The sequence below is a fragment of the Cupriavidus necator genome, assembly GCF_040578825.1.
Classification (GTDB): domain Bacteria; phylum Pseudomonadota; class Gammaproteobacteria; order Burkholderiales; family Burkholderiaceae; genus Cupriavidus; species Cupriavidus necator_E.
This window is the reverse complement of the sequence record NZ_JBEFLI010000064.1, coordinates 1-42,997: the sequence shown is the minus strand read 5'-3', so window position 1 is coordinate 42,997 and position 42,997 is coordinate 1. Positions and strand designations below refer to the sequence as shown.

The window sequence follows — 42,997 nt, the reverse complement described above, 5'->3', positions numbered from 1 at the left end:
GTATTCCCTTGTTGGCGGTAGCCGGGAAGGGAATTGCGCGGGCATGAAAAAAGGGACGGCGAAGCCGTCCCTTGGTATTTGCTGGCAGAGTACGCCCGCCGCTGGTTTGCTCCCCTCTCCCGCTCGCGGGAGAGGGGCGGGGGTGAGGGCAGGAGGGTCAATGTGGGTTAAAACAGTTGGCCCTGCTTGATGTGGCTCCTTGCTAACCCACCCCTCATCCCGGTCCCTCTCCCCTGAGGGGAGAGGGAGAACACCTTGCTTAGGCTAGTTCGGGCGGCTTGGGTGCACCCAACACCGCGCTCCCCTTTCAGGGTCCGGGGCGTTGCGCTTACTTTTGCGACATCTCCACTTCACGCCCACCCGTCTCGACCAGAATCATCGGGCCTTGCGGCAGCGGCGGCAGCGGCTTGCGCTCGCGCGGCACACGAGGCGCCGGCGCGATGCGGGCGGCGGCTTCCTGGGCTGAGCGCAGCTTGTCGCTGTCGGTGTGGACCCATTGCAGGCCGGCGGTAGCCAGCATCGGCTCGAGGTTTTCCAGCGCCACCGGGGCGGCGGCCGGTGCAACCGGGGCCGCCACCACGGCCGGAGCCGGGGCATAGGCCTGGACCGGCTCGGCGGCAGGTGCCGGGGCTGCCACCGGCTCTGCCACGGCGGCCACGGCCGGTGCGGTTTCGACGGCGGTGCTGAGGGCCGGTTCGACCGCGGCTTCGGCGGCAATGGCTTCCGTGACGGCGGCGGCGGTTGCCGGTGCAGCCTGCTCGGCGACCGGGGCGGCCAGTGGGGCAGGCTCGGCCACCGGCGCCGGGCTCACGCCTTCGGGCACGGCGATGCGGATCGCTTCGACGGGCTCGGCGGCAGCGGCCACGACCGCAACCTGCGGTGCCGGCTCGGCCTGGGGTGCGGCAACTTGCGGTTCGGCCTGCGGTGCAGCCTCGGCGCTCACCGGGGCAAAGCCCTCGTCAGCACCTTCCTGCGCCACTTCGCCCTCACCCTGTGCGCCTTGCGCCGACTCGTCGCGTTCGCGGCGATAGCGGTTGCGGCCACGGCGGTTGCGGCGGCGGCGCTCTTCACCTTCCGCAGCGGTTTCGGCCACGCCTTCAGCGCCTTCCGGCAGCTCGGCCTGTACGGCCTGCGGCTCTTCGGCGAAGGCTTGCGGCAGCACGCCCAGCGCCTGCGCGGCGGCTACGGCTTCCGGCTGCGGCGCTTCGCCGGCTTCGGCTTCGCGCAGATCGCTGCGTTCGCGCTGGCGATCACGCTGGCGTTCACGGCGTTCCTGGCTGCGATCGCGGCGGCCTTCCTGGCGCGCCTCGGCGCGTTCGCCCTGGGCACGCTCGGCCTGCACGGCCTCGGTCTGGCGGGCCACGGCCGGCGTGGCCTGGCCTTCACCTTGCTGGCGCGGCTGGCGGCCCGGGCGTTCGCCACGGCCTTCGCGCTGCTCGCCGCGTTCGCCACCCTGGCGCTCGGCACGTTCGGCGCGCTCGACACGCTCGCCGCGCTCACGCTGGCCGCGGCCCTGGCGCTCGCCACGCTCGGCGCGTTCGGTGCGTTCGGTGCGCTCCCCACGCTCGGCGCGCTCACCGCGCTCGGCACGTTCGCCGCGCTCTGCGCGTTCACCACGCTGGCCACGGCCTTCGCCGCGCTGGCCGCGCTCGCGGCGCCCCTCGGCGCCACGGGCTTCAGCGGCCGCGACTGGCTTGGCCGGCTCCACCACCACCGGCGGGGTCGCCGGGCGGGCGCCAAACAGGCCCTTCAGCCAAGCGATAAAGCCGCCGCTGACCACCGGCTGGGTGGCCGGCACGGGCGGGGCGGCCGGGGTTTCGGGCTTGGGTGCGCGCTCGGGGCGCGGCACCGACACCGGGGCCGGTTGTTCCGGGGTGATGCCCTTGACCGCGGCTTCCTGGCGCGGCTTGGCTTCTTCCTTGCGGCGGCTGCTGTAGCTGGTGTCGGCTTCCAGTTCCTTGGCGGCAGCCTCGGCCATGCGGTAGCTGGCGGTGCTTTCTTCCAGGCGCGGGTCGTCGTGGCGCAGGCGCTCCAGCTTGTAGTGCGGCGTTTCCAGGTGCTTGTTGGGGATCAGCAGCACGTTGACCTTGAAGCGCAGCTCGATCAGGTTGATTTCCTGGCGCTTCTCGTTCAGCAGGAAGGCGGCCACTTCCACCGGCACCTGGCAGTGGATCGCGGCGGTGTTTTCCTTCATCGCCTCTTCCTGGATGATGCGCAGCACCTGCAGGGCGGACGATTCGGTATCGCGGATATGGCCGGTGCCGTTGCAGCGGGGGCAAGTGATGTGCGAGCCCTCCGACAGCGACGGACGCAGGCGCTGGCGCGACAGTTCCATCAGGCCGAAGCGGCTGATCTTGCCCATCTGCACGCGGGCGCGGTCGTGGCGCAGCGCATCCTTCAGGCGCGTTTCCACGTCCTTCTGGGCCTTGCCCGACTCCATGTCGATAAAGTCGATCACGATCAGGCCGCCCAGGTCGCGCAGGCGCAGCTGGCGGGCGATCTCGTCGGCGGCCTCGAGGTTGGTGCGCAGCGCGGTTTCCTCGATGTCGGCGCCCTTGGTGGCGCGGGCCGAGTTCACGTCCACGGAGACCAGCGCCTCGGTGTGGTCGATCACGATGGCGCCGCCCGAGGGCAGCATCACCATGCGCGAGTAGGCCGACTCGATCTGGTGTTCGATCTGGAAGCGCGAGAAGAGCGGCACGTCGTCCCGGTACTTCTTCACGCGGTTCATGTTGTCAGGCATCACCACGCTCATGAAGGCGCGGGCCTGTTCGTAGATCTCGTCGGTGTCGATCAGGATCTCGCCGATATCCGGCTGGAAGTAGTCGCGGATGGCGCGGATGACCAGGCTCGATTCCAGGTAGATCAGCAGCGGGGCCTTGTTGTCGCCGGCGGCGCCGTCGATGGCCTTCCACAGTTGCAGCAGGTAGTTCAGGTCCCACTGCAGTTCCTCGGCCGAGCGGCCGATGCCCGCGGTACGGGCGATGATGCTCATGCCGTCCGGCACGGTCAGCTGCGACATGGTCTCGCGCAGCTCCTGGCGGTCCTCGCCCTCGATGCGGCGCGACACGCCGCCGCCGCGCGGGTTGTTGGGCATCAGCACCAGGTAGCGGCCGGCCAGCGAGATAAAGGTGGTCAGCGCCGCGCCCTTGTTGCCGCGCTCTTCCTTCTCGACCTGGACGATCAGTTCCTGGCCTTCGTGCAGGGCATCCTGGATGCGCGCATTGCGCACGTCGATGCCTTCCTTGAAGAAGGCGCGGGCCACTTCCTTGAACGGCAGGAAGCCGTGGCGCTCTTCGCCGTAGTTGACGAAGCAGGCTTCCAGCGACGGTTCGATGCGGGTGATGACACCCTTGTAGATGTTGCCCTTGCGCTGTTCGCGCCCGGCAGTCTCGATGTCGATATCGATCAGTTTCTGACCGTCGACGATGGCGACGCGCAATTCCTCCTGTTGCGTCGCGTTGAACAGCATGCGTTTCATCGCAATACCTCACTCCAGTGTCGCGGGTGGCACCGTCTGGGCGGTGTCCGCGGCGATCCATGGAGCACGCGAGGGAGCGAGCGAGGCGCGAGAATTGCCGGAAAGCGCCGCTTCGCGGGAAATGCGGGCGGCTGGGCGCGGGTGAAAGAGAGGCGATGACGTCGGGGTAACGTCCGCGGGGCAGGAGAGAACGCCGGCGGCTGCTCTTGCGAGAGACATCCGGCGCGTTCCCGTGCCGGAGGCGATGCGGTACGCCGGCGCAACCGGCGCCGGCGGCATCGCGGCCGGCCGCGGAAGGCCTAGACGCGTCAAAGAGCAAATTTTTCGGACACGGCATTGCCGCCGTTGCTGCCTGACATCTCCTGGCGGGCGCACCTACTACTTCTTGGAGTTCTGCGACCGGGCGCCGGTATTTCCAGTCAGGCGGCAGGCTGGCCTGCCGGCCGGCACCGTTTCCCGGTGCGGGCGGGACTTCTCTCACCGAAGCAGATGCCGGCAGGGGCATCCGCCTTTAAATTCTGTTTTACCTGAACACTCTGTTCCCACGTCACCGCCTGCCGCGCCGAAGCCTCCTATGGGCGGCTTCCTGCGTGCCGGCGGCACCGTGCGTGCTGCTTTTACTGCCATTTGCCTGTCTGGCGCTCGCGGATCACGCGAAAGCGGGATAAAGAAGCGGGAGACGGGCGGGGTTGGCGGCAACCCCAAGTGTAGAATGCGAAAAATCGAACGAAAAAACGCAGATAAATCGCTTACACAGGTCTTGCGCTGCCGGCCCCAGGCCGGAGCAGCGAGGAAATTATATTGAAAATGAATGAGTTACGCCATCAAATTGAAAAGGTTGCCGAGGCCGCACCGGCAAGCCCACAGGTGGCGTATGTCACGATTGACGAAGGCTCCGAAGGCCAGCGTATTGACAACTTCCTGCTGAAGGTCGCCAAGGGCGTACCCAAGAGCCACATCTACCGGGTGCTGCGTTCGGGCGAGGTTCGCGTCAATAAGGGGCGGATCGACGCAACTTATCGGCTGCAGTCGGGTGATGTGGTGCGCATCCCGCCCATGCGGGTGGCGGCGTCGGCACAATCAGACAAGTCCCATGTACCGGCCAGCGAATTTCCGGTGCTGTTCGAGGATGCCCACTTGCTGGTGGTCAACAAGCCTGCCGGCGTGGCAGTGCATGGCGGCTCGGGCGTTGCCTTCGGCGTGATCGAACAGTTGCGCCAGGCGCGGCCGCAGGCGAAGTTCCTGGAACTGGTGCACCGGCTCGACCGCGAAACCTCCGGCATCCTGGTGCTGGCGAAGAAGCGGTCGGCGCTGGTCCACCTGCACGAGCAGATTCGCGGCAATGCGATGGACAAGCGATATTTCGCCTGCGTCGCCGGCGAATTCCCCAACGCGCGCCAGCATGTGAAGCTGCCTCTATATAAATACAGCACGCCGGACGGCGAACGGCGCGTGCGGGTGCAGGCCGACGGGCTTGCCTCGCATACGGTCTTCAACCGGGTGGAGGCGTTTCCGGGGTTCACCTTGCTGGAAGCTGAACTAAAGACCGGCCGCACCCATCAGATCCGGGTTCACCTCGCCCATTCGGGCTTCCCGATCGTCGGCGACGAGAAATATGGCGACTTCTCGCTGAACAAGTCGCTGGCGCGATCCGGGGCCAACCCCGGCATCAAGCGGATGTTCCTGCACGCGCACCGGCTGGTGTTCCTCCATCCGGCAACGGGCGAGCCGGTGGCTGTGGAGGCGCCGCTGCCCGACGAATGCGTCGGATTCCTGCAACAATTGCGTCACCTGCATGCCCCGGAGTAGGGTGTGCTTGAAACAACACAAGGATTACCATGGCCAGGCAACAATTTGACCTGATCGTTTTTGACTGGGACGGGACGCTGATGGATTCGACCCCGACCATCGCCAAGTGCATCCAGCTCGCCAGCCGCGACCTGGGCCTGCCGGTGCCGGATGACAGCGCCGCCAGCCACGTGATCGGCCTGGGCCTGAAGGACGCCCTGTCCTATGCCGTGCCGACGCTCGACCCGGCCGACTACCCGCGCCTGGCCGAGCGTTACCGCTACCACTTCCTGACCCGCGACGCCGACCTGGTGCTGTTCGACGGCGTGCGCGAGATGCTCGAGACCCTGCGTGGCGAGCACTATTTCCTCGGCGTGGCCACCGGCAAGACCCGCGTCGGCCTGCAGCGCGCGCTGGCCACTAGCGGCCTGACCCGCCTGTTCGATGCCACGCGCTGCGCCGACGAGACCTTCTCCAAGCCGCACCCCGCGATGCTGCAGGAACTGACCCGGGAACTGGGCCAGGACATGGACCGCACGGTGATGATCGGCGACACCACCCATGATCTGCAGATGGCGGTCAACGCCGGCGCCGCCGGCATCGGCGTCTGCTACGGCGCACATCCGGGCGATTCGCTGCGCGCGATGGCGCCGGTGCACTGCGCCACCTCGATCGCCGACCTGACCGACTGGCTGCTGGCCCATGCCTGAGGCAGTGGCGCAAGCCGGGACAGCATCGGGCCAGACCCCGGTGCGGCTGTGCGCCGCCGCGGAACTGGAAGAGGGCGGCCTTGGCGTGCGCTTTGCGGTGGCGCTGGATAACCGCGAGATCGGCGCCTTCGTGGTGCGTTTCGACGGCGCCGCGCACGGCTACCTGAACCGGTGCGCCCATGTACCGATGGAGCTGGACTGGCAGGAAGGCCGGTTCTTCGATGCCTCGGGCCTATACTTGATGTGCGCTACGCATGGCGCGGTCTATGCGCCGGACAGCGGCGAGTGCGTCGGCGGCCCCTGCCGCGGCGCGACGCTGGCCAAGCTGCGCATCGAAGAGCGCGACGGCGAGGTCTACTGGGTGCCCGAGGCACCGTACCGGATCGCTGAGCGCACGGGCGGCTAGGCCGCCCCGGCATTTCGAAGCCTTTCACGAGCGATTGCATGACAGAAGAGCAGAAGCCGCCAGTTGGCGACGAGTCAGGTGAACCGGGTCGGCCGGACGACCGCAAGGCGGCAAGGCGGCCTGGCGACGACGCGCAACCGCCGGAATCCGAGCGCCTGGTGACCGCACCGCGCGCCGAATACCCGCTCGAAGACGAGCTGCGCGCCGGCGACGATGCCGCGCGGCGCGAAGCGCGCGAACGCAAGGCGCGCATCGCCGGCGCCGCGACCGGCGCGCCGGTAGGCGGCGGCGCCGGCTGGGAGCGCGATGTGCTGGAAAAAGTGCTGATGGCCACGCTGCGCGAACAGCGCGCGGCGCGGCGCTGGCGCATCTTCTTCCGCTTCGTCGGCCTCGGGCTGCTGGCACTGATCTTTATCGCGCTGTTCGACTTCAAGGGCGATGGCGCCATCAGCACCTCGGGCCGCCATACCGCGATGGTCACGCTCGAAGGCGAGATCGCCGCGGGCACGCCGGCCGGCGCCGAGTCGATCAATGCCTCGCTGCAGGCCGCCTTTGCCGACAGCAATGCAGCCGGGGTGATCCTGAAGATCAACTCGCCGGGCGGCTCGCCGGTGCAGGCCGGCATCATCAACGACGAGATCCGCCGGCTGCGCGCGCTCTATCCGTCCAAGCCGTTCTATGTGGTGGTGGAAGAAATCTGCGCCTCGGGCGGCTATTACGTCGCCGCGGCTGCGGACAAGATCTATGTCGACAAGGCGAGCATCATCGGCTCGATCGGCGTGCTGATGGACGGCTTTGGATTTACCGGGCTGATGGACAAGCTGGGCGTGGAGCGCCGGCTGTACACCTCGGGCGCCAACAAGGGCATGCTCGACCCGTTCTCGCCGCAGGTGCCGAGGCAAAAGGCCTATGCCGAAACCATGCTCAAGGAAATCCACCAGCAGTTCATCGATGTGGTGAAGGAAGGCCGCGGCGACCGGCTCAAGAATGATCCGGACCTGTTCTCGGGCCTGTTCTGGTCGGGCGAGCGCAGCATCGAGCTGGGACTGGCCGATGCGCTGGGCACCGCCGATACCGTCGCGCGCGATGTGCTCAAGGCAGAGGATATCGTCGACTACACGGTCAAGGAGAATATCGCCGAGCGCGTGGCCAAACGCTTCGGCGCGGCCGTGGGCACCGCGGCGATGAAGGCGATGTTGTGGAGTACGCGCATGCAGGGGATGCACTGACGCTGTAACGCCGTTGCGTTCCTACCGCGCAGGACGAAGCCGCCAATCCAGGCGGGCCCTCTCCCGCGCAGCGGGAGAGGGCCCGGGGGTGAGGGCCGGAGCATCAACGAAGTCCAGCCCGTCGGTATGCCCGACCGCTTTCAGGCAGCCAGCATGGAGAAAATCGCCGGCCGCTTGTGCAGGTCGAGCCGATCCACCCGCCACCCCGACAACGGCAACGTAACAATCGTCTCCCCCGGCAACGTCAGATCCACCGCCACCGACAACAGCGTGGTCCCCGCGCAATGCTGGCGCATGGCTTCCAGCAGCGCGGCATTGCGGTACGGCGTTTCAATGAACACCTGAGTCTGGCTGGACTTGCGCGAACGTTGTTCCAGCTCGCGCAGCCGCTGCGCGCGCTCGCCGGCATCCACCGGCAGATAGCCGTTGAAGGCAAAGCTCTGGCCGTTCAGCCCGGAGCCCATCACCGCCAGCAGGATCGAACTGGGCCCGACCAGCGGCCGCACCTTGATGCCGCGCGCATGGGCCAGGCGCACCAGCTCCGCGCCGGGATCGGCCACGGCGGGCACGCCGGCCTCGGACAGCAGGCCGCCGTCGCGCCCGGCCTGGATCGGCGCGAGCAGTTCGGCAAGCGCGTCGGCGCGCGTATTGACATTGAGCTCGCGGATCTCGATCTGCTGGATCGGACGCGCCAGCGGTGCGGTTTCGCCCAGCTTTTTCAGGAAGGCGCGCGCGGTCTTGGCGTTCTCGGCGACCAGGTAATCGAGCCGGGCCGCGATTTGCTGCACGCCGGCGGGGATCACGTCAGCCAGCGGGTCGGCTTCGTCGCGCTTGCCGAGGGTATTGGGAATCAGGTAGAGGATGCCGCTCATGGTTCGCTCCCCGTCTTATACAGAAAGCAAGGGATAGCGGGCCTGGCGCAGCATGCCGGTCAGCGCGATCAGCGGCAGGCCGACCAGCGCGGTGGGGTCGTCCGACTCCACGCGTTCCAGCAGCGTGATGCCCAGTCCCTCGGACTTGGCGCTGCCGGCCACGTCATAGGGCTGTTCGAGCTGCAGATACGCCTCGATCTCGGCGTCGCTCAGGTCGCGCATGGTCACGCGGGTCTGCACGTCGGCAAGCTGCACGGCGCCGGTGCGCGCATCCAGCAGGCACAGCGACGAATGGAAGGTGGCGGTGCGCCCGCGCATGCGGCGTAGCTGCGCCACGGCCTTGTCATGCGTGCCGGGCTTGCCCATCTGCTCGCCGTCCAGCGTCAGCACCTGGTCGGAGCCGATCACCAGCGCGCCCGGGTGGCGCACGGCAATGGCCTCGGCCTTGCGCTGCGACAGCCGCAGCGCGGTCGCCTCCGGGGCTTCGCCAAAGAGCGGGGTTTCGTCGATATCGGGCACGGCTACTTCGAACGGAATGCGCAGCCGCGCCAGCAGCTCGCGCCGGTAAGGCGAGCCGGAGCCGAGGATCAGCTTGGGACGGGAGTCTTGGGACATAAGTGATTGAAGCGGAACAGAAAACGAGGCAGATCGGGATGGCAAGACCTTTGACCTCGGCAAGGTTTACGTCGTATAATCGCGCGTTTTGCCGCATCCGCACCCGGGCGCAGTGCCGCCGAAGTGCGCGGCCCGTAGTCCGACAGGTGTGGGATGTGGCGAACCAGTCATTGCATTGCGACCGGAGCCACGCACATGACCCAGCCGAACCAGCCTGTTGAATTGCGCGCGCTCGACCTCTTCGCGTTCTGCCGGAAGGGCGAAAGCCTGGCCGGCGAATTGGCGGTGCGGGAATTGCCGCGCATCTTAGCCGAGACGGCCGCGCAAGCGCCAGCCTCGGCACCCGATGAGACGTTTGCCTATACGGCCACCGGCTTCGTGCGCGAGGAAGCGGCCGAGCCCGGCGCCCCGGTGGCGCAGCGGCTGTTCCTCGATGTGACCGTGCAGGGCCGCATGTGGCTGGAGTGCCAGCGCTGCCTGGACCCCTATGCCGAGCCGATCGACACGGCCACGCGCTTCGAGGTGGTGGAAAGCGAGGAAGCGGCCGAGGCCGCGCCGATGGACGACGACGAAGTCGACGTGATCGCCGGCTCGAAGCGGTTCTCGCTGCTGGAACTGATTGAAGATGAAGTGCTGCTGGCGCTGCCGGTGGCACCCAAGCATGACGCCTGCCCGACGGTGCACGAAAGCCTCGTGACCGGCACGGACGGCGAGGTTCAGCCAGAGGCTGAACCTGAGGAAGAAAAGCGGCCGTCGCCCTTTGCGGCGCTGGCCGGCCTGAAGACCAGGCACTGATGCCGCTGGCGGCACGGGCAAGGCCTTGCAGGTGAATCTGAAGCATCCGGCCGGGCCCCGGCTACGCCTTGGGCGGGATGCGTGTGTTAATATTGAAAAATTCTCGAAGGAGTCATCATGGCTGTTCAACAGAACAAGAAGTCGCCGTCCAAGCGCGGCATGCACCGTTCGCACGATCACCTGTCGGCCGCGCCGCTGGCAGTTGAGCCGACCACCGGCGAAACCCACCTGCGCCACCACGTGAGCCCGAACGGCTACTACCGTGGCCGCAAGGTCATCAAGACCAAGAACGACTGACAGCTTCGCTCGGCGTGACATTGCGTCTCGCTCGCGCATGCTTGTAGGTCGGACAAGAAACGGTCAGACACAAAAAAGCGGCAAGATCGTTGCCGCTTTTTTGTTGGGCGCTCGGGATTACCGCCGGGCGTGGCGCGCGCCTCTGCGCTATCCGTACCAGGAACAATGACGATCAAAATCGCTATCGACTGCATGGGCGGCGATCACGGCGTGTCCGTGACGGTGCCCGCGGCGATCAGTTTTCTTTCCCGCCATGACGATGCCGAGATGGTGCTGGTCGGTTTGCCAGACGCCATCCGGGCGCAGCTGAAAAAGCTGCACGCGCTGGACCATCCGCGCGTGAGCATCGTCGAAGCCACCGAGGTCATCTCCATGGATGACCCGGTCGAGGTGGCGCTGCGCAAGAAGAAGGACTCTTCGATGCGCGTGGCCGTCACCCAGGTCAAGCAAGGCCTGGCCGGCGCCTGCATCTCCGCCGGCAATACCGGCGCGCTGATGGCGGTGTCGCGCTATGTGCTGAAGACGCTCGAAGGCATCGAGCGGCCGGCCATCGCCACCACCATCCCGAACCAGCAGGGCTGGGGCACCACCGTGCTGGATCTGGGCGCCAACGCCGACTGCGAGCCTGAACACCTGCTGCAGTTCGCGCGCATGGCCGAGGCCATGGTGGCCGTGGTGGACCACAAGGAACACCCGACCGTGGGCCTGCTGAACATCGGCGAGGAAGTCATCAAGGGCAACGAGGTGGTCAAGCGCGCGGGTGAACTGCTGCGCGCCTCGGAGCTGAACTTCTACGGCAACGTGGAAGGCAACGACATCTTCAAGGGCACTACCGATATCGTGGTCTGCGACGGCTTCGTCGGCAATGTGGCGCTCAAGAGCACCGAGGGCCTGGCCAAGATGATCGGCAGCATGATCAAGGAAGAATTCACCCGCTCGTGGTTCACCAAGCTGCTCGCGGCCGTGGCGATGCCGGTGCTGTCGCGGCTGGCCAAGCGGCTCGACCCGGCGCGCTACAACGGCGCGTCGCTGCTGGGGCTGCGCGGGCTGGTGATCAAGAGCCACGGTTCGGCCGATGCCCATTCTTTTGAGTGGGCCATCAAACGCGGGTATGATGCCGCCAAGAATGGCGTGATCCCCCGCATCGCACGGGCCTTCGCCGATAAATCGAGCGCCGCCGGCGCTGCCCAGACCGCCCCGGAGACAGAGGCGCCGAGCGCGCATCCCAGCACCCACGTCGCCTGAGCGCCACGCGCCGGCTGCGAGGGTGCTGCGAGCCATACGATCCGACACTACATGACCAAGTACGCAAAAATCATCGGTACCGGGAGCTACCTGCCTCCGCGGCGCGTGACCAACCATGAGCTGGCGGCGCAGCTTGCCGAGAAGGGCATCGAGACCAGCGACGAGTGGATCGTCTCGCGCAGCGGCATCTCGGCGCGCCACTGGGCCGAGCCCGAAGTGACCAGCAGCGACCTCGCGGTCAAGGCTGCCGAGCAGGCCCTCGAGGCTGCCGGCATCGACCGCCAGAGCATCGACCTGATCATCGTCGCCACGTCGACCCCGGACTTTGTGTTCCCCAGCACGGCCTGCATCGTGCAGGAAAAGCTCGGCATCACCAACAACTGCGCGGCGTTCGACCTGCAGGCGGTGTGCTCGGGCTTCGTCTACGCGCTGGCCACGGCCGACAAGTTCATCCGCAGCGGCTCGCACCGCAACGTGCTGGTGATCGGCACCGAGGTGTTCTCGCGCATCCTGGACTTCAACGACCGCACGACCTGCGTGCTGTTCGGCGACGGCGCCGGCGCGGTGGTGCTGAGCGCGTCCGACGAGCCCGGCATCCTGTCGAGCGCCATGCATTCCGATGGCAGCCATGTCGACATCCTGTGCGTGCCGGGCAATGTCTCGGGCGGCAACATCACCGGCAACGCTTTCCTGCGCATGGATGGCCAGGCCGTGTTCAAGCTTGCCGTCACCGTGCTCGACAAGGTCGCGCGCGAAGCGCTGGAGGCTGCGGCCATGTCGTCGGAACAGGTCGACTGGCTGATCCCGCACCAGGCCAATATCCGCATCATGCAGGGCACCGCGAAGAAGCTGGGTCTGCCGGCCGAGCGCATGGTCGCGACCGTGCACGAGCACGGCAACACCTCGGCCGCGTCGATCCCGCTGGCGCTGGACGTCGCGGTGCGCGATGGCCGCATCCGCCCGGGCCAGACCGTGCTGATGGAAGGCGTCGGCGGCGGCTTCACCTGGGGTGCGGTGCTGCTGCGCATGTAATATGCGGCCGGCGCCAGCGCGTGCGGGCTGAAGCCCGGCATGTGCAACTTCTCGAGGCGCCGGCTACCGTTTCTTATTAGGGTTTCAATCCAATGAAATTCGCTTTCGTATTTCCCGGCCAGGGCTCGCAGTCGGTCGGCATGCTCAATGCCTTTGCGGATAACGCCGTGGTGCGTGCCACCGTGGAAGAAGCCTCGGCCGCGCTCGGCCAGGACCTCGGCCGCCTGATCGCCGAAGGCCCTGCCGAAGAGCTGAACCTCACCACCAACACGCAGCCGGTGATGCTGACCGCCGCCGTGGCGGTCTACCGCGCCTGGCTCGACGCCGGCGGCCCGGCCCCGGCACTGGTTGCCGGCCACAGCCTGGGCGAGTACTCGGCCCTGGTGGCCGCGGGCGTGATCCCGTTCGCCGACGCGGTGCCGCTGGTGCGCTTCCGCGCGCAGGCCATGCAGGAAGCCGTGCCGGTGGGCGAGGGCGGCATGGCCGCGATCCTGGGCCTGTCCGACGACGATGTGCGCGCCGCTTGCGCCGAGGCATCGTCGGCCGGCGTGGTCGAGGCGGTGAACTTCAACGCGCCGTCGCAGGTGGTGATCGCCGGCCACAAGGGCGCGGTCGGGAAGGCCTGCGAAATCGCCAAGGCCAAGGGCGCCAAGCGCGCGCTGCCGCTGCCGGTATCGGCGCCGTTCCACTCCTCGCTGCTCAAGCCCGCCTCGGACCGCCTGCGCGAACGCATGGCGGGCCTGGCATTCTCGGCGCCGTCGATCCCGCTGGTGAACAACGTCGACGTGGCCATCGTCAACGAGACGGATGCGATCAAGGACGCGCTGGTGCGCCAGGCCGCGGCGCCGGTGCGCTGGGTCGAATGCGTGCAGAAGATGGCGGCCGAGGGCGTCACCCACGTGATCGAGTGCGGCCCGGGCAAGGTGCTGGCCGGCATGACCAAGCGCATCGACGGCAACCTGACCGGCGGCGCGATCTTCGATCCGGCCTCGCTGCAGGACACGCTGGCACTGCTGAAGTAAGCGAAAGCACGAAAGGACATTGCGCATGACCAAACTTCTTGAAAACCAGGTTGCGCTGGTGACGGGCGCCTCGCGCGGCATCGGCCGCGCCATCGCGCTGGAACTGGCCCGCCAGGGCGCCACCGTGATCGGCACCGCCACCAGCGAAGCCGGCGCGGCCGGCATCACCGACTATCTCGGCAGCGAAGGCCTGAAGGGCAAGGGCGCCGTGCTGAACGTCAACGACGCGGCCGCCTGCGACGCGCTGATCGACGACATCGTCAAGACGCATGGCGGCATCGGCGTGCTGGTCAACAATGCCGGCATCACGCAGGACCAGCTCGCGATGCGGATGAAGGACGAGGACTGGCTGGCGGTGATCCAGACCAACCTGACCTCGGTGTTCCGCCTGTCGCGCGCGGTGCTGCGCCCGATGATGAAGGCGCGCCAGGGCCGTATCATCAATATCACCTCGGTCGTCGGCTCGGTGGGTAACCCCGGCCAGATGAACTACTCGGCCGCCAAGGCGGGCGTGGCGGGCATGACCCGCTCGCTGGCCGCCGAAATCGGCAGCCGCAACGTGACCGTGAACTGCGTCGCGCCGGGCTTTATCGATACCGACATGACCAAGGCGCTGTCCGAAGAGCAGCATGCTTCGCTCAAGCAGCAGATTCCGCTGGGCCGCCTGGGCCAGCCGGAAGATATCGCCAATGCGGTGGCCTTCCTGGCCGGTCCGCAAGCCGCCTACATCACCGGCACCACGCTGCATGTGAACGGCGGCATGTACATGAATTAATAGGTTTTTGGGTGGTAGATTTCCGAGAAGAAGCCGGAAGAAGCTGCCTGAAGTAGTAGTTTTCCGAACCAAACGGGCGCGATTCTTGCAAAGCTTGGCAGGCGGCATTTCTGTCGTCCCAAACCTGCTAAAATGCGCCCACTTTTTGTCGAACTTCCCTGGAGGGTTACATGGACAATATCGAACAACGCGTCAAGAAAATCGTGGCAGAACAGCTTGGCGTGGCCGAGGCAGACATCAAGAACGAATCCTCGTTCGTGAACGACCTCGGTGCGGACTCGCTGGACACGGTTGAACTCGTGATGGCGTTGGAAGATGAATTCGGCATGGAAATTCCCGATGAGGAAGCCGAGAAGATCACGACCGTGCAACAGGCTATCGACTACGCCACCGCGCACGTCAAGGCCTAAGCCCGTCGTCTCTGAATTCCGAGCCACAGAAGGCAGGTGGGCGGGCCGTCGCGGCCTTGCCTTGCTGTTTTCTGTGGCTTTCGTCTGTTCGAAGAAGCAGAATGGAACGCGCCTTGCCGCCCGGCCAGTTGGCTGTGCCCCAGGCTGATCCACCGTTCCGCTCCCGCTTCATACACCCGTAGGAAAACATAGTGAGCCGTCGTCGCGTCGTCGTCACTGGGCTTGGCCTTGTGTCTCCGGTCGGAAACACGGTTGCCGAAGGCTGGGCCAACCTGGTAGCCGGCAAGTCCGGCATCGCCACCATCACCAAATTCGACCACTCCGCGCTTTCCGTGCACTTCGCCGGTGAAGTGAAGGGTTTCAATGCCGAGGACTACATCCCCGCCAAGGAAGCCCGCAATATGGATACCTTTATCCATTTCGGCATCGCGGCCGGTACGCAGGCCCTGAAGGACAGTGGCCTGGAAGTGACCGAAGCCAACGCCGACCGCATCGGCGTGCTGGTCGGCTCGGGCATCGGCGGCCTGCCGATGATCGAGGATACCCACGCCGTGCTGACCGAACGCGGTCCGCGCCGCATCTCGCCGTTCTTCGTGCCGGGCTCGATCATCAACATGATCGCCGGGCACCTGTCGATCATCCACGGCATCAAGGGCCCGAACCTGGCCGCGGTGACGGCCTGCACCACCGGCCTGCACAGCATCGGCCTGGCCGCGCGCCTGATCCAGGCCGGCGACGCCGACGCGATGCTGGCCGGCGGCGCCGAGTCGACCGTGTCGCCGCTGGGCATCGGCGGCTTCGCCGCGGCCCGCGCGCTGTCGACCCGCAATGACGATCCGGCGGCCGCTTCGCGCCCGTGGGACAAGGACCGGGACGGCTTCGTGCTGGGCGAGGGTGCCGGCGTGATGATGCTGGAAGAGTACGAGTCGGCCAAGGCGCGTGGCGCGCGCATCTACGCTGAGCTGATCGGCTTCGGCATGAGCGGCGATGCGTACCACATGACCGCCCCGAACATGGACGGCCCGCGCCGCTGCATGGTCAATGCGCTGAAGGACGCCGGCATCAACGGCGACCAGGTGCATTACCTGAACGCCCACGGCACCTCGACGCCGCTGGGCGACAAGAACGAGTCCGATGCGATCAAGGCCGCGTTCGGCGACCAGGCCTACAAGATGGTGGTGAACTCGACCAAGTCGATGACCGGCCATCTGCTGGGCGGTGCCGGCGGGCTGGAATCGGTCTTCACCGTGCTGGCGCTGCACCACCAGGTCTCGCCGCCGACCATCAACATCGACAACCAGGATCCCGAGTGCGACCTGGACTACGTCGCCAACACGGCGCGCGAGATGAAGATCGATGTCGCGGTGAAGAACAACTTCGGTTTCGGCGGCACCAACGGCACGCTTGTCTTCCGCCGCGCCTGATCCGTGGTTGAGGCGGGCCCTTCAAGGGCTGCGCCAGGGCAGGGTCCACCCGTTGCGGTGGGCCCTGTTCGTGTTTTGCGCCTGCGAAACGGCCGCACTGGGGCTGCTTGCGCAGGGGCTGGCCGATGCCGTGGCCAGCAGTCCGGTGGGATTTGCCTGGCGCCATGCCACCGCGGCGCTGTTGCTGCTAACAGCCGGTGTCGCCGCGGTGCGCGCCTGGCCACGCTGGTGGGCCGCGCTGCACTGGCGCTGTACGGCCGTGCTGGCCGCGGCCGACGGCAAGGGCCCGCTGCGGGTCCGGCTGGAAGGGCCCGGCGTTGTCCACGATACCGTGGTCAGCGCATGCTGGCAGGCCGGGGGCGCCGCTGCCCTGCGCCTGGTTGCCATGGCGCCCGGGATGCCGGGCGCCATTCTTCTACCCTGGCAGGCAGCCTCGGCCGAGATGGCGCGGCGGTTGCAACGCGCCGCGCGAGTTGCACTGCGGGTGCAACCAGAAACACCGGAAAGGGAACGATTTTGTTAGCTCGCGGTCACAGGAGGCGCGTTGCTTCACCGGGCGGGCTGAGAATCGTAGGTAAAATACAACGTTTGTCGTGACGACCAAACCAAGAGATACACTGCAGGTGAGCCATACGTGAGCGAACGCGAAGCCGATCAGCTCCTAGTTGAACGCGTCCAGCAGGGCGACAAGCGGGCATTTGAACTTCTGGTGGCCAAATACCATCGGAAGATCATTCGCCTGATTTCGCGTCTGGTCAGGGATCCCGCCGAAGTCGAGGATGTGGCGCAGGATGCCTTTATCAAGGCGTATCGTGCCTTGCCCCAGTTCCGCGGGGAGTCGGCCTTCTACACGTGGCTGTACCGGATCGCCGTCAACACGGCCAAGAACTATCTGGCCACCCAGGGTCGCCGCCCGGAAGCGTCCAGCGATATCGATGCAGAAGAGGCTGAAACTTTTGCAGACGGTGAACAACTAAGGGATATCAATACGCCGGAGTCGATGCTCCATACGCGTCAGGTCGCCGAGACGGTGAACCGCGCAATGGAGGCACTGCCCGAGGAATTACGGACCGCCATCACGCTGCGCGAGATCGAGGGCCTCAGCTATGAGGAGATCGCCGAAGCGATGGGATGTCCGATCGGTACCGTACGTTCGCGGATCTTCCGTGCGCGCGAGGCGATTGCCGAAAGATTGCGTCCGCTGCTGGGAACGGCAGAGGGCAAGCGGTGGTAGTAGTTCGGTAGCAAAGAAGAATGTCGTGCGGCCAGCGTTGCAGCCTATTCCTGCATCGATAAGCGACAGATGTAACGGGATTATCGGTGTTCAATGGAATGTCTTGGGGTGGGAAATGGGTCAGGCTCATAAGCAGTCGGTTCATGTAGTGGAAGCAGCGGAGCAGATCTCCGTACTGATGGATGGCGAACTGGCGCCGCACGAAGTCGATGCCGTGCTGGGTCTCGCGAAAGGCGAGGCCGGCATGTCCGACTGGACCGCATACCAGTTGATCGGCGATACGCTGCGTTCGGAAGACCTGACGCACGCGGGCTCCACCGCCGATTTCCTCTCTCGATTCTCCGCGCGCCTGGAAGCCGAGCCGCACGTGCTGGTGCCGGCCGTGGCCCACGCCGGTGCCCGCCACCGCCTGCTGGTCAGGCCGTCGTGGGTGCGCCGCGTGATGCCGGGCACCGCGATCGCGGCCGCCGTGGCGGCGGTGAGCTGGGTGGTCGTGCCGCAGCTGCGCGGCCCTGCCACGCTCGGCACGCCGGATGCCGTGGTCGCGCGCGCTGAACAGACGGCGCCCGCGCAGCAGAACGGTGTCGTCACCGTGGCGGCCGAAAACGCCCAGATGATCCGCGATCCGCGCCTGGACGAATACTTGCGTGCCCATCGCACCTCAGTGGCAACGGATGCTGTCGTGCCGACCATGCGCACGGTTGCCAACGGTGCAAACTTCTCTCAGGAAAATACGCAGGAATAATGCCGGACATGCATAAAGGATGGTCGCCCGCCTGTGCAGCGGGCGCCCAGAAGATCAGGGCCGTGCGCAGGTCCTTTTTTCTGGCCTTGTGTCTGACTGCTGCCGCGGCAACCGCCCAGCCTTCGGACAATACGCTGAACCGACGCGACGCCACCGCCTGGCTCAACAAGATCCATAAAGCCGCGCAGCGCGAGAACTATGTCGGCACGCTGATCTATCAGCGCGGCAGCGTCATGCATGCGTCGCGCATCCAGCATTACAGCGATATCGTCAACAACGAATACGAACGGCTGGAAACGCTCGACGGCAAGCCGCGCGAGGTGCTGCGCCAGAACGACGTGGTGCGCAGCCTGATCCCCGAGGCCAAGCTGGTGGTGGTGGAAAAGCAGGAAGCCAAGGACCGCTTCCCGGCGCTGCTCGCCACCAACAAGAACGATGTGCTGGAACTGTACGAGATGCGCAAGCTGCCCGCCGAGCGGGTCGCCGGCATGGAGTGCGAGGTCTTTGCGCTGGAGCCGCACGATGCCGCGCGCTATGCGGTGCGACTGTGGGCGGAAAAGAATTCCGGCCTGCTGATGCGCGCGCAGACCATTGGTGACGGCGGCAAGGTGCTGGAGCAGGTCGCGTTCTCGCAGGTGCAGATCGGCGTGCCGTCCGAGAAGCAGCGCATTCTCAGCGCGATCAAGAATTCCGCGAGCTGGAACCACTATGAGGTGAATTACCAGCCGACCAATATCGCCGACGAGGGCTGGTCGATCACCGTGCCGCTGAAGGGCTTCCAGAAGATCCGTGAAGTCCGCCGCCCGCTGGGCGAGCTGCGCGCGCCCGCGCAGAACAACGGCCGGGGCCAGGTCTTCGAAGTACTGCAAATCGTCTACAGCGACGGGCTGACCGGCCTGTCGGTCTTTATCGAGCCGGTTTCCGACCAACGCGTGCGCCGCGAAGGCGTGGCCGCGCTCGGCGCGACGCAGGTCGTGGTGCGCCGGATCGCCAATTTCTGGATTACCGTGGTGGGCGAGGTCCCCGCGAGCACGGTCCGGCAGTTTGCGACGGCCGTGGAGTACCGCCCGCCCAAGGCGGTACACTAAGCAAAACACAGGTGCAGCCGGCGCCGCCGGGACTTCCGTCCCTGCGGGTGCCGGCCCCATGAATCCTGTGCAGGGTTACCCGCCAAAGGATCGCATCCAGTCGGTTTTCTCTTCTTTCCCTGAATCCCGGGAGTTGTCGATGACTTTCAGATCTCCAGCCCTGGCGCGGGCCATGGTCATGGCCGCCATACTGGTGCTCGGCCCGACGGTGGCCGAAGTCAGCCATGCCCAGGCTGCCGCTGCCAACTACAACCTGCCCGATTTCACCGACCTGGTGGAGAAGGCCAGCCCGGCCGTGGTCAATATTCGCACCACCGAGCGCGTGCGCCAGCGCGGCGGCGCGCCCGGCGACGATGACGAGATGGCCGAATTCTTCCGGCGCTTCTTCGGCGTACCGATGCCCGGCGCACCGGCGCCCGGCACCCCGCCGCGCCGCGGCCAGCCGCCGCAGCAGGAAGAGCAGAGCCGCGGCGTGGGCTCCGGCTTCATCATCAGCCAGGACGGCTTTGTGATGACCAACGCGCACGTGGTGGCCGATGCCGAAACGATCTACGTGACCCTGCCGGACAAGCGCGAGTTCAAGGCCAAGCTGATCGGCTCGGACAAGCGCACCGACGTGGCGCTGCTGAAGATCGAGGCCAGCGGCCTGCCGCGCCTGCCGCTGGGCGATTCCAACAAGATCCGCGCTGGTGAATGGGTGCTGGCGATCGGCTCGCCGTTCGGGCTGGACAACAGCGTGACCGCCGGCATCGTCTCGGCCAAGGGCCGCGATACCGGCGACTACCTGCCGTTCATCCAGACCGACGTGGCGGTCAACCCCGGCAACTCGGGCGGCCCGCTGATCAACCTGCGCGGCGAAGTGATCGGCATCAACTCGCAGATCTACAGCCGCAGCGGCGGCTACATGGGCATCTCGTTCGCGATCCCGATCGACGAGGCGCTGCGCGTGACCGAGCAGCTCAAGACCAGTGGGCGCGTGACGCGCGGCCGCATTGCCGTGGCGATCGGCGATGTCACCAAGGAAGTGGCCGATTCGCTGGGCCTGGGCCGTGCGCGCGGCGCGCTGGTCGGCAGTGTCGAGCCGGGCGGCCCGGCCGAGAAGGCGGGTATTGAAGCCGGTGACATCATCCTGAAGTTCAACGGCCGCGATATCGAACGCGCTTCTGACCTGCCGCGCATGGTGGGCGATACCAAGCCGGGTACGCGCGTGCCGCTGCAGCTGTGGCGCAAGGGTGCGACCCGCGAGGTCACGATTACCGTCACTGAGCTGGAGCCGGACGGCAAGGCCCGCGCCAGCAGCAGCGCCAAGCCCAAGGACGAGAGCGCCCAGGCGGGCAAGCCCAACGCGCTGGGGCTGGTGGTCAACGACGTGTCCGAGGCACGCCTGAAGGAGCTCAAGCTCAAGTCCGGTGTGGAGGTCGAAGTGGCCGACGGCCCGGCGATGCGTGCCGGCATCCGTCCGGGCGACATCATCCTGCGCCTGGGCGATACCGACGTAACCAATGCGCGCCAGTTCAACGAGCTGGTGCGCAGCCTGGACAAGAGCCGGATTGCCGCGGTGTTCGTGCGGCGCGGCGATGCCACCCAGGTGCTGACGCTGCGTCCGGGCGCCACGTCCGCCCGCTGATCGCATGAATACGGTATGCCCGCGCTGACGCTGTACGGCCGGGCATACTGCCATCTGTGCGAGGACATGAAGGTCGCGCTGGAGTCGCTCCGGCGCGATTTTTCTTTCGTCCTGCATGAAATCGATGTCGATGCCGATCCGGCGCTCCAGGACCGGTTCGGCGAGCTGGTGCCCGTGCTGATGCCGGGCCCGCCGGCCGCCTTGCAAGCCGATGTCACCGAGCTTTGTCACTATTTCCTCGACGAGACGGCGGTCAGGGTGTGGCTTGCCGCACATGACCCTGCCAACCCGAGCCGCTGAGTACCGCGGACGGCCTCGCAGCGAGGCCATTTCCCGACCCGGAACCCGTTGAAAATCCGGTAAAATTGCGGATTGGCGCAAAAATTGCACCTCCAAACCTTGCGGCACGCCCGCGCACGCCTTGCGGCGCGCGGCGCCGGGCCGTTCACAACCGCTTGAAGCTGCCTGGGCCCTCTTGCCGGCGCTCCCCTGAAGACTAGATGGACCATATCCGTAATTTCTCGATCATTGCCCACATCGACCATGGGAAGTCCACCCTGGCCGACCGGATCATTCAGCTTTGTGGAGGGCTGTCGGATCGGGAGATGGAAGCGCAGGTCCTCGATTCGATGGATATCGAAAAGGAGCGCGGCATCACCATCAAGGCGCAGACCGCCGCGCTCAGCTACAAGGCGCGCGACGGGCAGGTCTACAACCTGAACCTGATCGACACGCCGGGACACGTCGACTTCAGCTATGAAGTGAGCCGCTCGCTGTCGGCCTGCGAAGGCGCGCTGCTGGTGGTCGACGCCTCGCAGGGCGTCGAGGCGCAGACCGTGGCCAACTGCTACACCGCGATCGAACTGGGCGTGGAAGTGGTGCCGGTGCTGAACAAGATCGACCTGCCGCAGGCCGATCCGGACAACGCGATCCAGGAAATCGAGGACGTCATCGGCATCGATGCGCAGGACGCGACGCCGTGCTCGGCCAAGACCGGCCAGGGCGTGCAGGACGTGATCGAGGCGCTGATCACCAAGGTGCCGCCGCCCAAGGGCGACGCCGACGCACCGCTGCAGGCGCTGATCATCGATTCGTGGTTCGACAACTACGTCGGTGTGGTGATGCTGGTGCGCGTGGTCAACGGTACGCTGCGCCCGAAGGACAAGGTGCTGCTGATGGCCAACGGCTCGCAGCACCTGGTGGAGCAGGTGGGCGTGTTCACGCCGAAGTCGATCCCGCGCGAAGCGCTGACGGCGGGCGAGGTCGGTTTCATCATCGCCGGCATCAAGGAGCTGAAGGCGGCCAAGGTGGGCGACACCATTACCACCGTGCAACGCAAGGCCGAAGCCCCGCTGCCGGGCTTCAAGGAAGTCAAGCCGCAGGTGTTCGCCGGGCTGTACCCGGTGGAAGCCAACCAGTACGAGGCGCTGCGCGAGTCGCTGGAAAAGCTGCGCCTCAATGACGCCTCGCTGATGTTCGAGCCGGAAGTGTCGCAGGCGCTGGGCTTCGGCTTCCGCTGCGGCTTCCTGGGGCTGCTGCACATGGAAATCGTGCAGGAGCGGCTGGAGCGCGAATTCGACATGGACCTGATCACCACCGCGCCGACGGTGGTCTATCAGGTCGAGATGCGCGACGGCACCATGGTCACGGTGGAAAACCCGGCCAAGATGCCCGATCCCAGCAAGATCGAGGCAATCCTGGAACCGATCGTCACGGTCAACCTGTATATGCCGCAGGAGTATGTCGGCTCGGTGATCACGCTGTGCACGCAGAAGCGCGGCACGCAGATCAACATGAGCTACCACGGCAAGCAGGTGCAGCTGACCTATGAAATCCCGATGGCCGAAATCGTGCTGGATTTCTTCGACCGCCTGAAGTCGGTGTCGCGCGGCTATGCGTCGATGGATTACGAGTTCAAGGAATATCGCCCGTCCGACGTGGTCAAGGTCGATATCCTGATCAACAGCGACAAGGTGGATGCGCTGTCGGTGATCGTGCACCGTTCGAACTCGCAATACCGCGGGCGCGAGGTGGCGGCGAAAATGCGCGAGATCATTCCGCGCCAGATGTACGACGTGGCGATCCAGGCCGCGATCGGCTCGAATATCATTGCCCGCGAAAACGTCAAGGCGCTGCGCAAGAACGTGCTGGCGAAGTGCTACGGCGGCGATATTTCCCGCAAGAAGAAGCTGCTGGAAAAGCAGAAGGCGGGCAAGAAGCGCATGAAGCAGGTGGGTACGGTCGAGATTCCGCAAGAGGCCTTCCTGGCCATCCTGCAGGTGGACGACAAGTAAGTGCGCGTGTCCGCGGTTGTGCCCGGCCGCCAATAACAAAGGCTGTACCAGGATTTCCAAGAACCAGAAGCCGTCATGAATTTTGCACTGATCCTTTTTGTGCTGGTGGTGATTACGGGCGTCGCGTGGGTTGCGGACAAGCTCGTGTTCGAGCGGCAGCGCCGCTCTTCGGCGCGGCTGGCGCTGGCTGAATTCGATTCGCGCCAGGCCAACCTGCAGGGCCGCTTCGGCGCGGCCGACGCCGATGCCACGCGCAAGCGCCTGGCCGAGGAAAAACTGCGCCAGCCCTGGTGGCTGGAGTATTCGGCCAGTTTCTTCCCGGTGATCCTGGCGGTGTTCGTGCTGCGCTCGTTCGTGGTCGAGCCTTTCAAGATCCCGTCCGGCTCGATGATCCCGACGCTGCTGATCGGCGACTTCATCCTGGTCAACAAGTACGAGTACGGCATCCGCCTGCCCGTGGTGAACAAGAAGATCATGGAGATGGGCGAGCCCCAGCGCGGCGACGTGATGGTGTTTCGCTACCCGAAAGACCAGTCGCTGGATTACATCAAGCGCGTAGTCGGCGTGCCGGGCGACGTGGTGCAATATTCCAACAAGCACCTGACCATCAATGGCAAGCCGGCCCAGTACACTTCACTGCCGGACTTCCTGGACGAAGAGCGGCTGGCCTATTCCAAGCATTTCCGCGAGAAGCTGCCGGGCAGCGTCGACCATGGCATCCTGAACGACGCCGACCGGCCCGCCTTTATCGCCGGCGCCGACCCGGATTTTCCGTTCCGGGAAAACTGCACTTACAATCAGCTGGGTGTGACTTGCAAGGTACCTGCGGGTCACTATTTCGTCATGGGCGACAACCGGGACAACAGCCTGGATTCCCGCTACTGGGGCTTCGTGCCGGACGAGAATATCGTCGGCAAGGCGTTCGTGATCTGGATGAACCTGGGCAATTTCGGACGCGTGGGATCGTTCAAATAAGAATCTCCGCGGCGCAAGAACACTCAACACAAACGAGGGCAAGCGCATCATGGTTCGATTTGGGAAGGTGGGGGAAAGGTTTCCGGCACGGCGCCGGGCGGGGATGGGCGGTTTTTTTTCCGTCTGGAACCTGCTGGTGATCGTGGTGTTCGTGATCGGCGTGGCCGTGCCGGCCGTGCGTGCGATCCCGAGCATGGTGGAATATTTTTCGGTCAAGCGCGCGGCCACCTATGCAAAGCAGCGCGCGGTCAACAAGCGCGAAGTGGTCGAATATTTTGATAAACAGGCAATCATCGACCGGATTGCCGCAGTAAAAGGTGAAGACCTGCTGATCCGTGAAGACGAGAACGGCGCTATCCAGTCGGTCGATTTTTCGTACCGGACCGAAGTGCCCGTCTACGGACCCCTGAGTCTTCTGATTACCTATTCGGGAACGCAGCATTGATATGAACCTCGACGCCTTGCAGCAACGACTCGGCTACCGATTCAGCAAGCCCGAATTGCTGCAACAGGCGCTGACGCACCGCAGCCACAGCGCCCAGCACAACGAACGCCTTGAATTCCTGGGCGATTCGGTGCTCAACTGCGCCGTGGCCGACATGCTCTATGGCATGTTCGGCAAGCTCGACGAGGGCGACCTGTCGCGCGTGCGGGCCAACCTGGTCAAGCAGCAGGCCCTGTACGAAATCGCCCAGATGCTGCAGTTGTCGGACACACTGCGCCTGGGCGAGGGCGAGCTGAAAAGCGGCGGTTTCCGCCGTCCGTCGATCCTGGCCGACGCCCTCGAAGCCATCGTTGGCGCGGTGTTCCTCGACGCCGGCTTCGACGCCGCGCGTGCGCTGATCCGCAAGCTCTATATCCCCATCCTGGAGCAAGTCGATCCGCGCACACTGGGCAAGGATGCCAAGACCCTGCTGCAGGAATACCTGCAGGGCCACAAGATTGCCCTGCCGCAATATAACGTAATCGCCACACACGGGGCCGCGCACAGCCAGCAGTTTGAAGTCGAGTGCACGGTGCCTAAACTGGAAGTCCGGGTGTTCGGCACCGGTGCGTCGCGACGCGCCGCCGAACAGGCCGCCGCCAAGCTGGCGCTGGACGAAGTCCAGAAGCTGGTGCCGCAGCTGCTCAAGCGCAGCCGCGCCGAGCGCACCGGCAAGACCCGCAAGCAACCCGTGCCGCAGGACCCACAGCTGTCTCTCAGGTTGAAGGAATGACCGAATCTACCCATCCGCAGCAAGACGCGGCGGATACCCCGGCCGCGGCGTTCCGCTGCGGCACCGTGGCCATCGTCGGCCGCCCCAACGTGGGCAAGTCCACGCTGATGAACGCGCTGGTCGGCCAGAAGATCAGCATCACCTCGCGCAAGGCGCAGACCACGCGGCACCGCATCGTCGGCATCCAGACCACGGATGACGCGCAGTATGTGTTCGTCGATACGCCGGGTTTCCAGACCCGCCACGCCAGCGCGCTGAATCGCTCGCTGAACCGTGCGGTCACGTCGACGCTGTCGTCGGTGGACCTGATCCTGTTCGTGGTCGAGGCCGGCTATTACGGCACCGACGACGAGAAGGTGCTGTCGCTGCTGCCGAAGAACACGCCGGTGCTGCTGATCGCCAACAAGCTCGACCGCGTCACCGGCGACAACCGCTCGGAAGTGATGATGCCCTTCCTGGAAAAGATGGGGCAATTGTTCCCGTTCCGCGAAGTGGTGCCGATGACGGCCAAGACGCGCGACCATATCGCGCGGCTGTTCGACATCATCCGGCCGTACCTGCCGGAAGGCGAGCCGATGTACGACGCCGATGCGATGACCGACCGCAGCGAGCGCTTCCTGGCCTCCGAGATCATCCGCGAGAAGGTGTTCCGCTGGACCGGCGACGAGCTGCCGTACACCAGCACCGTGGTGATCGACAAGTTCGAGACGGAAGGGCGCCTGCGCCGCGTCTTTGCCACCATCCTGGTCGAGCGCGATGCGCACAAGGCCATGATCATCGGCAACAAGGGCAGCAAGCTCAAGCAGATCTCCACCGAGGCGCGCCTGGACATGGAGAAGCTGTTCGACGGCAAGGTCTACCTCGAGATGTGGATCAAGGTGAAGAGCGGCTGGGCCGACAACGAAGCAGGGCTGCGCGCTTACGGCTACGAGTGAGCACCCTGTGAGCAAGACGGCTGACATCGCCCGCGCGCCGGCGCCTCGCGTGCGCCGCGCCGACCCCGTGGTCGACGAAGCGGCCGAACTGCTCGACAGCAAGGCGCTGCCCGGCATGGCCGATGCGGCCGCGCGCGCGATGATGGACCGCGCCATGCGCATCGTGCCGGCGCGTCCCGAGTCGCGCGTGGCCGAACAGCCCGGCTTCGTGCTGCACGCCTGGCCGTACCGCGAAACCAGCCTGATCCTCGACGTCTTCACGCGCGACTACGGTCGCATGTCGATGGTGGCCAAGGGCGCCAAGCGCCCGCATTCGGCGCTGCGCGCGGTGCTGCAGCATTTCCATCCGGTCTCGGTGTCGTGGAGCGGCCGCGGCGAGGTCAAGACGCTGACCAAGGCCGAATGGGTGGGCGGCATGCCGCCGCTGGACGGCGACGCGCTGTTGTCGGCGTTCTACCTGAATGAATTGCTGATGCGCTTCTGTCCGCGGGAAGATGCGCATCCGACGCTGTTCCGCCATTACCTGACGACACTGACGCGGCTTGCGCATGGCGAACCGGCCGGGCTGGTGCTGCGCAGCTTCGAGCGCCTGCTGCTGCAGGAAACCGGCTTCGCGGTCGCCTTCGACCAGTGCCTGAGCACCGGCGAGCGGGTTCAGCCGGGCCTGGACTACGTCTACCAGCCCGAGCGCGGCGTGCGCCGCGCGCAGCCGAGCGATCCGTCGTCGTGGCCGGTGGTGTCGGGGCAGACGCTGCTCGACATGGCGCAGGACGATTACAGCCGCGCGCAGACCGCGGCGCAGAGCCGGGCGCTGATGCGTTTCCTGCTGCATTATTATCTGCAAGGCGCGCCGCTGAAGACGCGCCAGATACTGATCGACCTGCAGTATCTCTGACCGATACAAATAACTCCGAATCTCCTGCTCGCATGATCTTCCACGCAAATCCAGGCGTCATCGACCTTGGCGTCAATATCGACCACGTGGCCACGCTGCGCAACGCGCGCGGCACCGTGTACCCCGATCCCATCCGTGCCGCCTTGCAGGCTGAAGAGGCCGGCGCCGACCTGATCACGCTGCACCTGCGCGAAGACCGCCGCCATATCCGCGACGCCGACGTGCGCGCGCTGCGCCCGCAACTGGCCACACGCATGAACCTGGAATGCGCGATCACGCAGGAGATGCTCGACATCGCCTGCGAGATCCGGCCGCAGGACGTATGCCTGGTGCCGGAGCGCCGCGAGGAGGTGACCACCGAGGGCGGCCTCGATGTGGCCGGCCGTTTCGAGCAAGTCAAGGCAGCCTGCGTACAGCTGGCCGGCGCCGGCATCCGTGTGTCGCTGTTTATCGATGCCGACCCCGACCAGATCGCCGCCGCGGCCGCGTGTGGTGCGCCGGTGATCGAACTGCATACCGGTGCCTACGCCGATGCGCATACGCCCGATCAGCAGGAAGTGGAATTCCGCCGCATTGCCGACGGCGTCGATGCCGGCCTGAAGCACGGCCTGGTGGTCAACGCGGGCCACGGCCTGCACTACACCAACGTGCAGCCAATCGCCGCGCTGCCCGGCATCAAGGAACTCAATATCGGCCATGCGATCGTGGCCCATGCGGTGTTCGCCGGCTGGCAGAACGCGGTGCGCGAGATGAAGGCGATCATGGTCGCCGCGCGCCTGGGTACGCGCTATCCCGCCGCGGGCGAGCCGGCGTGATCTACGGCGTCGGCACCGACATCATCCAGATCGCCCGCGTGCAGGGCGTGATGGAACGCACCAGCGGCCGCTTTGCCGAGAAGGTGCTCGGCCCCAACGAGCTGGCCAGGTACCACGCGCGCAAGGCGCGCTCGGAGAAACGCGGGCTGGCCTTCCTGGCCACGCGCTTCGCCGCCAAGGAGGCCTTCTCCAAGGCGATCGGGCTGGGCATGCACTGGCCGATGACGTGGCGTGCGATGGAACTGATGAACCTGCCGTCGGGCGAGCCGACGCCGGTCTGTCACGGCGACCTCGCCGCATGGCTGGCGGAACGCGGCATCACCGTGCGGGTCAGTGTCAGTGACGAACATGACTATGCGGTCGCCTTCGCCATCGCCGAGCGCACCGGCGCCGCGCCTTCCCAACCTACAGCTCTGTGAATCCAACAACTTCCATGCCCAAGAAGAACTCCGGCAAGCGGCCGGGCCCGGTGGTCCTCGACGTCGTCGGCAAGCAACTCGACGCGGAAGATGCGCGCCGCATCGCGCATCCGCTCACCGGCGGCGTGATCCTGTTCGCCCGCAATTTCGAGTCGCGCGCGCAACTGCAGGCGCTGACGCGCGCGATCCGCGAGGTGCGCGACGACGTGCTGATCTGCATCGACCATGAAGGCGGGCGCGTGCAGCGCTGCAAGACCGACGGCTTCACCCATCTGCCGGCGATGCACCGGCTGGGCGAACTGTGGGAGCGTGACGTGCTGGCCGCGACCCGGGCGGCGGTGGCGTGCGGCTATGTGCTGGCCGCCGAGTTGCGCGCCTGCGATATCGACTTCAGCTTCACCCCGGTGCTGGACCTGGACCATGGCCGCAGCGACGTGATCGGCGACCGCGCCTTCCACGCCGATCCGCGCGTGGTGACCATGCTGGCCGGCCACCTGAACCACGGCCTGCTGCTGGCCGGCATGAGCAACTGCGGCAAGCACTTCCCCGGCCACGGCTATGTCGAGGCCGATTCGCACGTGGCGATCCCGGTCGACGAGCGCTCGCTCGACGAGATCATCGAACAGGATGCGCGGCCGTATGAGTGGCTCGGCCTGTCGCTGTCGTCGGTGATGCCGGCGCACGTGATCTATCCCAAGGTCGACCCGAACCCGGCCGGCTTCTCGCGCTACTGGCTGCAGGACGTGCTGCGCGCCCAGCTCGGCTTCGAGGGCGTGATCTTCAGTGACGACCTCAGCATGGAAGGCGCCAGCGTTGCCGGCAACGTGACCGAGGCCGCGCGCGCGGCGCTGACCGCGGGTTGCGACATGGTGCTGATCTGCAACCATCCGGACCGCGCCGACCAGTTGCTGACCGAGCTGGATGTCGGCATCGAAAAGGCCTCGCAGCGCCGCATCCGCAAGCTGTTCCCGCGCAAGAAGCCGATGGACTGGAACAAGCTGCGGCAGGAAGGGGAGTACCGCGCCGCGCTGCGTACGCTGAAGGAGCATGCGCTGATCGCTTGAGCGGAGCGTCGGGCGGCAAAGAAAAAAGGCAGCCGAGGCTGCCTTTTTTCATACCGGGCCCCGCCGATAAAGCGGGGCGATGCCAGCGCCTTAGTTGGCGCGGCTGCGGTATTCGCCGGTGCGGGTGTCGATTTCGATCTTGTCCCCGATATTGCAGAACAGCGGCACTTGCAGCTCGAAGCCGGTGTTGATCTTGGCGCCTTTGAGCACCTTGCCCGACGAGGTGTCGCCCTTGACGGCCGGCTCGGTGTAGACGATTTCGCGGACCAGCGTGGTCGGCATTTCGACCGAGATAGCCTTGTCGTTGTAGAACACCACTTCGACGTTCATGCCGTCTTCGAGGTAGTTCAGCGAGTCGCCCATGCTGTCCTTCTCGACTTCGTACTGGTTGTAGTCAGCGTCCATGAACACGTACATCGGGTCAGCGAAGTACGAGTAGGTGCATTCGCGACGCTCCAGCACCACGACCTCGAACTTGTCGTCGGCCTTGAACACCGACTCGCCCGGGGCGTCGGTCAGCAAGTTCTTGTACTTCATCTTGACCACGGCTGCGTTGCGGCCCGACTTGTTGTACTCGGCCTTCTGCACGACCATCGGATCGCCGCCGATCATGAATACGTTACCGACGCGGAGTTCCTGTGCGATTTTCATCTGAACTGATTTCCTGAAATAGAAAGTAGGAATTTGGAATGGCGAAGGCGCGCTGCCGGCATCACCTGCGGTGAGCCTGTGAGCCTCAGCGAGAGGCGTTCACGCGCTCGCGACCCCGTGCTCAGCTTGCATTCAGGTCTTCGCCTCACGCGTTTGACGCGTGGGAGAGGACCTGGTTCTCCGGCCCGGTCGCCATTTGAATCAACCGATTATTTTACCTGATTTTCGCAAAACGCCACCAGGTTGGCGGCAAGATCACCGGGATGCTGCAAGCGCCGCTCCCAGCGCGGCGCGATGGCGGCAAGTGCCGGCAGCTGCGCCCGCAGGCGCGACCAGTCGAGGGGCGTGCCGAACCCGTTCCAGGCGTGCCAGAAACCGGTCAGCGCGGCGGCCGCCTCTGGCGCCACGCCGCTCTGGCGGAACAGGTCGAGCCAGGCATCGAGCTTGATCCGGTGCGCGGTGTCGTCCTGCGGGTAGATATGCCAGACGAGCGGGCGCGCCGCCCACTGCGCGCGCACGAAGGAGTCCTCACCGCGCACGAAGTTCAGGTCGCACGCCCAGAGCAGTTCGTCATAGTGCTCCTGGCGCACGAACGGGATCCGTTGCACGCACAGGCTGCCTTGCTCGACCGGTACGCCCAGTTGCAGCGGCACGCCGAGCCATTCGGCCACTTGCTCGGAGGCAAGGCCGGCGGGCACCAGGCAGTGGATCGCCTCGGCGCCATCGCGCCATTGTTGCAGCAGGGCCGGCAGGGCCGGATTGCGATAGGCGAACAGGCTTACGCGCAGGGCATCAGCCCGCGGCGTCACATGGAGCCGATGCCACAGCGCGGCCTGCGCCGCCGGTCCGGCGAGGAAGGCATTGCGCTGCGCGCCCAGCATCGACTCGCGCAGCAGGCCGCCGGTGCCGGGCTCGAAGCCGGGGAAGAAGAAGTGCTTGAGCAGCGGCAGCCGCGGGTGGGGCGAGGGCAGCGCGTGGTGCTCGCGCACCCAGGGCTCGGCGCTCAGGTATTCCAGGTTGATCCACGCGGGTTTGGGGTCGCGCGCCGCCATGCGGGCCAGGAACGCGGGCGGCACATGGCAGGCGAATGCTTCGATCACGGCATCGTGCGGCTCGACCGCGCTGGTGTCGTCCACGCCCGCAGCGCGGTCCGCGCCGGGCTGCCATGGGCGGATTTCCACGCCGGCAATGCGCTGCACGGCGGCCCCGGTATCGAGCCGTGGCGCCAGCCGCGCGAAGCTGGCGAGGTCGTCGACCCACAACCGCACCGCATGGCCGTGCTCCTGCGCGAACTGGCGTGCCAGCCGCCAGCAGACGCCGATGTCGCCGAAATTGTCGATCACGGTGCAGAAGATGTCCCAGGAGCGCAGAGGCATGTCAGAGTAAGGGGAGCGCGGGCGGGACGCCCGCTGAATTGCTCTAAACTTGCGATTTTAGAGGCCGCGCCGCTTTGGTGCGCGCAGGCCGTGTAGCGGTCACCGTCCCCAATGTCCGACCAGCAACCCGATTCCCCCAATCCCGCCGACGAAGTTCCGGCCGAGGCACCGGAAGCCCAGCCAGCCGAGGCAACCCGTGAGTTGGCTGCCGAAGGGGCAGCCGAGCCCGCAGCCGAAGCCGCGGCCGAAGCGCAGCCAGAGCCGTTCGACCCGCGCCCGGTGATTTCCCGCCTGCCCGGCCTGCCGGGCGTGTACCGCTATTTCGACGCGGCCGGCAATGTGCTGTATGTCGGCAAGGCGCGCGACCTGAAGAAGCGCGTCTCCAGCTACTTCAACAAGACCCAGCTGTCGCCGCGCATCGTCATGATGGTGGCGCGCATCGCCCGCATCGAGACCACGGTGGTGCGCACCGAGGCCGAAGCGCTGCTGCTCGAGAACAACCTGATCAAGGCGCTGGCGCCGCGCTACAACATCCTGTTCCGCGACGACAAGTCGTACCCGTTCCTGAAGCTGACCGGCCACCGCTTTCCGCGCATGGCGTACTACCGGGGCGCCACCGACCGCAAGCACCAGTACTTCGGGCCGTTCCCCAGCGCCTATGCGGTGCGCGAGAGCATGCAGATCCTGCAGAAGGTGTTCCAGCTCCGCACCTGCGAGGACACCGTCTTCAACAACCGCACGCGGCCGTGCCTGCTGCACCAGATCCACCGCTGCACCGGCCCCTGCGTCAACGCCATCAGCGAAGAGGACTACGCGCGCGACGTCGCCAACGCGGCGAGCTTCCTGCTGGGCCGCCAGAACGAAGTGCTGGAAGGCCTGCAGGGCAAGATGGAGCGGCACGCCGAGCGGCTCGAGTTCGAGCAGGCCGCGGCGGTGCGCGACCAGATCGCGGCGCTGTCGACCGTGCTCAAGCGCCAGGCGGTGGAAGAAGTGGGCGGGCAGGCGCGCGATATCGACGTGCTGGCGGTCGCCGTGGAGGGCGGGCGCGCCTGCGTCAACCTGGCCATGGTGCGCGGAGGCCGCCACCTCGGCGACAAGGCGTACTTCCCCGCGCACGCGGACGAGGCGGCGATGATCGTCGAGGATGCGGACGAGCGCGAAGCCATCGGCGAGGAACAAGCCGAGGCCGCGCAGCCGCTGACAGTCGACCGCATCGCCGCGCGCGTGCTGTCGGCCTTTATGGTGCAGCACTACCTGGAGCAGCCCGCGCCGCCGATCATCGTGGTCAGCCATGTGCCGGACGACCGCGCGGTGCTCGAGGCGCTGACCCTGCACGCCGGCCGCAAGGTGGCGCTGGTACGCCAGCCGCAGGGCCAGCGCAAGGTCTGGCTGGAGATGGCGCAGCAAGGCGCGTCGCTGGCGCTGGCGCGCCGGCTTGCCGAGCAGGGCAGCCAGGAGGCGCGCACGCGCGCGCTGGCCGAGACCATCGGCCTGGACCTGGAAGACCTGGCGCTGCTGCGGGTGGAGTGCTTCGACATCAGCCATACCGCCGGCGAGGCCACCCAGGCGTCGTGCGTGGTTTACCACCACCACGACATGCAGAACAGTGAATACCGGCGCTACAACATCCACGACATCATCCCCGGCGACGACTACGCGGCCATGCGCCAGGTGCTGACGCGGCGCTACCAGAAGCTGGTCGAGCAGATCCAGGAGGACGGCGGCTTCGAGGCAGGCGGCGAGGCCGCGGCGCTGGTGCCGCAGATCGTGCTGATCGACGGTGGCAAGGGCCAGGTCGAGGTGGCGCGCCAGGTGTTCGAGGAGCTCGGCCTGGATATCGGCCTGCTGGTCGGCGTGGCCAAGGGCGAGGGCCGCAAGGTCGGGCTGGAGACCCTGGTGTTTGCCGATGGCCGGCCGTCGCTGGAACTGGGGCAGGGCAGCGCCGCGCTGATGCTGGTCGCGCAGATCCGCGACGAGGCGCACCGCTTTGCCATCACCGGCATGCGCGCGCGCCGCGCCAAGACCCGCACCACCTCGCGGCTGGAAGAGATCGAGGGCATCGGCGCGCGCCGGCGCCAGAAGCTGCTGACCCGCTTTGGCGGCCTGCGCGGTGTGATGGCCGCCAGCATCGACGAGCTGGCCAGCGTGGAGGGCATTTCACGCGGCCTGGCAGAAGAGATCTACAGGCAACTGCACTGAGCGGGTCCGGCGGCGGGGCGGGAATATGGCCAATGATGGTCGATTGGTCCTGAAATCGGCGACAATCGCGGGATTGGTCACCGTTCCCCCCGCCGCCGAGTTCCATGCCTTTCAATATCCCGATCCTGCTGACCTGGCTTCGCGTTGCCATGATTCCACTGGTGGTAGGGGTCTTCTACCTGCCCGATGCATGGCTGCCGATGCACACCAAGAACCTGACGGCGGCGTCGTTCTTTATCATCGCCGCGGTGACCGACTGGCTCGATGGCTTCCTCGCGCGGCGCTGGAACCAGACCTCGTCGTTCGGCGCCTTCCTCGATCCGGTCGCCGACAAGCTGATGGTGACGGCGGCGCTGCTGTCGTTGCTGGCGCTGGACCGGGTCACCGACCTGATCGCGCTGGTGATCATCGGCCGCGAGATCACCATCTCGGCGCTGCGCGAGTGGATGGCGCAGATCGGCGCCTCAAAGAGCGTCGCGGTGAACTTTCTCGGCAAGCTCAAGACCACCGTGCAGATGATCGCGATCCCGCTGCTGCTGTTCAGCGGCCGGCTGTTCGGCTTCGATGCCTATGTCCTGGGCACGTGGATGATCTATGTGGCGGCGGTGCTGACGCTGTGGTCGATGATCTATTACATGAAGCTCGCGTGGCCGCAGATCCGCGAGCGCAGCAGCGTGGTGGCTGGTGCCGGTGCGCCGAAGTGAGAAGAAAAATTCAAAAAGGTGTTGACGACGAGAAGAGTTCTTTGCATAATCTCATTCTCGTTGCTGACGACACAAACGAAAGCAGCGAGATAAGGGTGGTTTAGCGCAAGATGTTGTGTGTTACCGGCGAATTGCGAAATTAAACACCTTTATCTGAGTTGGATGCAGTGCCCTGCGGGAGTAGCTCAGTTGGTAGAGCGCAACCTTGCCAAGGTTGAGGTCGCGAGTTCGAGACTCGTCTCCCGCTCCAGGTTATCGAAGGTCCGACGGCACGGGTTTTGGCAAATCCGCTAGTAGCCGGGCTGGCAGTAAAAAGTTGTATGCGGGAGTAGCTCAGTTGGTAGAGCGCAACCTTGCCAAGGTTGAGGTCGCGAGTTCGAGACTCGTCTCCCGCTCCAATCCCCAGAGGGAAGCAGCGCTTCCCTTTTTGTTTGGGTTGAATCGCCGCAAGGTGCGCTCCGGCAGCATCGGCTGAATGCGGCTACAATCCAGCATCACGTCACCTGGCGGGGTGGCAGAGTGGTTATGCAGCGGCCTGCAAAGCCGTGTACGCCGGTTCGATTCCGACCTCCGCCTCCAGTACCATGCAGAACGGCGCCTTAGCACTTTAAGGCGCCGTTTTTGTTTTCCGGCCCGCTGCGGCCACGCTTCCCGACGCCTGCGAGCGAACCGCCCGCCATTTCTGCGCATGGCTCGCGTGGCGCGCATGTTACATTACTCCTGCCGTACGCTTTTCGGGTACGCCGCGCGATGGCCAGCGGCGCAGCCTGTCAGACGCCATTCCCGATTCCGCGATGCGCCCCGTGGCGTGTCCGGGGCCGCTGCGGCACCTCCCGTTCTTCCCCGCTCCGATGCTGCCGACGATGCCGTCGATCCTCCCGCGCTGCGCATGGCCGCGCGCCGGGTGCTGATTGTGGCTTGCCGCGAGCCCGAAGCGGGGTGGTGGTGGAAGTTGCGCCATCCAGCCATCAAACCATCGAGCCATCGCCGTTCAGCCCTGACACGAGGAATCCCGCACGCATGCACCACGCCACCCCGCTTATCAGCACCATCGTCGGCGGTATCGTCCTGGCCTTTATCCTTGGCGCCATCGCCAGCCGGCTGCGTCTGCCGCCTCTGATCGGCTACCTGTGCGCGGGCATCGTGGTGGGGCCGCATACGCCGGGCTATACCGCCGACCAGGCGCTGGCGCCGGAGCTGGCCGAGCTTGGCGTGATCCTGCTGATGTTCGGCGTGGGGCTGCATTTCTCGATCAAAGACCTGATGGCGGTGAAGCGCATCGCCATCCCGGGCGCGGTGGTGCAGATCGGCATCGCCACCATGCTCGGCATGCTGGTGGCGTGGGGCTTCGGCTGGTCGTGGGGGCAGGGGCTGGTGTACGGGCTGGCGCTGTCGGTGGCCAGCACTGTCGTGCTGCTCAAGGCGTTGCAGGAGCGCGACCTGGTGGAATCGCCGCAGGGGCGCATCGCTGTGGGCTGGCTGATCGTTGAGGACCTGGCGATGGTGCTGGCGCTGGTGCTGTTGCCGGCGTTGGCGGGCCTGCTGGCGGGCCCCGGCGCTACGGGTGGACAGGGGGCGGGCACGCCCGCTACCGCCGATGTGGTGTTGGCGATCTTCGCCACGCTCGGCAAGGTCGCCGCCTTCGTCGCGGTGATGCTGGTGATCGGCCGCCGCTTTATCCCGTGGATGCTGGAGCGCATCGTCTGGACCGGCAACCGCGAGATGTTCCGCCTGGGCGTGCTGGCGACAGCGCTGGGCGTAGCCTATGGCGCGTATGCGCTGTTCGGCGTGTCGTTTGCGCTGGGTGCCTTCTTTGCCGGCATGGTGCTGGCCGAGTCTGAATTCAGCCATCGCGCCGCCGAAGAGTCGCTGCCGCTGCGCGATGCCTTTGCCGTGCTGTTCTTTGTTTCGGTGGGCATGCTGTTCGACCCGATGGTGCTGGTCAACGACCCGTGGGGCGTGCTGTCGACGCTGTTTATCATCGTGGTAGGCAAGTCGCTGGCGGCGCTGGGCATCGTGCGGGCATTCGGTCATTCAGGGCAGACCGGCATGACCATTGCCGTCAGCCTGGCGCAGATCGGCGAATTTTCGTTCATCCTCGCCAGCCTCGGCGTCTACCTGAAGATCCTGCCGGAACGCGGGCAGGCACTGATCCTGGCCGGTGCGCTGCTGTCGATCATGCTCAATCCGGTGCTGTTCCACCTGCTCGACCTGTACACGGCGCGGCGCAACCGCGCTGGCGACGCGCAGCCGGCATAAATCAGGCGGCACGGGCTTCCGTCGTTCACGCGCCGATGCGCGGCGCCATGGTGCGCAGGTACTCGGTAAAGGCCAGCAGGCCCTGGGTCGGGAACTTGTCCTGGTGCACGACCAGTTGCAGCGGCCGCATGATGCGCGGGAGGCCCTCGCGGATCGCCACCAGCGTGCCGCGCGCCAGCTCGTCCTGCACCACATGCAGCGACAGGCAACTGACACCGAAGCCGCTCATCACGGCGCGCTTGATCGCCTCGGCGTTGCCCAACTCCAGCGCAAAGCGAAGCTCGCCCAGCAGCGGCACCAGCCTTTCCTCGATGACTTCGCGCGTGCCCGAGCCGGGCTCGCGCACGATCCATTCGGCATCGCGCAGCGCCACCAGGTCGTTGGGCGCGGCCGCAAGCGGATGCGATGGCCCGACGATCACCACCATCTCGTCGTCGCACCAGTGCATGCTGCGCAGGTCGCGCTCATGGCTGGCGCCCTCCACCAGCCCGATGTCGGCCTCGAACTGAAGCAGCGACTGCAGCACCTCGCGCGTATTGCCGATGCGCAGGTCCAGCGTGCACGGGCCGCTGCGCGAATGCCGGAAGCCCGCCAGCAGCGGCGGCAGGATATAGCTGCCGATGGTGTTGCTGGCGGCGATGCGCAGCTGCACCCCGCTCTGGGTGGCAAAGCGTTCCAGCTCCTGCGCCTGGTCCAGCAGCGACAGCGCGCGGGGAAAGAACTGGCGGCCAGTCTCATTGATGCTCAGGCGCCGCGCGATGCGGTCGAACAGCGGGCTGTCCAGTGCGCGCTCCAGCTCCGCGAGCGAGGCGCTGACCGCCGACTGCGACATCGCCAGTGACTGCGCCGCCGCCATGGTGCTGCCGTGCTGGGCCACGGCGACGAAGACGGAGAGCTGGCGCAGCGTCAGGCGCAGCGGGCGGTGGTCAGGCCGGGGTTCTGGGCGGTGGTCCATATCGATAGAATCAATAATGCATAACGATATTACCCGTTTTACGGGTTAAGGGCGCGACAGTACGCTGGAGGCACTCAAGAACATAACCGAGCCTGCCATGTCCTCCGTCTCCGCCCCTCCCAGCACCCAGGCCACCGCCAAGGCCGCCGGCAAGACCACGGCCGCGGCCGCATCTGCGCCGTGGTCGCAGCGGCTGCTGACGCTGGTGCCACTGGGCGGCATCGCCTGGCTGGCGATTGCGCTGGCCGAGCATCCGGCGGTGTCCCGCTACGGCCTCAGCGCGCTGACGCTGGCCATGTGCGCCGGCATGGTCGCGGCCAATACGCTGCCCCGCCACTGGCTGGCGCCCCTGGCGCCTGGCATGCAGCTCGCGCGTCATCATCTGTTGCGGCTTGGCGTGGCGCTGTACGGGCTGCGGCTGACATTCGCGTCGATCGTCGCACTCGGCCTGCCCGGCATCGTGGTGCCGCTGACGATGCTGGTCGCAACGCTGCTGTTCGGTACCTGGGTCGGGTCGAGGTTCTTCGGGCTGAGCCGCCGCGAGGCAATCCTGGTCAGCTCCGGCAGCGCCATCTGCGGTGCGGCTGCGGCCATCGCCGTGTCGTCGGTGGTGCGCACCGATGACAAGCAGACCGCCGTGGCGGTGGCGACGGTGGTGCTGTTTGGCACGGTGGGCATGCTGCTCTACCCCTACCTGTTCGAGCTGGTAACCGGGCACTGGGCCGTTAGCGAGCGCATGTTCGGCATCTTCACCGGCGCGACGCTGCACGAGGTGGCGCAGGTGATCGCCGCCGGCAAGATGATCAGCGAGCCGGCCGCCGATGCTGCCATGGTCGCCAAGATGGTGCGCGTGCTGGCGCTGGGGCCGCTGCTGCTGGTGATGGCGCTGTGGCCGCAAGGTGGCGCGGAGGATGGGGCGCAGGCCGCAGGTGGCAACAGCCGGCTGCGCGGCATCCTGAAGTCGGTGCCGTGGTTCGCGGTGGGATTTGTCGCCGTGATGGCGGTCAACTCCGCCGGCGCGGTGCCCGCCGCCTGGAAGGCCCCGCTGATCGCACTGGACAACTGGTTGCTGGCCTGCGCAATGCTGGCGATCGGCCTGCACACCCGCATCGGCGATCTGGTCCGGGCCGGGCGCAAGCCGCTGGCGCTGGCCGGGGTGCTGTTCGTGTTCCTGATGGGGGTAGGAGCGCTGCTGTGCTACGCGATGGCGTGAGCGAGGTGGCGGATGTTTGAAAGACGGGGGCGCTTGCGCCCTCTTTTGCATGGGGCAGGGGAGCGGTGTGCCCTGGTGCGGCCGACGGGACTCGAACCCGTAAGCCTGGAAAGGCGGCAGATTTTAAGTCTGCTGAGTCTACCAATTTCTCCACGGCCGCACGGCAAGCCCGGTATTGTGGTGGCTGCGCATTGCGGATGCAAGTGCGCCGTGGGTCGGGGCGCCGAGCAGCGGGACAATGCGGGCTGCACCACGCAAAAGTGACGGACTGTTACGGCTGGTAACAATGTCGTGTTCACCGTTGCACCTGGAAAATTCCGGCCCTCTACAATACCGCTTAAGAGAATTCTCACAATGAGAGGCGGATATGAAACGTTGGTGGCTCGCAGCATTCGGTGTCGCAGCCGGGCTGGCGTCCGGGGCGGCAATGGCCCATGTGAGCGTCGGCGTAGCGGTCGGCGTTCCGGGCGTCGTGGTCGGCGGCCCTGCCTATTATCCGCCGGCTCCTGTGTACTATGGCCCGCCTCCGGTGGTGGTGGCGCCGGCGCCGGTGTATTACGGCCCGCCGCCCGTGGTGGTGCGTCCGCGGCCGGTCTATTACGGCCCTGGCTACTATGGCCCGCCGCGCCATTATTATCACGGCCACCGAGGCTACTATGGTCCACCGGGACACCATCACCGTGGGCATGGCCATGGACATGGTCATCGCCATGGCCATTGGCGCGATTGAGCGGCGCATCTGGAGCGCGCAAGCATTTTGACAGACATGGGCCCTGCGGGGCCCATGTCTGTTTGGATGCCGCATGGCGACATGCGCCGCAGAAGGCGGTTCCCGCTATTTCGCCCCTTCCATAAGCATAGTCAAAATATTTGAATAGACTGCTCAAAGCGTCACCTCATCTTTATAAGGGTTTCCCCTAAACTACTCCCATGACACCGATATGACGTCTTTGCGTGTCTGTCGGTGCCCGGACCATCCAAGAACAACCTAGGGGAATTCTCATGAAGATCAGACAAGTCGTTGCCGCCGCCGCCGCATTGGCCGCGCTGGGCGCCCTTTCCACTTCCGCATCCGCAGCCGGCAAGGTCGATCCGTACCTGGACGGCGCCAAGATCGGCTCAGTCGATCCGTACACCGACGGTGCCAAGGCGGGCAAGTTCGATACGTACACCGATGGCGCGCGCGTCGGCAAGACCGACCCGTACACTGACGGCGCACGCATGGGGTCGCGCGACTCGTTCAGCGACGGCGCCTGATATTCGCTACTGGCACCCACCTGCTGTCTGACCGGAATGGCCCGCCCTGCGCGGGCCATTCCGCTTTGTGCGAATAGGCCACAAGCCTTGCGCCAGGCGCCAGTCATGGCGATGGCGGGGGTGCGAGGCTATACTTGCGCATTCAACAAATGAATGACCAGGAGAGTGGCATGCAGCAAAAAACGGTTCTGACGGCAGACGACGTGAAGAAGATCATGGCCGCAGCGGAAACCGAGGCAAAGAACCATCACTGGGCCGTGTCGATCGTGGTGGTGGACGACGGCGGCCACATGCTGGCGATGCAGCGACTGGACGGCGCCGCGCCGATTTCGGCCTATATCGCCGGCGAAAAGGCCCGTACGTCGGCGCTGGGCCGTCGTGAATCGAAGATCTACGAAGACATGATCAACAACGGCCGCTACTCGTTCATGACCGCGCCGGTGCTGCACGGCATGCTGGAGGGCGGCGTGCCCATCGTCTGCAATGAGCAGGTGGTGGGTGCCGTGGGTGTATCTGGCGTGAAGTCGACCGAAGACGCGCAGGTCGCGCGCGCCGGCATCGCCGCGCTGGGCCTCTAAGGCGCCTCCCAAGGCCTGTGAAGGCCTTGGGCTGGACACGCCACGCCGGCCAATGAAAAACCCCGCAGGCAAGGCCTGCGGGGTGCAATAAAAAGGGGGCATGGCTGGGTACTGCCGGCCGGCGAGGGGTCTGGATCCCGCTGGCGGCACGCACCTGGCTACTGCCCAACACCTCGTTCCGAGGTGGTCCCCACAAAAGTCCGTATTGCCACGTTCGTGGCACCCGTGCCGGGCACGGGTTCAAATTTCTCCCAAACCGTTCCGTCTGGAATCGGCGCAGCGGCGTTGCCGCCGGGCCAGCGTCATTTCGTCAGAATCAGCTTGCCGTAGCGCGTCACGCGCAACGTGTAGACCTCGCCGTTATGCAGGATCGGCAGGGTATTGGCGCCCCGCATGATGGCTTCCAGCGCCACCGGTTCGCCCACGGGCGCGGACGACAGGCTGTCGCGCACCAGCGCCTCCAGGCGGGCGGGCAGGGCGGCCACCGCGGATTTCATCGAGGCGATGGTCGACGGCGCGGATTTCACTGCGGCTTGTGCCTCGCGGCGCGGCTGCGCGGCCACCTCGACGCGGCGCAGCGACAGCCGGCGGCGGGTGACTTCACGCGGTTGCGACAGCGGCAGGGAAAGTGTGCTCATCATCTGGCTCCGTTCTGCAATAAGGGCGCGCCCGCTTCGGCGCAATCGATGAATCGATGTTAAATGAGAATTGTTATCATTACAATAGTCTAGATCAAAGATTCAGCGAATGACGATCCCCTTGTGCGTTGGGCTCGCGACAGGCGTAAACGGAAAAAGGGCATCCCTGGGGATGCCCTTTTTCCATGGACGCCCGGCCGCGCCTTCTTACTGCTTGGGCTCGGTGATAAAGCCGATCTTGCCCAGTCCGCCGTGCTGCGCGGCGGCCATCACTTCGGCCACGCGCTCGTAGCGCACCGCGCGGTCTGCGCGCAGGTGCAGCTCGGGCTGCGGCTGCTGCCTGGCGGCCAGCGAGATGTTGTTCTCCAGCGTGGCCTGGTCCACTTCCACCTGGTTCCAGAAGACCTTGCCGGCAGCGTCGATCGAGACGTTGATGTTCTGCGGCTTCGGGTCGTTCGGCGAGTTGGTGGCGCGCGGCAGGTCGATCTTCACCGCGTGGTTGATCACGGGGATGGTGATGATGAAGATGATCAGCAGCACCAGCATGACGTCGACCAGCGGCGTCATGTTGATTTCGCTCATCACCTCGTCGTCGTCCCCTTCGAGAGTGCCGAATGCCATGATGACTTCCTTGCTTGCGGTTTAGCGCTGCGCCGCGGCCAGGCGCACGGTGCCGTCCTCGGTGCGGGCGCCGGTGGGGCGCACGCGCGCGCCGGTGACGAAGTAGGCGTGCAGGTCGTGGGCAAAGCGGTTGAGCTTCGAGATCACCGACTTGTTGCCGCGCGTCAGTGCGTTATAGCCCAGCACCGCGGGAATCGCCACGGCCAGGCCGAAGGCGGTCATGATCAGCGCCTCGCCCACCGGGCCGGCAACCTTGTCGATGGTCGGCACGCCCGAGGCGCCGATGCCGATCAGGGCATGGTAGATGCCCCACACGGTGCCGAACAGGCCGACGAACGGCGCGGTCGAGCCCACCGAGGCCAGCACCGCCAGGCCCGACTGCATGTGCGCCACCGAATCGTCGATCGAGCTCTTCAGCGAGCGGGTCAGCCAGTCGGAGATATCCATCACGTCGTGCAGCTGCGGCTGGCTGGCACGGTGGTGCTGGGCGGCTTCCTTGCCGGCGATGGCCAGCGTGCGGAAGGGGTTGGCGTCACTGGCGCCAAGGGTTTCGAGCGCGTGGTCGAAGTCGTCGGAGTGCCAGAAGCGCTTCTCGGCGCCTTGCGCCATTTTCTTCAGGCGGACCAGATCCCACGCCTTGGTAAGGATCACGATCCAAGAGGCGAGCGACATGACCAGCAGAATGATGGCGGTCGCACGCATGACGAAGTCGCCTTGCGCCCAGAGGTGGGTAAGTCCGAGGTCCTGCATTTGTTGGTTCCTGGTGAGTTATTCGCTTGGGTTGGGTCGGATCAGAGATCAGAAATCGAATCGCGCGATCAGTTCAGTGAATCAGTTCAGTTCGAAGGTGATCGGCTGCTGTGCCGTGACGGCAACGGCACGGCCATTGTCCATGTAGGGCTGGCAGCGCATCGCCTGTACGGCTTCCACCGCGGCCTGGTCCAGGCGCGACGAACCGCTCGACGATACCACCGCGGCCTTGACGACCCTGCCGGATTCGTCGGTGGTCAGCCGCACCACGGTCTTGCCGGTCTCGCCCATGCGGCGCGACTGGGAAGGATACTTCGGCTGCGGCGGCGGACACTGGATTTCGCCGATGCCGACCGCGCGCGGGGGGGCCGCGACAGGGGCGGGTGC

The 42,997-nt window shown here is 65.9% G+C and carries 44 protein-coding genes and 4 tRNA genes; 37 read left to right on the top strand and 11 right to left on the bottom strand.

Going from position 1 to position 42,997, the window contains the following annotated elements; translation table 11 throughout:
- Positions 1–328 precede the first annotated feature (328 nt).
- Positions 329–3,481: an Rne/Rng family ribonuclease gene (locus AB1I47_RS25820; protein WP_354686548.1), complete on the bottom strand. Its 3,153-nt coding sequence runs from the start codon at positions 3,479–3,481 to the stop codon at positions 329–331.
- An 807-nt stretch (positions 3,482–4,288) separates the two neighbouring features.
- On the opposite strand from AB1I47_RS25820, the gene AB1I47_RS25815 reads away from it, so the two are divergent.
- From AB1I47_RS25815 to AB1I47_RS25800, 4 genes are read left to right on the top strand one after another with little or no spacing between them, the layout of a single operon-like run.
- On the top strand, positions 4,289–5,290 hold the full coding sequence (locus AB1I47_RS25815) for an RluA family pseudouridine synthase (RefSeq protein WP_354686549.1): 1,002 nt from the start codon (positions 4,289–4,291) through the stop codon (positions 5,288–5,290).
- A gap of 29 nt (positions 5,291–5,319) precedes the next feature.
- Positions 5,320–5,979 (top strand): HAD-IA family hydrolase, encoded by a 660-nt coding sequence (locus tag AB1I47_RS25810; protein ID WP_354686547.1) that lies wholly within the window; start codon positions 5,320–5,322, stop codon positions 5,977–5,979.
- Entirely contained in the window at positions 5,972–6,385 is a 414-nt protein-coding gene (locus AB1I47_RS25805; protein ID WP_354686546.1) for a Rieske (2Fe-2S) protein, read from the top strand. The genes AB1I47_RS25810 and AB1I47_RS25805 overlap by 8 nt, the downstream gene beginning before the upstream one ends.
- Positions 6,386–6,423: 38 nt before the next feature.
- Positions 6,424–7,614 carry a S49 family peptidase gene (locus AB1I47_RS25800; protein WP_354686545.1) on the top strand — a complete coding sequence of 397 codons (1,191 nt, stop codon included), beginning with the start codon at positions 6,424–6,426 and terminating at the stop codon, positions 7,612–7,614.
- A gap of 140 nt (positions 7,615–7,754) precedes the next feature.
- Here AB1I47_RS25800 and AB1I47_RS25795 read toward each other — a convergent pair whose 3' ends face one another.
- Together AB1I47_RS25795 and AB1I47_RS25790 are read right to left on the bottom strand one after the other, a co-directional pair.
- The gene (locus AB1I47_RS25795) at positions 7,755–8,486 is read right to left on the bottom strand and encodes an SAM-dependent methyltransferase (protein WP_354686544.1); all 732 of its coding nucleotides are present in this window, start codon (positions 8,484–8,486) and stop codon (positions 7,755–7,757) included.
- Positions 8,487–8,501: 15 nt separating this feature from the next.
- A complete protein-coding gene (locus AB1I47_RS25790) occupies positions 8,502–9,101 on the bottom strand; it encodes a Maf-like protein (RefSeq protein ID WP_354686543.1) in 600 nt (199 codons plus the stop codon).
- 195 nt (positions 9,102–9,296) lie between these two features.
- On the opposite strand from AB1I47_RS25790, the gene AB1I47_RS25785 reads away from it, so the two are divergent.
- The 23 genes from AB1I47_RS25785 (at position 9,297) to nagZ (ending at position 29,409) form a co-directional block, all read left to right on the top strand.
- Positions 9,297–9,896, top strand: a complete 600-nt coding sequence (locus tag AB1I47_RS25785; RefSeq protein ID WP_354686542.1) for a DUF177 domain-containing protein — start codon at positions 9,297–9,299, stop codon at positions 9,894–9,896.
- A gap of 117 nt (positions 9,897–10,013) precedes the next feature.
- Positions 10,014–10,193: a 50S ribosomal protein L32 gene (rpmF, locus tag AB1I47_RS25780; RefSeq protein ID WP_010814675.1), complete on the top strand. Its 180-nt coding sequence runs from the start codon at positions 10,014–10,016 to the stop codon at positions 10,191–10,193.
- 165 nt (positions 10,194–10,358) lie between these two features.
- A complete protein-coding gene (plsX, locus tag AB1I47_RS25775) occupies positions 10,359–11,438 on the top strand; it encodes a phosphate acyltransferase PlsX (protein ID WP_354686541.1) in 1,080 nt (359 codons plus the stop codon).
- 51 nt (positions 11,439–11,489) lie between these two features.
- The gene (locus tag AB1I47_RS25770; RefSeq protein ID WP_354686540.1) at positions 11,490–12,470 is read left to right on the top strand and encodes a beta-ketoacyl-ACP synthase III; all 981 of its coding nucleotides are present in this window, start codon (positions 11,490–11,492) and stop codon (positions 12,468–12,470) included.
- Positions 12,471–12,562: 92 nt separating this feature from the next.
- Positions 12,563–13,492 (top strand): ACP S-malonyltransferase, encoded by a 930-nt coding sequence (fabD, locus tag AB1I47_RS25765; protein WP_354686539.1) that lies wholly within the window; start codon positions 12,563–12,565, stop codon positions 13,490–13,492.
- 25 nt (positions 13,493–13,517) lie between these two features.
- Positions 13,518–14,267 (top strand): 3-oxoacyl-ACP reductase FabG, encoded by a 750-nt coding sequence (gene fabG / locus AB1I47_RS25760; protein ID WP_354686538.1) that lies wholly within the window; start codon positions 13,518–13,520, stop codon positions 14,265–14,267.
- Positions 14,268–14,437: 170 nt separating this feature from the next.
- Positions 14,438–14,677, top strand: a complete 240-nt coding sequence (gene acpP / locus AB1I47_RS25755) for an acyl carrier protein (protein WP_008644813.1) — start codon at positions 14,438–14,440, stop codon at positions 14,675–14,677.
- 191 nt (positions 14,678–14,868) lie between these two features.
- On the top strand, positions 14,869–16,101 hold the full coding sequence (fabF, locus tag AB1I47_RS25750) for a beta-ketoacyl-ACP synthase II (RefSeq protein WP_354686537.1): 1,233 nt from the start codon (positions 14,869–14,871) through the stop codon (positions 16,099–16,101).
- Positions 16,082–16,624 (top strand): hypothetical protein, encoded by a 543-nt coding sequence (locus tag AB1I47_RS25745; RefSeq protein WP_354686536.1) that lies wholly within the window; start codon positions 16,082–16,084, stop codon positions 16,622–16,624. Before fabF ends, AB1I47_RS25745 begins: the two co-directional genes overlap by 20 nt.
- A gap of 111 nt (positions 16,625–16,735) precedes the next feature.
- Positions 16,736–17,335, top strand: a complete 600-nt coding sequence (gene rpoE / locus AB1I47_RS25740) for an RNA polymerase sigma factor RpoE (RefSeq protein WP_354686535.1) — start codon at positions 16,736–16,738, stop codon at positions 17,333–17,335.
- 115 nt (positions 17,336–17,450) lie between these two features.
- A complete protein-coding gene (locus tag AB1I47_RS25735) occupies positions 17,451–18,080 on the top strand; it encodes a sigma-E factor negative regulatory protein (protein ID WP_354686534.1) in 630 nt (209 codons plus the stop codon).
- Positions 18,081–18,088: 8 nt separating this feature from the next.
- Positions 18,089–19,168 carry a MucB/RseB C-terminal domain-containing protein gene (locus AB1I47_RS25730; RefSeq protein ID WP_354686533.1) on the top strand — a complete coding sequence of 360 codons (1,080 nt, stop codon included), beginning with the start codon at positions 18,089–18,091 and terminating at the stop codon, positions 19,166–19,168.
- Positions 19,169–19,307: 139 nt separating this feature from the next.
- Positions 19,308–20,795 carry a DegQ family serine endoprotease gene (locus AB1I47_RS25725; protein ID WP_354686532.1) on the top strand — a complete coding sequence of 496 codons (1,488 nt, stop codon included), beginning with the start codon at positions 19,308–19,310 and terminating at the stop codon, positions 20,793–20,795.
- Between the two features lie 15 nt (positions 20,796–20,810).
- Positions 20,811–21,095 carry a glutaredoxin family protein gene (locus AB1I47_RS25720; RefSeq protein ID WP_354686531.1) on the top strand — a complete coding sequence of 95 codons (285 nt, stop codon included), beginning with the start codon at positions 20,811–20,813 and terminating at the stop codon, positions 21,093–21,095.
- A gap of 200 nt (positions 21,096–21,295) precedes the next feature.
- Complete coding sequence (lepA, locus tag AB1I47_RS25715) at positions 21,296–23,089, top strand: translation elongation factor 4 (RefSeq protein WP_354686530.1); 1,794 nt, start codon at positions 21,296–21,298, stop codon at positions 23,087–23,089.
- Positions 23,090–23,164: 75 nt separating this feature from the next.
- Positions 23,165–24,064 (top strand): signal peptidase I, encoded by a 900-nt coding sequence (gene lepB, locus AB1I47_RS25710; protein ID WP_354686529.1) that lies wholly within the window; start codon positions 23,165–23,167, stop codon positions 24,062–24,064.
- 49 nt (positions 24,065–24,113) lie between these two features.
- Entirely contained in the window at positions 24,114–24,509 is a 396-nt protein-coding gene (locus tag AB1I47_RS25705) for a DUF4845 domain-containing protein (RefSeq protein WP_354686528.1), read from the top strand.
- A gap of 1 nt (position 24,510) precedes the next feature.
- Positions 24,511–25,281 (top strand): ribonuclease III, encoded by a 771-nt coding sequence (gene rnc, locus AB1I47_RS25700; protein WP_010814690.1) that lies wholly within the window; start codon positions 24,511–24,513, stop codon positions 25,279–25,281.
- Entirely contained in the window at positions 25,278–26,216 is a 939-nt protein-coding gene (gene era, locus AB1I47_RS25695; RefSeq protein WP_354686527.1) for a GTPase Era, read from the top strand. Before rnc ends, era begins: the two co-directional genes overlap by 4 nt.
- A 7-nt stretch (positions 26,217–26,223) precedes the next feature.
- A complete protein-coding gene (recO, locus tag AB1I47_RS25690) occupies positions 26,224–27,111 on the top strand; it encodes a DNA repair protein RecO (protein ID WP_354686526.1) in 888 nt (295 codons plus the stop codon).
- Positions 27,112–27,143: 32 nt separating this feature from the next.
- The gene (gene pdxJ, locus AB1I47_RS25685) at positions 27,144–27,926 is read left to right on the top strand and encodes a pyridoxine 5'-phosphate synthase (protein WP_354686525.1); all 783 of its coding nucleotides are present in this window, start codon (positions 27,144–27,146) and stop codon (positions 27,924–27,926) included.
- The gene (gene acpS / locus AB1I47_RS25680) at positions 27,923–28,345 is read left to right on the top strand and encodes a holo-ACP synthase (protein ID WP_354686524.1); all 423 of its coding nucleotides are present in this window, start codon (positions 27,923–27,925) and stop codon (positions 28,343–28,345) included. Before pdxJ ends, acpS begins: the two co-directional genes overlap by 4 nt.
- Positions 28,346–28,359: 14 nt before the next feature.
- Positions 28,360–29,409 carry a beta-N-acetylhexosaminidase gene (gene nagZ / locus AB1I47_RS25675; RefSeq protein ID WP_354686523.1) on the top strand — a complete coding sequence of 350 codons (1,050 nt, stop codon included), beginning with the start codon at positions 28,360–28,362 and terminating at the stop codon, positions 29,407–29,409.
- A 90-nt stretch (positions 29,410–29,499) separates the two neighbouring features.
- Here the strand turns inward: nagZ and efp are convergent, their stop codons facing one another.
- Positions 29,500–30,060, bottom strand: a complete 561-nt coding sequence (efp, locus tag AB1I47_RS25670; RefSeq protein WP_010814696.1) for an elongation factor P — start codon at positions 30,058–30,060, stop codon at positions 29,500–29,502.
- 209 nt (positions 30,061–30,269) lie between these two features.
- Positions 30,270–31,436, bottom strand: a complete 1,167-nt coding sequence (gene earP / locus AB1I47_RS25665) for an elongation factor P maturation arginine rhamnosyltransferase EarP (protein ID WP_354686522.1) — start codon at positions 31,434–31,436, stop codon at positions 30,270–30,272.
- Between the two features lie 111 nt (positions 31,437–31,547).
- Between earP and uvrC the strand changes: the two genes are divergently transcribed.
- The 6 genes from uvrC to AB1I47_RS25635 all read left to right on the top strand — a co-directional run bounded on the left by uvrC (position 31,548) and on the right by AB1I47_RS25635 (position 36,598).
- Complete coding sequence (gene uvrC, locus AB1I47_RS25660; protein ID WP_354686521.1) at positions 31,548–33,635, top strand: excinuclease ABC subunit UvrC; 2,088 nt, start codon at positions 31,548–31,550, stop codon at positions 33,633–33,635.
- A 104-nt stretch (positions 33,636–33,739) separates the two neighbouring features.
- Complete coding sequence (pgsA, locus tag AB1I47_RS25655; RefSeq protein ID WP_354686520.1) at positions 33,740–34,339, top strand: CDP-diacylglycerol--glycerol-3-phosphate 3-phosphatidyltransferase; 600 nt, start codon at positions 33,740–33,742, stop codon at positions 34,337–34,339.
- A gap of 174 nt (positions 34,340–34,513) precedes the next feature.
- A tRNA-Gly gene (locus AB1I47_RS25650) sits at positions 34,514–34,589 on the top strand.
- Positions 34,590–34,661: 72 nt separating this feature from the next.
- Positions 34,662–34,737: transfer RNA gene (locus AB1I47_RS25645), tRNA-Gly, on the top strand.
- Between the two features lie 107 nt (positions 34,738–34,844).
- Positions 34,845–34,918, top strand: a tRNA-Cys gene (locus AB1I47_RS25640).
- 441 nt (positions 34,919–35,359) lie between these two features.
- Positions 35,360–36,598, top strand: coding sequence for a cation:proton antiporter domain-containing protein (locus AB1I47_RS25635; protein WP_354686519.1), 1,239 nt, complete (start codon positions 35,360–35,362; stop codon positions 36,596–36,598).
- 25 nt (positions 36,599–36,623) lie between these two features.
- Here the strand turns inward: AB1I47_RS25635 and AB1I47_RS25630 are convergent, their stop codons facing one another.
- A complete protein-coding gene (locus tag AB1I47_RS25630; protein ID WP_354686518.1) occupies positions 36,624–37,553 on the bottom strand; it encodes a LysR family transcriptional regulator in 930 nt (309 codons plus the stop codon).
- Positions 37,554–37,650: 97 nt separating this feature from the next.
- Here AB1I47_RS25630 and AB1I47_RS25625 point away from each other — a divergent pair, with 97 nt between their 5' ends.
- On the top strand, positions 37,651–38,766 hold the full coding sequence (locus AB1I47_RS25625) for a YeiH family protein (RefSeq protein WP_354686517.1): 1,116 nt from the start codon (positions 37,651–37,653) through the stop codon (positions 38,764–38,766).
- Positions 38,767–38,839: 73 nt separating this feature from the next.
- On the opposite strand, the gene AB1I47_RS25620 is transcribed toward AB1I47_RS25625, so the two are convergent.
- Positions 38,840–38,926, bottom strand: a tRNA-Leu gene (locus AB1I47_RS25620).
- Positions 38,927–39,380: 454 nt separating this feature from the next.
- On the opposite strand from AB1I47_RS25620, the gene AB1I47_RS33880 reads away from it, so the two are divergent.
- From AB1I47_RS33880 to AB1I47_RS25605, 3 genes are all read left to right on the top strand, one after another.
- Positions 39,381–39,527, top strand: coding sequence for a hypothetical protein (locus tag AB1I47_RS33880; protein WP_407935912.1), 147 nt, complete (start codon positions 39,381–39,383; stop codon positions 39,525–39,527).
- Between the two features lie 241 nt (positions 39,528–39,768).
- Positions 39,769–40,023 carry a hypothetical protein gene (locus tag AB1I47_RS25610; RefSeq protein ID WP_354686515.1) on the top strand — a complete coding sequence of 85 codons (255 nt, stop codon included), beginning with the start codon at positions 39,769–39,771 and terminating at the stop codon, positions 40,021–40,023.
- Between the two features lie 170 nt (positions 40,024–40,193).
- Complete coding sequence (locus AB1I47_RS25605; RefSeq protein WP_354686514.1) at positions 40,194–40,601, top strand: heme-binding protein; 408 nt, start codon at positions 40,194–40,196, stop codon at positions 40,599–40,601.
- A gap of 302 nt (positions 40,602–40,903) precedes the next feature.
- Here the strand turns inward: AB1I47_RS25605 and AB1I47_RS25600 are convergent, their stop codons facing one another.
- The 4 genes from AB1I47_RS25600 to AB1I47_RS25585 all read right to left on the bottom strand — a co-directional run.
- Positions 40,904–41,239, bottom strand: a complete 336-nt coding sequence (locus AB1I47_RS25600) for a hemin uptake protein HemP (RefSeq protein WP_354686513.1) — start codon at positions 41,237–41,239, stop codon at positions 40,904–40,906.
- A gap of 207 nt (positions 41,240–41,446) precedes the next feature.
- A complete protein-coding gene (locus AB1I47_RS25595; protein ID WP_354686512.1) occupies positions 41,447–41,860 on the bottom strand; it encodes an ExbD/TolR family protein in 414 nt (137 codons plus the stop codon).
- 21 nt (positions 41,861–41,881) lie between these two features.
- On the bottom strand, positions 41,882–42,610 hold the full coding sequence (locus AB1I47_RS25590) for a MotA/TolQ/ExbB proton channel family protein (RefSeq protein ID WP_354686511.1): 729 nt from the start codon (positions 42,608–42,610) through the stop codon (positions 41,882–41,884).
- Positions 42,611–42,691: 81 nt separating this feature from the next.
- Positions 42,692–42,997, bottom strand: a 306-nt coding sequence (locus AB1I47_RS25585) for an energy transducer TonB (RefSeq protein WP_354686510.1), incomplete at its 5' end; no start/stop codon positions are given.

What these genes read in the sequence shown, in the direction of transcription:
- AB1I47_RS25605 (WP_354686514.1), top strand. Translation starts at nt 40,194, where the DNA reads ATGCAGCAAAAAACGGTTCTGACGGCAGACGACGTGAAGAAGATCATG.
- AB1I47_RS25625 (WP_354686517.1), top strand. Translation starts at nt 37,651, where the DNA reads ATGTCCTCCGTCTCCGCCCCTCCCAGCACCCAGGCCACCGCCAAGGCC.
- AB1I47_RS25730 (WP_354686533.1), top strand. Translation starts at nt 18,089, where the DNA reads ATGCATAAAGGATGGTCGCCCGCCTGTGCAGCGGGCGCCCAGAAGATC.
- AB1I47_RS25610 (WP_354686515.1), top strand. Translation starts at nt 39,769, where the DNA reads ATGAAGATCAGACAAGTCGTTGCCGCCGCCGCCGCATTGGCCGCGCTG.
- AB1I47_RS25805 (WP_354686546.1), top strand. Translation starts at nt 5,972, where the DNA reads ATGCCTGAGGCAGTGGCGCAAGCCGGGACAGCATCGGGCCAGACCCCG.
- earP (WP_354686522.1), bottom strand. Translation starts at nt 31,436, where the DNA reads ATGCCTCTGCGCTCCTGGGACATCTTCTGCACCGTGATCGACAATTTC.
- AB1I47_RS25790 (WP_354686543.1), bottom strand. Translation starts at nt 9,101, where the DNA reads ATGTCCCAAGACTCCCGTCCCAAGCTGATCCTCGGCTCCGGCTCGCCT.
- AB1I47_RS25810 (WP_354686547.1), top strand. Translation starts at nt 5,320, where the DNA reads ATGGCCAGGCAACAATTTGACCTGATCGTTTTTGACTGGGACGGGACG.
- AB1I47_RS25800 (WP_354686545.1), top strand. Translation starts at nt 6,424, where the DNA reads ATGACAGAAGAGCAGAAGCCGCCAGTTGGCGACGAGTCAGGTGAACCG.
- efp (WP_010814696.1), bottom strand. Translation starts at nt 30,060, where the DNA reads ATGAAAATCGCACAGGAACTCCGCGTCGGTAACGTATTCATGATCGGC.
- fabG (WP_354686538.1), top strand. Translation starts at nt 13,518, where the DNA reads ATGACCAAACTTCTTGAAAACCAGGTTGCGCTGGTGACGGGCGCCTCG.
- uvrC (WP_354686521.1), top strand. Translation starts at nt 31,548, where the DNA reads ATGTCCGACCAGCAACCCGATTCCCCCAATCCCGCCGACGAAGTTCCG.
- AB1I47_RS25770 (WP_354686540.1), top strand. Translation starts at nt 11,490, where the DNA reads ATGACCAAGTACGCAAAAATCATCGGTACCGGGAGCTACCTGCCTCCG.
- AB1I47_RS33880 (WP_407935912.1), top strand. Translation starts at nt 39,381, where the DNA reads ATGGCCCGCCGCGCCATTATTATCACGGCCACCGAGGCTACTATGGTC.
- AB1I47_RS25590 (WP_354686511.1), bottom strand. Translation starts at nt 42,610, where the DNA reads ATGCAGGACCTCGGACTTACCCACCTCTGGGCGCAAGGCGACTTCGTC.
- AB1I47_RS25635 (WP_354686519.1), top strand. Translation starts at nt 35,360, where the DNA reads ATGCACCACGCCACCCCGCTTATCAGCACCATCGTCGGCGGTATCGTC.
- AB1I47_RS25785 (WP_354686542.1), top strand. Translation starts at nt 9,297, where the DNA reads ATGACCCAGCCGAACCAGCCTGTTGAATTGCGCGCGCTCGACCTCTTC.
- AB1I47_RS25600 (WP_354686513.1), bottom strand. Translation starts at nt 41,239, where the DNA reads ATGAGCACACTTTCCCTGCCGCTGTCGCAACCGCGTGAAGTCACCCGC.
- AB1I47_RS25820 (WP_354686548.1), bottom strand. Translation starts at nt 3,481, where the DNA reads ATGAAACGCATGCTGTTCAACGCGACGCAACAGGAGGAATTGCGCGTC.
- AB1I47_RS25720 (WP_354686531.1), top strand. Translation starts at nt 20,811, where the DNA reads ATGCCCGCGCTGACGCTGTACGGCCGGGCATACTGCCATCTGTGCGAG.
- nagZ (WP_354686523.1), top strand. Translation starts at nt 28,360, where the DNA reads ATGCCCAAGAAGAACTCCGGCAAGCGGCCGGGCCCGGTGGTCCTCGAC.
- rpmF (WP_010814675.1), top strand. Translation starts at nt 10,014, where the DNA reads ATGGCTGTTCAACAGAACAAGAAGTCGCCGTCCAAGCGCGGCATGCAC.
- lepA (WP_354686530.1), top strand. Translation starts at nt 21,296, where the DNA reads ATGGACCATATCCGTAATTTCTCGATCATTGCCCACATCGACCATGGG.
- fabD (WP_354686539.1), top strand. Translation starts at nt 12,563, where the DNA reads ATGAAATTCGCTTTCGTATTTCCCGGCCAGGGCTCGCAGTCGGTCGGC.
- acpP (WP_008644813.1), top strand. Translation starts at nt 14,438, where the DNA reads ATGGACAATATCGAACAACGCGTCAAGAAAATCGTGGCAGAACAGCTT.
- pgsA (WP_354686520.1), top strand. Translation starts at nt 33,740, where the DNA reads ATGCCTTTCAATATCCCGATCCTGCTGACCTGGCTTCGCGTTGCCATG.
- AB1I47_RS25725 (WP_354686532.1), top strand. Translation starts at nt 19,308, where the DNA reads ATGACTTTCAGATCTCCAGCCCTGGCGCGGGCCATGGTCATGGCCGCC.
- lepB (WP_354686529.1), top strand. Translation starts at nt 23,165, where the DNA reads ATGAATTTTGCACTGATCCTTTTTGTGCTGGTGGTGATTACGGGCGTC.
- AB1I47_RS25595 (WP_354686512.1), bottom strand. Translation starts at nt 41,860, where the DNA reads ATGGCATTCGGCACTCTCGAAGGGGACGACGACGAGGTGATGAGCGAA.
- AB1I47_RS25815 (WP_354686549.1), top strand. Translation starts at nt 4,289, where the DNA reads ATGAATGAGTTACGCCATCAAATTGAAAAGGTTGCCGAGGCCGCACCG.
- pdxJ (WP_354686525.1), top strand. Translation starts at nt 27,144, where the DNA reads ATGATCTTCCACGCAAATCCAGGCGTCATCGACCTTGGCGTCAATATC.
- rnc (WP_010814690.1), top strand. Translation starts at nt 24,511, where the DNA reads ATGAACCTCGACGCCTTGCAGCAACGACTCGGCTACCGATTCAGCAAG.
- AB1I47_RS25795 (WP_354686544.1), bottom strand. Translation starts at nt 8,486, where the DNA reads ATGAGCGGCATCCTCTACCTGATTCCCAATACCCTCGGCAAGCGCGAC.
- era (WP_354686527.1), top strand. Translation starts at nt 25,278, where the DNA reads ATGACCGAATCTACCCATCCGCAGCAAGACGCGGCGGATACCCCGGCC.
- plsX (WP_354686541.1), top strand. Translation starts at nt 10,359, where the DNA reads ATGACGATCAAAATCGCTATCGACTGCATGGGCGGCGATCACGGCGTG.
- AB1I47_RS25735 (WP_354686534.1), top strand. Translation starts at nt 17,451, where the DNA reads ATGGGTCAGGCTCATAAGCAGTCGGTTCATGTAGTGGAAGCAGCGGAG.
- AB1I47_RS25705 (WP_354686528.1), top strand. Translation starts at nt 24,114, where the DNA reads ATGGTTCGATTTGGGAAGGTGGGGGAAAGGTTTCCGGCACGGCGCCGG.
- AB1I47_RS25630 (WP_354686518.1), bottom strand. Translation starts at nt 37,553, where the DNA reads ATGGACCACCGCCCAGAACCCCGGCCTGACCACCGCCCGCTGCGCCTG.